Source organism: Phenylobacterium ferrooxidans (assembly GCF_042714595.1).
Taxonomy (GTDB): Bacteria; Pseudomonadota; Alphaproteobacteria; order Caulobacterales; family Caulobacteraceae; genus Phenylobacterium; species Phenylobacterium ferrooxidans.
The window spans coordinates 54,044-108,296 of record NZ_JAOTJD010000006.1; the positions used below are offsets into that span (position 1 = coordinate 54,044).

At 68.3% G+C, this 54,253-nt stretch carries 61 protein-coding genes and 1 pseudogene (2 of these 62 cut by a window edge); 12 read left to right on the forward strand and 50 right to left on the reverse strand.

The features are described 5' to 3' along the window. On the forward strand, window positions 1-1,339 hold the 3' portion of the coding sequence (locus OCL97_RS04910; protein WP_377368114.1) for a primosomal protein N'. 827 nt of this gene lie to the left of the window's left edge; only the last 1,339 of its 2,166 coding nucleotides appear in the window; its start codon lies beyond the left edge, outside the window; its stop codon occupies window positions 1,337-1,339. 45 nt (window positions 1,340-1,384) lie between these two features. On the opposite strand, the gene OCL97_RS04915 is transcribed toward OCL97_RS04910, so the two are convergent. Further along, window positions 1,385-3,052 carry an MDR family MFS transporter gene (locus OCL97_RS04915; protein ID WP_377368116.1) on the reverse strand — a complete coding sequence of 556 codons (1,668 nt, stop codon included), beginning with the start codon at window positions 3,050-3,052 and terminating at the stop codon, window positions 1,385-1,387. A 100-nt stretch (window positions 3,053-3,152) separates the two neighbouring features. Beyond that, on the reverse strand, window positions 3,153-3,977 hold the full coding sequence (locus tag OCL97_RS04920) for a TerC family protein (RefSeq protein ID WP_305760924.1): 825 nt from the start codon (window positions 3,975-3,977) through the stop codon (window positions 3,153-3,155). A 585-nt stretch (window positions 3,978-4,562) separates the two neighbouring features. On the opposite strand from OCL97_RS04920, the gene OCL97_RS04925 reads away from it, so the two are divergent. The 3 genes from OCL97_RS04925 (at window position 4,563) to OCL97_RS04935 (ending at window position 7,510) form a co-directional block, all read left to right on the forward strand. Further along, on the forward strand, window positions 4,563-5,237 hold the full coding sequence (locus tag OCL97_RS04925; RefSeq protein ID WP_304775268.1) for a CHAP domain-containing protein: 675 nt from the start codon (window positions 4,563-4,565) through the stop codon (window positions 5,235-5,237). Window positions 5,238-5,241: 4 nt separating this feature from the next. Then, complete coding sequence (locus tag OCL97_RS04930) at window positions 5,242-6,198, forward strand: magnesium transporter CorA family protein (protein WP_305336664.1); 957 nt, start codon at window positions 5,242-5,244, stop codon at window positions 6,196-6,198. 97 nt (window positions 6,199-6,295) lie between these two features. Next, window positions 6,296-7,510 (forward strand): pentapeptide repeat-containing protein, encoded by a 1,215-nt coding sequence (locus OCL97_RS04935; RefSeq protein ID WP_377368119.1) that lies wholly within the window; start codon window positions 6,296-6,298, stop codon window positions 7,508-7,510. A 145-nt stretch (window positions 7,511-7,655) separates the two neighbouring features. On the opposite strand, the gene OCL97_RS04940 is transcribed toward OCL97_RS04935, so the two are convergent. Both OCL97_RS04940 and OCL97_RS04945 read right to left on the reverse strand, forming a co-directional pair. Continuing rightward, window positions 7,656-8,516: a crotonase/enoyl-CoA hydratase family protein gene (locus tag OCL97_RS04940; protein WP_305336662.1), complete on the reverse strand. Its 861-nt coding sequence runs from the start codon at window positions 8,514-8,516 to the stop codon at window positions 7,656-7,658. Window positions 8,517-8,919: 403 nt separating this feature from the next. Further along, the gene (locus OCL97_RS04945) at window positions 8,920-9,558 is read right to left on the reverse strand and encodes a COQ9 family protein (protein ID WP_377368121.1); all 639 of its coding nucleotides are present in this window, start codon (window positions 9,556-9,558) and stop codon (window positions 8,920-8,922) included. Between the two features lie 175 nt (window positions 9,559-9,733). Between OCL97_RS04945 and rpsU the strand changes: the two genes are divergently transcribed. Together rpsU and ftsH are read left to right on the forward strand one after the other, a co-directional pair. Further along, window positions 9,734-9,973: a 30S ribosomal protein S21 gene (gene rpsU, locus OCL97_RS04950; RefSeq protein ID WP_215342650.1), complete on the forward strand. Its 240-nt coding sequence runs from the start codon at window positions 9,734-9,736 to the stop codon at window positions 9,971-9,973. Between the two features lie 246 nt (window positions 9,974-10,219). Beyond that, the gene (gene ftsH, locus OCL97_RS04955; protein ID WP_305338931.1) at window positions 10,220-12,103 is read left to right on the forward strand and encodes an ATP-dependent zinc metalloprotease FtsH; all 1,884 of its coding nucleotides are present in this window, start codon (window positions 10,220-10,222) and stop codon (window positions 12,101-12,103) included. A gap of 197 nt (window positions 12,104-12,300) precedes the next feature. Here the strand turns inward: ftsH and OCL97_RS04960 are convergent, their stop codons facing one another. From OCL97_RS04960 to OCL97_RS05080, 25 genes and pseudogenes are all read right to left on the reverse strand, one after another. Next, the gene (locus tag OCL97_RS04960; protein WP_377368123.1) at window positions 12,301-12,861 is read right to left on the reverse strand and encodes a hypothetical protein; all 561 of its coding nucleotides are present in this window, start codon (window positions 12,859-12,861) and stop codon (window positions 12,301-12,303) included. A gap of 2 nt (window positions 12,862-12,863) precedes the next feature. Further along, window positions 12,864-13,520, reverse strand: coding sequence for an SOS response-associated peptidase (locus OCL97_RS04965; RefSeq protein ID WP_377368125.1), 657 nt, complete (start codon window positions 13,518-13,520; stop codon window positions 12,864-12,866). 42 nt (window positions 13,521-13,562) lie between these two features. Next, window positions 13,563-14,414, reverse strand: coding sequence for a hypothetical protein (locus tag OCL97_RS04970; RefSeq protein ID WP_377368127.1), 852 nt, complete (start codon window positions 14,412-14,414; stop codon window positions 13,563-13,565). A 124-nt stretch (window positions 14,415-14,538) separates the two neighbouring features. Next, on the reverse strand, window positions 14,539-14,760 hold the full coding sequence (locus OCL97_RS04975) for a hypothetical protein (RefSeq protein ID WP_377368129.1): 222 nt from the start codon (window positions 14,758-14,760) through the stop codon (window positions 14,539-14,541). Beyond that, window positions 14,753-14,908, reverse strand: a complete 156-nt coding sequence (locus OCL97_RS04980) for a hypothetical protein (protein WP_377368131.1) — start codon at window positions 14,906-14,908, stop codon at window positions 14,753-14,755. Before OCL97_RS04980 ends, OCL97_RS04975 begins: the two co-directional genes overlap by 8 nt. A gap of 34 nt (window positions 14,909-14,942) precedes the next feature. Next, window positions 14,943-15,407: a hypothetical protein gene (locus OCL97_RS04985; RefSeq protein ID WP_377368251.1), complete on the reverse strand. Its 465-nt coding sequence runs from the start codon at window positions 15,405-15,407 to the stop codon at window positions 14,943-14,945. Between the two features lie 28 nt (window positions 15,408-15,435). Next, window positions 15,436-15,888 (reverse strand): annotated as a pseudogene (locus OCL97_RS04990) (DNA cytosine methyltransferase); the annotation flags it as partial. Between the two features lie 14 nt (window positions 15,889-15,902). Continuing rightward, window positions 15,903-16,070 (reverse strand): Com family DNA-binding transcriptional regulator, encoded by a 168-nt coding sequence (locus OCL97_RS04995; protein WP_377368133.1) that lies wholly within the window; start codon window positions 16,068-16,070, stop codon window positions 15,903-15,905. 756 nt (window positions 16,071-16,826) lie between these two features. Then, entirely contained in the window at window positions 16,827-17,696 is an 870-nt protein-coding gene (locus OCL97_RS05000; RefSeq protein ID WP_377368135.1) for a hypothetical protein, read from the reverse strand. Next, window positions 17,696-18,220, reverse strand: a complete 525-nt coding sequence (locus OCL97_RS05005; RefSeq protein WP_377368137.1) for a hypothetical protein — start codon at window positions 18,218-18,220, stop codon at window positions 17,696-17,698. Before OCL97_RS05005 ends, OCL97_RS05000 begins: the two co-directional genes overlap by 1 nt. Further along, window positions 18,220-19,044, reverse strand: a complete 825-nt coding sequence (locus OCL97_RS05010; protein WP_377368139.1) for a hypothetical protein — start codon at window positions 19,042-19,044, stop codon at window positions 18,220-18,222. Before OCL97_RS05010 ends, OCL97_RS05005 begins: the two co-directional genes overlap by 1 nt. Continuing rightward, window positions 19,041-19,913, reverse strand: a complete 873-nt coding sequence (locus OCL97_RS05015) for a hypothetical protein (protein ID WP_377368141.1) — start codon at window positions 19,911-19,913, stop codon at window positions 19,041-19,043. The genes OCL97_RS05010 and OCL97_RS05015 overlap by 4 nt, the downstream gene beginning before the upstream one ends. A 1-nt stretch (window position 19,914) precedes the next feature. Continuing rightward, a complete protein-coding gene (locus OCL97_RS05020) occupies window positions 19,915-21,468 on the reverse strand; it encodes a hypothetical protein (RefSeq protein ID WP_377368143.1) in 1,554 nt (517 codons plus the stop codon). Beyond that, window positions 21,468-26,162, reverse strand: coding sequence for a tape measure protein (locus tag OCL97_RS05025; RefSeq protein WP_377368145.1), 4,695 nt, complete (start codon window positions 26,160-26,162; stop codon window positions 21,468-21,470). The genes OCL97_RS05020 and OCL97_RS05025 overlap by 1 nt, the downstream gene beginning before the upstream one ends. Continuing rightward, on the reverse strand, window positions 26,162-26,440 hold the full coding sequence (locus OCL97_RS05030) for a DUF1799 domain-containing protein (RefSeq protein WP_377368147.1): 279 nt from the start codon (window positions 26,438-26,440) through the stop codon (window positions 26,162-26,164). The genes OCL97_RS05025 and OCL97_RS05030 overlap by 1 nt, the downstream gene beginning before the upstream one ends. Window positions 26,441-26,565: 125 nt before the next feature. After that, a complete protein-coding gene (locus tag OCL97_RS05035) occupies window positions 26,566-26,913 on the reverse strand; it encodes a hypothetical protein (RefSeq protein WP_377368149.1) in 348 nt (115 codons plus the stop codon). A gap of 86 nt (window positions 26,914-26,999) precedes the next feature. Further along, entirely contained in the window at window positions 27,000-27,932 is a 933-nt protein-coding gene (locus OCL97_RS05040) for a hypothetical protein (RefSeq protein WP_377368151.1), read from the reverse strand. 1 nt (window position 27,933) lies between these two features. Then, entirely contained in the window at window positions 27,934-28,281 is a 348-nt protein-coding gene (locus OCL97_RS05045) for a hypothetical protein (protein ID WP_377368153.1), read from the reverse strand. Further along, the gene (locus OCL97_RS05050; RefSeq protein ID WP_377368155.1) at window positions 28,278-28,715 is read right to left on the reverse strand and encodes a phage tail terminator protein; all 438 of its coding nucleotides are present in this window, start codon (window positions 28,713-28,715) and stop codon (window positions 28,278-28,280) included. Before OCL97_RS05050 ends, OCL97_RS05045 begins: the two co-directional genes overlap by 4 nt. Next, window positions 28,715-29,227, reverse strand: coding sequence for a phage virion morphogenesis protein (locus OCL97_RS05055; RefSeq protein ID WP_377368157.1), 513 nt, complete (start codon window positions 29,225-29,227; stop codon window positions 28,715-28,717). Before OCL97_RS05055 ends, OCL97_RS05050 begins: the two co-directional genes overlap by 1 nt. Next, a complete protein-coding gene (locus OCL97_RS05060) occupies window positions 29,227-29,667 on the reverse strand; it encodes a phage protein Gp36 family protein (RefSeq protein WP_377368159.1) in 441 nt (146 codons plus the stop codon). Before OCL97_RS05060 ends, OCL97_RS05055 begins: the two co-directional genes overlap by 1 nt. 2 nt (window positions 29,668-29,669) lie before the next feature. Beyond that, window positions 29,670-29,864, reverse strand: a complete 195-nt coding sequence (locus tag OCL97_RS05065) for a hypothetical protein (protein ID WP_377368161.1) — start codon at window positions 29,862-29,864, stop codon at window positions 29,670-29,672. Between the two features lie 2 nt (window positions 29,865-29,866). Further along, window positions 29,867-30,829: a major capsid protein gene (locus OCL97_RS05070; RefSeq protein WP_377368163.1), complete on the reverse strand. Its 963-nt coding sequence runs from the start codon at window positions 30,827-30,829 to the stop codon at window positions 29,867-29,869. 42 nt (window positions 30,830-30,871) lie between these two features. Further along, window positions 30,872-31,246, reverse strand: a complete 375-nt coding sequence (locus OCL97_RS05075) for a capsid cement protein (protein WP_377368165.1) — start codon at window positions 31,244-31,246, stop codon at window positions 30,872-30,874. Window positions 31,247-31,270: 24 nt separating this feature from the next. Next, window positions 31,271-32,380 carry a hypothetical protein gene (locus OCL97_RS05080; protein ID WP_377368167.1) on the reverse strand — a complete coding sequence of 370 codons (1,110 nt, stop codon included), beginning with the start codon at window positions 32,378-32,380 and terminating at the stop codon, window positions 31,271-31,273. Window positions 32,381-32,547: 167 nt separating this feature from the next. Here OCL97_RS05080 and OCL97_RS05085 point away from each other — a divergent pair, with 167 nt between their 5' ends. Beyond that, window positions 32,548-33,420: a hypothetical protein gene (locus tag OCL97_RS05085; protein WP_377368169.1), complete on the forward strand. Its 873-nt coding sequence runs from the start codon at window positions 32,548-32,550 to the stop codon at window positions 33,418-33,420. A 527-nt stretch (window positions 33,421-33,947) separates the two neighbouring features. Beyond that, the gene (locus tag OCL97_RS05090; protein WP_377368245.1) at window positions 33,948-34,274 is read left to right on the forward strand and encodes a DUF4145 domain-containing protein; all 327 of its coding nucleotides are present in this window, start codon (window positions 33,948-33,950) and stop codon (window positions 34,272-34,274) included. A gap of 289 nt (window positions 34,275-34,563) precedes the next feature. Here OCL97_RS05090 and OCL97_RS05095 read toward each other — a convergent pair whose 3' ends face one another. Genes OCL97_RS05095 through OCL97_RS05125 form a run of 7 tightly spaced genes read right to left on the reverse strand, consistent with a single transcriptional unit; the run spans window position 34,564 to window position 40,588 of the window. Further along, window positions 34,564-35,880, reverse strand: a complete 1,317-nt coding sequence (locus tag OCL97_RS05095; RefSeq protein WP_377368171.1) for a PBECR2 nuclease fold domain-containing protein — start codon at window positions 35,878-35,880, stop codon at window positions 34,564-34,566. A 3-nt stretch (window positions 35,881-35,883) separates the two neighbouring features. Further along, window positions 35,884-37,431, reverse strand: a complete 1,548-nt coding sequence (locus tag OCL97_RS05100; protein WP_377368173.1) for a DUF935 domain-containing protein — start codon at window positions 37,429-37,431, stop codon at window positions 35,884-35,886. 2 nt (window positions 37,432-37,433) lie between these two features. Then, window positions 37,434-39,110 carry a terminase large subunit domain-containing protein gene (locus tag OCL97_RS05105; RefSeq protein WP_377368175.1) on the reverse strand — a complete coding sequence of 559 codons (1,677 nt, stop codon included), beginning with the start codon at window positions 39,108-39,110 and terminating at the stop codon, window positions 37,434-37,436. Further along, on the reverse strand, window positions 39,110-39,682 hold the full coding sequence (locus tag OCL97_RS05110) for a phage protein Gp27 family protein (protein ID WP_377368177.1): 573 nt from the start codon (window positions 39,680-39,682) through the stop codon (window positions 39,110-39,112). Before OCL97_RS05110 ends, OCL97_RS05105 begins: the two co-directional genes overlap by 1 nt. 2 nt (window positions 39,683-39,684) lie before the next feature. Beyond that, window positions 39,685-39,981, reverse strand: coding sequence for a VpaChn25_0724 family phage protein (locus tag OCL97_RS05115; RefSeq protein WP_377368179.1), 297 nt, complete (start codon window positions 39,979-39,981; stop codon window positions 39,685-39,687). Continuing rightward, window positions 39,981-40,352 (reverse strand): hypothetical protein, encoded by a 372-nt coding sequence (locus tag OCL97_RS05120; RefSeq protein WP_377368181.1) that lies wholly within the window; start codon window positions 40,350-40,352, stop codon window positions 39,981-39,983. Before OCL97_RS05120 ends, OCL97_RS05115 begins: the two co-directional genes overlap by 1 nt. Beyond that, window positions 40,349-40,588, reverse strand: a complete 240-nt coding sequence (locus tag OCL97_RS05125; protein ID WP_377368183.1) for a TraR/DksA C4-type zinc finger protein — start codon at window positions 40,586-40,588, stop codon at window positions 40,349-40,351. Before OCL97_RS05125 ends, OCL97_RS05120 begins: the two co-directional genes overlap by 4 nt. 241 nt (window positions 40,589-40,829) lie before the next feature. Here OCL97_RS05125 and OCL97_RS05130 point away from each other — a divergent pair, with 241 nt between their 5' ends. Beyond that, the gene (locus tag OCL97_RS05130; RefSeq protein ID WP_377368185.1) at window positions 40,830-43,805 is read left to right on the forward strand and encodes a class I SAM-dependent DNA methyltransferase; all 2,976 of its coding nucleotides are present in this window, start codon (window positions 40,830-40,832) and stop codon (window positions 43,803-43,805) included. Between the two features lie 6 nt (window positions 43,806-43,811). Here OCL97_RS05130 and OCL97_RS05135 read toward each other — a convergent pair whose 3' ends face one another. Beyond that, window positions 43,812-44,189, reverse strand: a complete 378-nt coding sequence (locus tag OCL97_RS05135; protein ID WP_377368187.1) for a helix-turn-helix domain-containing protein — start codon at window positions 44,187-44,189, stop codon at window positions 43,812-43,814. Continuing rightward, window positions 44,186-44,842 carry a gp16 family protein gene (locus OCL97_RS05140; RefSeq protein ID WP_377368189.1) on the reverse strand — a complete coding sequence of 219 codons (657 nt, stop codon included), beginning with the start codon at window positions 44,840-44,842 and terminating at the stop codon, window positions 44,186-44,188. Before OCL97_RS05140 ends, OCL97_RS05135 begins: the two co-directional genes overlap by 4 nt. A gap of 35 nt (window positions 44,843-44,877) precedes the next feature. Here OCL97_RS05140 and OCL97_RS05145 point away from each other — a divergent pair, with 35 nt between their 5' ends. Continuing rightward, window positions 44,878-45,483 (forward strand): hypothetical protein, encoded by a 606-nt coding sequence (locus tag OCL97_RS05145; RefSeq protein WP_377368191.1) that lies wholly within the window; start codon window positions 44,878-44,880, stop codon window positions 45,481-45,483. A 74-nt stretch (window positions 45,484-45,557) separates the two neighbouring features. Here the strand turns inward: OCL97_RS05145 and OCL97_RS05150 are convergent, their stop codons facing one another. From OCL97_RS05150 to OCL97_RS05200, 11 genes are all read right to left on the reverse strand, one after another. Continuing rightward, the gene (locus OCL97_RS05150) at window positions 45,558-46,058 is read right to left on the reverse strand and encodes a hypothetical protein (protein ID WP_377368193.1); all 501 of its coding nucleotides are present in this window, start codon (window positions 46,056-46,058) and stop codon (window positions 45,558-45,560) included. Next, a complete protein-coding gene (locus OCL97_RS05155; RefSeq protein ID WP_377368194.1) occupies window positions 46,055-46,294 on the reverse strand; it encodes a hypothetical protein in 240 nt (79 codons plus the stop codon). Before OCL97_RS05155 ends, OCL97_RS05150 begins: the two co-directional genes overlap by 4 nt. Then, window positions 46,294-46,560, reverse strand: a complete 267-nt coding sequence (locus OCL97_RS05160) for a hypothetical protein (protein WP_377368196.1) — start codon at window positions 46,558-46,560, stop codon at window positions 46,294-46,296. Before OCL97_RS05160 ends, OCL97_RS05155 begins: the two co-directional genes overlap by 1 nt. After that, window positions 46,560-47,252, reverse strand: a complete 693-nt coding sequence (locus tag OCL97_RS05165) for a DUF3164 family protein (protein WP_377368198.1) — start codon at window positions 47,250-47,252, stop codon at window positions 46,560-46,562. Before OCL97_RS05165 ends, OCL97_RS05160 begins: the two co-directional genes overlap by 1 nt. Continuing rightward, window positions 47,249-47,446, reverse strand: coding sequence for a hypothetical protein (locus OCL97_RS05170; RefSeq protein WP_377368200.1), 198 nt, complete (start codon window positions 47,444-47,446; stop codon window positions 47,249-47,251). Before OCL97_RS05170 ends, OCL97_RS05165 begins: the two co-directional genes overlap by 4 nt. Next, on the reverse strand, window positions 47,443-47,661 hold the full coding sequence (locus OCL97_RS05175) for a hypothetical protein (protein ID WP_377368202.1): 219 nt from the start codon (window positions 47,659-47,661) through the stop codon (window positions 47,443-47,445). Before OCL97_RS05175 ends, OCL97_RS05170 begins: the two co-directional genes overlap by 4 nt. Before the next feature lie 20 nt (window positions 47,662-47,681). Next, entirely contained in the window at window positions 47,682-48,683 is a 1,002-nt protein-coding gene (locus OCL97_RS05180) for an AAA family ATPase (RefSeq protein WP_377368204.1), read from the reverse strand. 68 nt (window positions 48,684-48,751) lie between these two features. After that, window positions 48,752-50,707, reverse strand: a complete 1,956-nt coding sequence (locus OCL97_RS05185) for a transposase domain-containing protein (RefSeq protein WP_377368206.1) — start codon at window positions 50,705-50,707, stop codon at window positions 48,752-48,754. Continuing rightward, a complete protein-coding gene (locus tag OCL97_RS05190; protein WP_377368208.1) occupies window positions 50,707-51,189 on the reverse strand; it encodes a hypothetical protein in 483 nt (160 codons plus the stop codon). The genes OCL97_RS05185 and OCL97_RS05190 overlap by 1 nt, the downstream gene beginning before the upstream one ends. After that, window positions 51,182-52,060, reverse strand: coding sequence for a ParB/RepB/Spo0J family partition protein (locus OCL97_RS05195; RefSeq protein ID WP_377368210.1), 879 nt, complete (start codon window positions 52,058-52,060; stop codon window positions 51,182-51,184). The genes OCL97_RS05190 and OCL97_RS05195 overlap by 8 nt, the downstream gene beginning before the upstream one ends. Before the next feature lie 2 nt (window positions 52,061-52,062). Continuing rightward, on the reverse strand, window positions 52,063-52,416 hold the full coding sequence (locus OCL97_RS05200; RefSeq protein ID WP_377368212.1) for a helix-turn-helix domain-containing protein: 354 nt from the start codon (window positions 52,414-52,416) through the stop codon (window positions 52,063-52,065). A gap of 24 nt (window positions 52,417-52,440) precedes the next feature. Here OCL97_RS05200 and OCL97_RS05205 point away from each other — a divergent pair, with 24 nt between their 5' ends. Beyond that, on the forward strand, window positions 52,441-53,103 hold the full coding sequence (locus tag OCL97_RS05205; RefSeq protein ID WP_377368214.1) for an XRE family transcriptional regulator: 663 nt from the start codon (window positions 52,441-52,443) through the stop codon (window positions 53,101-53,103). Between the two features lie 8 nt (window positions 53,104-53,111). Beyond that, window positions 53,112-53,504, forward strand: coding sequence for a hypothetical protein (locus tag OCL97_RS05210; protein ID WP_377368216.1), 393 nt, complete (start codon window positions 53,112-53,114; stop codon window positions 53,502-53,504). Between the two features lie 232 nt (window positions 53,505-53,736). On the opposite strand, the gene OCL97_RS05215 is transcribed toward OCL97_RS05210, so the two are convergent. After that, window positions 53,737-54,253, reverse strand: partial view of a cytochrome c1 gene (locus tag OCL97_RS05215; protein ID WP_377368218.1) — the 3' portion only. It continues 32 nt past the right edge of the window; the window shows 517 of its 549 coding nt (coding positions 33-549); its start codon lies beyond the right edge, outside the window; its stop codon occupies window positions 53,737-53,739.

Below are 54,253 nucleotides of genomic sequence, written 5' to 3' on the forward strand. Positions count from 1 at the left end.
CCGGCGGCGGGTCTGGGAGGCGGTGGCCACCAGCCAGTGCCGCATCGTCATCGGCGCCCGCTCGGCCCTGTTCCTGCCCTTCGCCAAGCTGGCCCTCATCGTCGTCGATGAAGAGCATGACGCCTCCTACAAGCAGGAGGAGGGCTTCATCTACCAGGCCCGCGACCTGGCCGTGGCGCGCGGCAAGATCGAGGACGCCGCCGTCGTCCTGGCCTCGGCCACGCCCTCCCTGGAATCCCTGCGCAACGCCGAGACCGGCCGCTATCGCTGGCTGCGCCTGACCTCTCGCCACGGGGTCGCGGTGCTGCCCGATATCACCCTGGTGGACATGCGCGAGACCCCGCCCGACGCTGGCCGCTGGCTGTCGCCGCCCCTGGTCAAGGCCATGGGCGAGACCTGGGCGCGGGGCGAGCAGACCCTGCTGTTCCTCAACCGCCGGGGCTACGCCCCCCTGGTGCTCTGCAAGGCCTGCGGCGAGCGGATGACCTCGCCCGACACCGACAGCTGGCTGGTGGAGCACCGCTATTCCGGGCGCCTGGTCTGCCACCTCACCGGCTTCTCCATGCCCAAGCCCCTGGCCTGCCCCCACTGCGGCGCCAAGGACAGCCTGACCTCCATCGGCCCCGGCGTGGAGCGGGTGGAGGAGGAGGCGCGCGGCCTGTTCCCCGACGCCCGTATCGCCATCTTCTCCTCTGATACGGTCTGGGACGCCCGCGAAGCCAAGCGCCTGATCCAGGCCATGGAGGAGGGGCAGATCGATATTCTCGTCGCCACCCAGGCCGCCGCCAAGGGCCACAACTTCCCGGGCCTGACCCTGGTGGGGGTGGTGGACGCCGACCTCGGCCTGCGCGGCGGGGATCTGCGCGCCGCCGAGCGCACCTACCAGCTGCTGGCCCAGGCCACCGGCCGCGCCGGACGCAAGGACCGTCCCGGCCGCGCCATGCTGCAGACCTACGCCCCCGAGCACCCGGTCATGCAGGCCCTGAAGGCCCAGGACCGCGACGCCTTCACCACCGCCGAGCTGGAGGAACGCGAGATCGCCGGCCTGCCGCCCTATGGCCGGCTGGCCGCCCTCATCGTCTCAGGGCCGGACGCCGTCCAGCTCGAGGCCTTCGTGGAAAAGATGGCCCAGACCGCCCCCAACGCCGAGGGGGTCGCCGTCTACGGCCCCGCCGACGCGCCGCTCGGCCTGATCCGCGGCCGCCGCCGCAAGCGCTTCCTCATCCGCGCCGACCGCACGGTGGATCTCTCCGCCTACCTCGCCGCCTGGCGCGCGCGGTTCCGCCCGCCCGGCATGATCCGCGTGGCCATCGATGTGGACCCGTACAGCTTCCTCTAGCTTGCAGCTTCCCCCACTTGTGGGGGAAGGAGGCGGGCCCAGCCCCTAAACTTCCCCCGCCTCCGCCGCCACATCCCCGCCAGGCTCCGCCGCCTTGGCCGCCGCCATGGGGCGCTCCCGCAGGGTCGCCACCGGGATGAACAGCATCAGGATGAAGCCCGCGATCAGCGAGCACAGGGCGAAGATCATCCCGTGGACGATGGCCACCGAGAAGCTGGTGCGGATGGTCCGCTCCATCGCCACCTGCTTGGGATCGGCGGCCCGGGCGGCGGCCTGTTCGGGGTGCAGGTTGCGCTCCATGGCCATGGCCTGCAGGTCCGACAGGTCCAGATGGCGCACCACGGCTCCAGGCTCGGCCGGCGTGCGCTTGGCCAGTTCGCTGGCCAGGCCCGAGGTCAGCAGGGCGCCGAACAGGGCCACCCCCATGGTGGAGCCGATCTGACGCACGAACTGGCCTGAACTGGTGGCTACCCCGATCTGGTGGAAGGGCACGGCGTTCTGCACCGCCAGGCCAAACAGGCTCTGCCCCGGACCCAGGCCGATGCCGACGATCAGCAGCCGCCAGGCCAGGTCCAGGGTCGTGGTGTCGGGCCCGATGAAGCACATCAGGAAGACGCCGAAGATCAGCACCACCCCGCCGCCGATCATGAAGGGCTTGTACTGGCCAGTCTTGGTGACCAGCTGGCCATTGATCGTCGAGCTGGCGATCATGCCCCCCATCAGGGCCAGCATGGTCAGGCCGCTGGTGGTGGCCGGGATGCCCTGGCCCACCTGCATGTAGAGCGGCAGGAAGCTGGTGACCCCCATGAAGGCCATGGAATAGACGAAGGCCGCGCCGTTGGCGGTGGTGAAGGTGGTGTTCTTGAACAGCTCCAGCGGGATGATCGGGTCGCGCACCCGCTTCTCCACGAACACAAAGCCGGTCAGCACCGCCATGGCGAAGACCAGCATGCCGAGGATCAGCGGCGAGGCCCAGGCATACTCCCGCCCGCCCCAGGTGATGGCCAGCAGCAGGGGCACGAAGCCCGCGATGATCAGGCCCGCGCCGGCCCAGTCGATGCGCCCCACCCCGCGGATCGGCAGGGTCGGCATCTTGATGAGGATCATCGCCACGGCGGCCAGGGCGAAGGGTATGTTGCAGTAGAAGACCCAGCGCCAGCCGGCGATGACGTGGCCAAACAGGGTCACCGTGCCGTGGTCGGTGAAGAAGCCGCCGACCACCGGGCCGAACACGCTGGCGATCCCGAACACCGACCCGAACAGGCCGGAGAACTTCGCCCGCTCGCGGGGGGCGAACAGGTCGGCGATGATGGCGAAGGCGGTGGTGAACAGCGCCCCGCCCCCCACGCCCTGGACGGCGCGGAAGATGATCAGCTGGGTCATGCCGCCGCCCAGCAGGGGCAGGTCGCCGAACTCGCCTGCCAGGCCCGCCAGCCAGGACCCGGCCAGGAAGATGCCGATGCCGGCCAGCAGGATGGGCTTGCGGCCATAGAGGTCCCCCAGCTTGCCCCAGATCGGCACCATGACCGTGGAGGCCAGAAGATAGGCGGTGGTGGCCCAGGCATAGAGGTGCAGGCCCGAGAGCTCGGCGATGATGCGGGGCATGGCCGTGCCGACGATCGTCTGGCTCATGGCCGACAGCAGGAACACGATCATCACCGAGATGAGCGTCAGCCGGCGCTCGTCGTCGCTATAGACGTGAGGTTCGTTCAAGGCCGTTTCCCGGCGGCGAAAGGGCCGCCCCTAATGATCTATTTTTATTATCGCAACGTCCGGGGGCGGACGGAAATGCGGCCGCCCCCTTGTCTGGACCTTACGGAACGCTCTGGGAATTATCCATCGCAGCCTGGGCCTTGCGCTGCTGGGCGCGGCGCGAGGCCATGTTCAGCGCCTCCACCAGGCCCGAGAAGGCCATGGCCGCGTAGATGTAGCCCTTGGGCACGTGCACCCCGAAGCCGTCGGCGATCAGGGTCGCGCCGATCATCAGCAGGAAGCCCAGGGCCAGCATCACGACGGTGGGGTTGTCGTTGATGAACTTGGCCAGGGGCTCGGCGGCCACCAGCATCACCACCACGGCGAACACCACGGCGATCACCATGATCGGCAGGTGATCGGTCATGCCCACCGCCGTCAGGATCGAGTCGATGGAGAAGACCATGTCCAGCAGCAGGATCTGCACGATCGCGGCGCCGAAGTTCATGGTCACGCCCGCCGCCATGACGCCGTCCTTGTCGAGGAGGTTGGGGCTGGGGGTCGGGTCCATGGTGTGGTGGACCTCGGTGGTGGCTTTCCAGACCAGGAACAGGCCCCCGGCGATCAGGATCAGGTCCCGCCAGGAGAAGGCCAGCTCGAACATGGCGTGGCCGTCCTTGCCCACCGGTCCCGTCCAGGGCAGTTCGAACACCGTGGCGGTGAGGCCGACGATGAAGGCGATCGTGGAGAGCAGCGCCAGCCGCATGATCAGGGCCAGGGCGATGCCAAGTCGGCGGGCCTTGGCCTGTTGTTCCAGCGGCAGCTTGTTCGACAGGATGGAGATGAAGACCAGGTTGTCGATGCCGAGAACCACCTCCATGACGACGAGGGTGATCAGGGCGGCCCAGGCGGCCGGATCGGCGGCCAGGGTCATAAGGCTATCCATGGGGGTCCTCGAAAGATGAACGTTCCCCAACTTCTAGCCTATCCGTCGGCCCCGACTACTGCGAATGGTTCGCAAAATCGCGTGGGAAGTCTGAGTCGCCCCCAGCGGTATACCCACGGCGCCGCTTTTCCGGGCGCCGGACGGCCCGTGCGAAGGCGAAATGCCGGCCAATGCCCGAAATGTGACCCGTCACGAGGCGCCGCGTCTCTTCTTGGGGCGACGCGTCGCAACCGGCGTCGAGGTCTTGGGAGACGGCGCGTTCGTCTGTTTCGGATTGTTTCACCCGCCGGGGCCGAAAGCAGTGGTCGAAAAAATTACAGTATCTAAGAGTGTAGGCGGTACGATCCGCCAGCTTAATAACGGAGCGCAAGGCCAAAAATCGGGATTAGTTTCCCTAACTTTAACCTTTTGACTTCTTCGTTGCCTGGTCATTCTTGGCCTTGCGGCGTGTGACAGCCCGGTGAAGCTGTGGAATTCCCTGTGGGAGACTCGGCGACCTTCCGCCGCACACGTGGAAAAGCTCTTTGCTTTCGCGCCGCGGATGAGTATCCCTAATCGCAGTTCGCGTGGGGAGTTCCTCTTAACATGCTGAAACGGACCAGAACCGTCCTGGGTTCCCTGGCCGCCATAGCGGTTTTGACGCTCGCGCCCGTTGGCGCGGTGGCTGACACCTACTGGCAGTGCGTGCCCTTCGCCCGCCTGATCTCCGGCGTCCAGATCTTTGGCGACGCCTGGACCTGGTGGAAGCAGGCCGCCGGCAAGTACGAGACGGGCTTCTCTCCCAAGGCCGGCGCGGTCCTCTGCTTCAAGCCCAACGGCAAGATGCAGCTCGGCCACGTGGCCGTGGTCAGCCAGGTGCTCACCGACCGGGTCATCCAGATCACCCACGCCAACTGGTCGCGCATCGGCGGGACCCGGGGTCAGGTCGAGAAGGACGTCACCGTGATCGACGTCTCGCCGGCCGGCGACTGGTCTCAGGTCAAGGTCTGGTACGATCCCATCCGTGACCTCGGCTCGACCACCTACCCCACCCACGGCTTCATCTATCAGGACACCCACGCCCAGCGCGTGGCCAATTCCGGTCTGAACGCCGCCGGCAACACCGCCGTCGCCATGGCCCAGGGCGCCGCCACCCAGATGGCCCAGGCCGTCCGTCCCGGCGCCGGTCCCTTCTCGATGCTCAGCCAGGCGGCCGACTCCACCGACAAGATCGCCGCCCTGATCATGGCCGCGACCCAAGGCTCGTCCGAAGCCAAATAGGCTGATGCTGAACCTGATCCGCCGCGGCGCTTCGGCCTCCACGTCCGAAACGCCCGGCGAGGACTGGGTCCTTCCCGCCGACGCCATCTGGATCGACCTGCTCAACCCCACGCGTGAGGAGGAGCTGGCGGTCGAGCGCGTGCTTGGCGTCGACCTCCCCACCCGGGAGGAGATGGCTCAGATCGAGCCCTCGTCGCGGCTCTACCAGGAAGACAAGGCCACCTTCCTCACCGCCACCCTGCTGGCCCGCAGCCAGGACGACCACCCGACCTCGGCGCCCGCGACCTTCGTGCTCGCCCGCGGCGTCCTGGTGACCATCCGCTATGAGGACTTCAAGGCCTTCACGGTGTTCACGGTGCGCGCCGCCGAAAGCCCCGACCTCACCAACGGGGCGGAGGTGATGCTGGAGCTGTTGGACGCCATCGTCGAGCGTCTCGCCTACGTGCTCGAGGCCGGCTCCGCGGCGGTGCAGGAAAGCTCCCACGCCATCTTCGACCGTCCCCACGGCGGCGCCTTCGAGCCCTTGCTGACGGGCCTGGCCCGCACCCAGTCTGTGGTGGCCATGGCCCGCACCAGCCTGGTCAGCCTGGGGCGTCTGGCCAGCTTCGCCGGCCTCGCCCCGGAAATCGCCGCCGCCTCGGCCAGCCGGGCCCATCTCACCTCGGTGCAGCACGACATCGGCTCGCTCACCGAGCATGCGGGCTCCCTGGCCTCCCAGATCGCCTTCCTGCTGGATGCGGCGCTCGGCCTGATCAACATCGAGCAGAACGGTATCATCAAGTTCTTCTCCGTGGTCTCCGTGGCCCTGATGCCGCCGACCCTGGTGGCCTCGATCTACGGCATGAACTTCCACCACATGCCCGAGCTGTCCTGGCGTTTCGGCTACCCGATGGCGCTGGTGCTGATGGTGATCGCCGGCGTCGGCCCCTTCCTGTGGTTCAAGAAAAAGCGCTGGCTTTGACGCAATCCCGCCGGGGCGCGCCCCTGTGGCGCATTGACGCAACGGTTCCTTAAACGCGAAGGGGGAAGATTGCGGAGTCAGGAATTTCCGCATCCCCATGCCGCCCGCCGTCCTCGTCCTCAGACCGCTCGACATCGATGGCCTGCGCCTGGCGCTGGACAAGCACCGGCGATTTCTCGAGGGCCGCAGCGGCGGCCGCCGCGCCAACCTCGCCTATGTCGACCTCACCAACCGCCAGCTCGACGGGATGGACCTGCGCGACGCCGACCTGACCGGGGCCCGGCTCAACGGCGCCTCCCTGGTGGGGACCAGGCTGGCGGGCGCGGTGCTGTTCGGGGCCGACCTGCGCGACACCGACCTGCGGCGGGCCGACCTCTCCAAGGCCGACCTGCGCGGCGCCTGCCTGCGCGGCGCCAATCTGGCCCACGCCGACCTCTCGGGCTGTGACCTGCGCGAGGGCCGCATCGCCCTGCAGGACAGGGCCGAGGGCTTCCGTATCCTGCAGCACGAGGAGCGGCCGGGCGAACTGAGCTTCGCGGTGCTGTCGGGCGCCAACCTGGCCGGCGCTCACATGCACGGCCTCTCGGCTATGGCCGCCGACTTCACCGACGCCGACCTCTCGGGCGCCACGCTGGGCGGCGCCAAGCTGATCAAGGCGGTGATGGACGGCGCCAACCTCACCGGCGCCGACCTTGCGGGCGCCGATCTGTCGGGCGCCTCGCTCAAGCGGGCGATCATGGTCCGCTGCGACATCGGCTTCGCCAACATCGACAACGCCGACCTCACCGGGGTGCTGAAGGCGCCGGCCGTGGCGGTCTATATCGATGACAAGCCCCTGGACGCGGTCCTGGCCGCCCACGAGGCCTTCTGTGACTCCGCCGGAGAGAGCGGCAAGACCGTCCGCCTGCCCGACATCGACTTCCGCTCCGTGCCGGGAGGGCTGAAGGGGCGCAGGCTCAGCGGGCTCTCGGCTCCGAACTCGATCTTCTTCGGCATGGACCTGCAGGGGGTCCAGCTCCAGGGCGCCGACCTCTCGGGCTGCGACCTGCGCGGGGTCAACCTCAGCATGGCAGATCTGCGCGGCGCCCGGCTCACCGACGCCCTGCTGACGCGGGCCAACCTGCGCGGGGCCAAGCTGGGACCGCTCTCCATCGACGACGGCCGCATGGTGCGCACCGACCTGTCGCGCGCCATCCTGCGCGGCGCCGACTTCACCGGCGCCTCGGCCCCCCGCGCCCGCTTCCTGGAGGCCGACCTGGCCGGCGCCAAGTTCGAGGGCTGCAACCTCCGGGGCGCGGAGCTGGAGGCCTAAGAAACCCCGCTCATCCCGGCGAAGGCCGGGACCCAGATTCATCCTGAGCAGCTCGAGCTCGCCCACAGCCGCGTCCCGGCTCCCGTCAGGTCGGAGTGGGTTTCACCTGGGTCCCGGCCTTCGCCGGGATGAGCGGAGTTGTGTTCTACATCCCGTGCTTCAGCGGCTGCAGGTCCTGGAACACAGCGTCGCGCTTCTCGGCCTTGGCGGTGAAGGCCTCGCCCATGTGGGCGCCGGAGAACATGCCGGTCTGCCAGACGGCGATATAGTCCAGGCCGTCCTTGATGGTGTGGTCGCGGGCATAGTTGATCATCACCTTGGAGCCCGTCACCGCCAGGGGCGCCTTGGAGGCGATCTCGCGGGCCGTCACCAGGGCGTGGTCGACGCAGGCCCCGTGGGTCGGGAACACCTCGTTGACCCAGCCGATCTCCTTGGCCTTCTGGGCGGGCATGCGGCGGCCGGTATAGGCCATCTCGCGGACCCAGCCCTCGGGGATCAGCTTGCAGAGCCTGGGGAAGGTGCCGACATCGGCGGTCATGCCGATATTGATCTCCTGGATGCAGAAGAAGGCGTCCTCGGTGGCGTAGCGGATGTCGCAGGCGCTGGTCATGTCGACCGCCCCCCCGATGCAGCCGCCCTGGATGGCCACGATCACCGGGATCCGCGCGTCGTCCAGGCAGCCGAAGCAGTCCTGCAGCCAGAGGATATGATGCCGCTGCTGCTCGGCGTTGATGTGGCGGTCGGCGACCTGGTTGGCCGAGGTCGAGCCCCCGCCGCCGAACACCGCCAGGTCCATGCCCGCCGAGAAGTGCTTGCCCGTGGAGCTGATGACGATGCAGCGGGCCCGCGCGTTATGGTCGATGTCCTTCACGATCACCGGCAGCTCGTTCCAGAACTCCCGGCTCATGGAGTTCATGGCCTCCGGGCGCTTGAGCTGGATATGGGCGACCCCATCCTCGATGGTGACGTTGAAGCAGGCGAACTGGGCGGTGGTGACGTCGGTCATGGTGTTTCCTCTCGTTGGAAACATCATCGGCCCCTGACGCGGTGGAAGGGAAGACGCGAAAAAATTCCGCTCTAAGCGGAGTATTCTCGGAAAACGGGAAAGAGACCTGTGGACGGCGCTTCATGACGCATGAACGAAACAGGAACGTCAGCTTGCTCCGCAAATGTTTTCGGAGGAGTCTGCTCTTGCGTCTTTCGACGGACGAGTGGGGCCGCAGGTTGTGACTGCGGCCCCGTCGTTGCCTCAATGGTCCGAGGTAAAGGTGCTGGCTCCCGATAAGGGCTTTGGGCGGTCGTCGACTTCCCAGAGCCCGAGGGCGATAGCGATGTCAGGCTAGGATCGAGGTGCCTATCTGTCACGACCGAAGTTCGGGAAATGCGAACTTTCGGTGGAGCCTTTTGCCTTACCCGTACCGCATCTTCCCCAACGCGGCGGCCACGTCGGCCAGCAGGTCCCCGCCCTTGCGGCCGGCCTTCCATTTCTCATAGGCCATGACGTTCTCGATGCGGCTGTCGACGAAGGCCATCGCCTGCGCCTTGCCGCCCGACAGCCGCATCGCCAGCCCCGAGATCAGGATGCCCGACAGGATCGCGCGCTTGGAATAGTGGTTCTCGTCGGTGGCCGTGTCGCCCGCCCAGCGCCACAGGCTGTCGGCGCTCTCCCACAGCAGCTTCAGCGCCAGCGGAATCCGGGTCGGCAGGGCCAGATAGCCCGCCCAGCGCCGCACGGCGCCCTCGTCGGCGGCCGCGGCGTCCAGCCGCGCCTCGACGCCGGCCCGGATGCGCTCGCGCATCTTCAGCCCCTTGGGATCGGTCCCCGCCAGGCGCTCCAGCGCCTGCGCGTCGTGCCGCCGCGACAGCAGGGCCGCCAGGTCGGCCGGCCCATGGGGAGCCAGCAGCTCGGTCTCGGCCACGGAGAGGCCGCAGGCCTTGCCCGCCGCCCGGACCATCGGCCAGGTCCACCCCTGCGCCGGGGCAAGCTTGAGTGCCTGATCCAGAATCTGTTGTTCGGTGGCCTCAGCCCAGTCGATTTCGTGCGCCATGCCTTACAATATAGCGCCTAAAGGCTCCTGTCCGCCGTGGACATCGCCCTCTGTGTCTGGTATTTCGCCGCCCTCATCCCGGAGGCTCGTGCCACCGGGGGCAAGGCTATTGTCCGTTCGCCGCCGCCTGACCCCAGGACTGGCCGAGCGGGAACGGGTAACAGGAGAGATAACTCTGGTTCAGATTTTCGTCCGCGACAACAACGTCGATCAGGCTCTCAAGGCGCTGAAGAAGAAGATGCAGCGCGAGGGCTCGTTCCGCGAAATGAAGCGGCACGTGCATTACGAAAAGCCGAGCGAAAAGCGCGCCCGCCAAAAGGCCGAGGCCGTTCGCCGCGCCCGCAAGCTGGCCCGCAAGCGCGCCCAGCGTGAGGGCCTGATCCCGGCCCCGAAGAAGGCTCCCGGCGCTCGGTAGAGCGCAGCGCGATAGCCGAAAGTGGACACCGGTTTCGGCGCCCATCGCGCGACCAAAGGGGAATCCCTTTTCCAAGCTTAAGTATTTGAAAGGCCGTGCGGATCCCCGCGCGGCCTTTTGCTTTTGCCGATTTTTCACGGCGCCGCTGCGATCTTCTGTCCTGTGGCGCCCTGCTTGCTGGTGAAACCGCGTCCGCACACCTATCTTGGGGTCTAGCGGACACTTTCCGGAACGGTCTGAACCAATATGAACCTGCGCAATCTCGCCATCTGGGGCGTCATCGTCGTCGTCCTGATCGGGCTCTACAGCATGATGACCGGCGGCGGCCAGGCGGCCGGCGCGGGGGGTCACATCACCTATAGCCAGCTGCTGGCCAAGGTGTCCTCGGGCGAGGTGAAGAAGGCCACGATCCGTGGCCCCAGCGTCGAGGTGACGGACGCGGCCGGCAAGTCCTTCGCCGCCATGACCCCCAACAACCAGGACGACCTGGTCAAGCGCCTGGAAAGCCAGGGCGCGGACATCGAGGTCAAGCAGATGGGGGGCGGCCTGGTGGGCCTGCTGGTCCAGAGCCTGCCGATCCTGCTGCTGGTGGGCGTCTGGATCTTCTTCATGCGCCAGATGCAGGGCGGGGCCCGCGGGGCCATGGGCTTTGGCAAGTCCAAGGCCAAGATGATGACCGAGAACAAGAACCGCATCACCTTCGATGATGTGGCCGGGGTCGACGAGGCCAAGGAAGAGCTCACCGAGATCGTCGAGTTCCTGAAGGACCCGCAGAAGTATCAGCGCCTGGGCGGCAAGATCCCCAAGGGCGCCCTGATGGTGGGCCCCCCCGGCACCGGCAAGACCCTGCTCGGCCGCGCCGTCGCCGGCGAGGCGGGGGTGCCCTTCTTCTATATTTCCGGTTCCGACTTCGTGGAGATGTTCGTCGGCGTCGGTGCCAGCCGCGTGCGCGACATGTTCGAGCAGGCCAAGAAGAACAGTCCCTGCATCATCTTCATCGACGAAATCGACGCCGTCGGCCGCCACCGTGGCGCGGGCCTCGGCGGCGGCAATGACGAGCGCGAGCAGACCCTCAACCAGCTGCTGGTGGAGATGGACGGCTTCGATCCGTCGGAAGCCATCATCGTCATCGCCTCGACCAACCGTCCCGACGTCCTGGACCCGGCCCTGCTGCGTCCGGGCCGCTTCGACCGCCAGGTGGTGGTCTCCAATCCCGACGTCGGCGGCCGCGAGCGTATCCTGCGCGTCCACATGAAGAACGTGCCGCTCGCCGCCGACGTCGATGTGAAGACCATCGCCCGCGGCACCCCGGGCTTCTCCGGCGCCGACCTGGCCAACCTGGTCAACGAAGCCGCCCTGATGGCCGCGCGCAAGAACCGCCGCATGGTCCTGCAGCGCGACTTCGAGGACGCCAAGGACAAGGTCATGATGGGCGCCGAGCGCAAATCCATGGCCATGACCGAGGAAGAAAAGCGCCTCACCGCCTATCACGAGGGCGGCCACGCCCTGCTGGCCCTCTCGGTGCCGGCCACCGATCCCGTCCACAAGGCCACCATCATCCCGCGTGGCCGCGCGCTCGGCATGGTCATGCAGCTGCCGGAACGCGATCAGCTGTCGATGTCCTATGAGCAGATGACCTCGCGCCTGGTCATCCTGATGGGCGGCCGCATGGCCGAGGAGATCATCTTCGGCAAGGACAAGATCACCTCGGGCGCCTCGTCGGACATCGACCAGGCCACCCGCCTGGCCCGCGCCATGGTCACCAAGTGGGGCTTCTCCGACAAGCTGGGCGTCGTCTCCTACGGCGAGAACCAGGACGAGGTCTTCCTCGGCCACTCGGTGTCGCGCACCCAGAGCGTCTCGGAAAAGACCGCCAACCTCATCGACGAGGAGGTCAAGATCCTGGTCCAGACCGCCTTCGACGAGGCCCGCCGGATCCTGACCGAAAAGCTGGACGACCTGCACACCCTGGCCAAGGCCCTGCTGGAATACGAAACCCTCAGCGGCGACGAGATCATCAACATCCTCAAGGGCGTCTCCCCCAACCGCGACGACAGCGACTCACGGCGCCCGGCCCTCCCGGTCGCCTCGGTCCCCCTCTCCCCCCGCACCGATCCCGAACCGGCCTGAGGCTGACCACCAGCACCAAAGCAAAGGGGAGCCTCACGGCTCCCCTTTGTTGTTTCCGTTTGTCATTTGGGCGGAGGCGGTCGGCCCACCTCCTCTCCCCGTTCAGGGGGAGAGGGTAGGGTGAGGGGGCGCTGTAGCCGGACATTTGGTCTTGGAGCGCGGGACACTTGGTTTCGGAGCGGCTTCGAAAAGAGATCCTAGCCCCGGCCACGCATGACCATCACCGTCCAGGTGACTGCCGCCGCGAGGGCTGCTCCCATGCTTGCCTCAACCACCTGCCATTGGAGCCATAGCTTCAGCACCGTCAGCACTCCGCCCGCCACGCCGGCCGCGGCGGCGAGTTTCTTCCGATGACCCTCCGTGTGGTACCAGAGCAGTCGAGTCCAGATGAAGGCGCGGCGCCGCCAATCGGGACCGGCGGCCAGCTTTTCACCGGCGCGAGTTATCCGTGCGCAGGGTTCGGGAAAAAGCATGAAGAGCGTGTTCGGGTATAGACGCTTTGGAATTTCCTCGGCCGCCGTGGTGAGGTGCCAGTTAGTGAATGCCTGTAGGCACTGGTGTAGCAGTCCATCAAGTGCGCGAAGGCCCTCCTCCGTATGGACTTCGATCGGCACCCCCCTCACCGTCTTGCCTGTCGCAACGATTGCCTCGCGCAGTTCTTTGGGAAACATGCCCTCGGGTCGGTCCTTAAGAACCTCTGCCAGGATGACCAGCGTGTCGGACGCGGTGGATGTGTCTCGCGCGAGCGTCTTGAACAAGCTCACGCCGCCGCCTCACTGAACTGCCGGGCCTGTAGAACGCCCTTCGAAGACGGCCTGAGCAGGGGTTGAACGTCCTTCGAAAGGTCCAGCCAGGTCGCCCATTCCGACCGGTCCAGGATCACCGGCTGGCGGTCGTGGACCTCGGCGGCTTCGGGGCCGGGGGTGGTGGTGAGGATGGTGAAGCTCTCGACCTCACCGTCGGCGCAGTTGGCGCGGTCCCAGAGGCCTGCGAAGCAGAACAGGGGCTCGCCCACCTTGGTGAACTCCCACATTGTCTTGTCGCCCTTCGGCCCCGACCACTCATAGAAGGCGGTGGCGGGAACCAGGCAGCGGCGCTTGGCGTAGGCCTGCTTGAAGCTGGCCAGGTCGGCGACCGTCTCGCACCGGGCGTTGGTGCCGAGCATCTTCTGCTCCTTCACGGTCTTCTTGTGGAACCATGGAACGAGGCCCCAGCGCAGCTGGGCCAGCTGCACGCCCGCGGCTGGGTTCGCGGGGTCGACGGGGCGCAGCACGGGCGCCTTATTGGTGGGGCGGATCTGCGGCTGCTCGGCCAGGTTCGGGACCAGGCCATCGGTCCAAATTACCGGCAGCCCGTTCTCGCTGAACTCCTCGGCCAGCTGGTGGGCCGGGTGTTTGAAGCCGTATCGGTTGCACATGATCGCCTCCCCCCTGAGATCCTATCGCGCAACTCAACCGGTCTAGAATCGGAGCGCTTCATCCCGGATGTCGCTGAGCGTTGTTGTCAGCGTGCTCTCCAGAGCCTTCATCCCACGCGGCGTATAGTCGTATTTGAAGTGGCGTATGTGTCGCAGGTCGAATGGAATGTCATCGACGTTCTGGGTGATCAGCACCACGGGGCGACCTAAGGTGTGAGCGATCCCCATCTCATAGAAAACATTCGGATTCTTATCCGTGCAGTCCGCAATAATGACCTTCGAGTGATAAATGGCGCTCCAGATGTCGTCCATCACTCCGGTGCTGGAGAAGAAGTCGTCTGCGCGTTTGCAGGACAGGCCAAGCGACGCGCAAACGACCTTGATGTGATCCTCATAAACTGGCCGCAGTCCCTCAAGGAACGGCATCATGACGAACACGTCCGCGGACTCTGCCTCTCGGCCGGGGTACGGGAAGATCGGACTTGCAAGGAACGCAGGGGCTCCTGGCCGCAGTCGCGCGAGCACCGTAAAGCTCACGTTGAAAACTTCTTGCAGTACCGAGACCCGGAAGGTCGGTGCCAGAATGAGATTGTCTTCGCCTATCCTGATGAAAAGATTCATCAGGCGGTAGTCGAGGCTCATATCCCATTCGCTCTCCATCACCGCCTTGAACAGGTCCGGCGCATCTGCGCCCCCACCGCGGAGCTTTAGTTCGATCAAGCCGAGGTGGCGTAACGCCGAAACTGCTCCCGCGAAAAGACCTCCATCTGTGACATCTGGGAGTCGCCGACCGTAGGGGGTGGTCTGCTCGATGACGGCACTTAACGCTGCCTCTCCGTTATCGGATTTGCGAAGGCAATCGAGGATCCGGGCTGCAATATGTCGGTTCCGCACGCCCAACCTCCTGCCAAACATACAACGGCTCAAGCTAGGATATTTATGAGAGAAATGTCCAACCGGAGGATGCGGTCTTAGTCCGAAGACCATCCTTAGGATTGGGCTCCATACTGCGTGCCATCTAGCAGCCGTTCCCCACCGGCGCCTTCCGCGCATAGAAGGCCGGGTCGCCCGTGAAGTGGCCCGCGGCCCGGTCCAGGGCCACCTGCACCTCGTCCAGGACCATGTAGTCCCGCCCCCCCGGTTGGCACTTTATCTTCAGCTCCATGAGCTGGTGACGGAATGGCTTGAGGGCCTCGAAGTCCCTCTGCGGGTACATCAGACCGACATAGGTCTTACGCATCGCCGCCCTCGATGTCGGCCGGACGGCCGGGCACCACGACGTCATCGACCACTCGACCGACGATGGGCACATAGCCGCCGGGGAAGCCCCTGGGTGGGTCGGGTAACAGGCGGGCGGGCGGGGGTGGCAGGTTGGCGGGTTCGGTCATGTCACAGTCCGTTCAGGCGCCAACCTGCCGGCATCTAAGACTCGGGCTGAACTGCCACGCAAGCCCCCTCCGGCCCCTCAAACACCGAGAGCACCTCGCAGAGTGCGCCACGCGAGCGCCGCTTCCAGTGGGACCACCCCGTTACCGGCGCCTCGGCGTCGGTCCATCCAACCGGCCACCCCATCGCCATCTCGAAGAACCGCGGGTTGGAGATCAGGCCGGAGGCGAAGGAGGCTTTCCCATGCTTGAAAGCCACCCGGACGGGGGGCGTAGAGCGGGAGGTCAGCATCTCCGCCCGCCATCCGCAGGCCTGAAGGATCATCCACAGCGTCGACCACTGGCGGGCCGCGTTCGAGAGCGAGAACTGGCCCCCGCTCTCCGCCGCGATGTCCGCGGGTCCCTTCAGGCTCACCTCCTGGGCCGCCAGCTCGATGTCGGGGAAGTACCCCGCGTCGCTCGCAGTCGGCGTGGGCCATAATGAACAGCCGTCGCCGAACACTAGGCGCGCCCGCTTCAGCCGCTGTGAACAGGCCCGCTGCGACGCGGCGGCCCAGGCCTTGTAGCTCTCGGCCGACCTCGGGAAAGCCCATGGACAGGTGTCCCTCGACGTTTTCGAGGAAGACGATGTCGGGGTCGACCTCCTCGATGACGCGGGCGACCTCCGGCCACAGGTGGCGGGGGTCGGCTGCCCCCCGGCGGACGCCGCAGAGGGAGAACGGCTGGCAGGGATAGCCCGCAAGCAGGCAATGAACCCGGCCGCGCCACGGGCGGCCGTCGAAGGATCTAAGGTCATCCCAGATAGCCGCCTGAGGCAGAGATCCGTCAGCCATGCGCGCCGCGAGCGTGGCCGCGGCGTGGCGGTCGCGCTCGACGAAGCAGACGGTTCGGAAACCGGGCTCGGCCAGGTGGACGCCGAGGTCGAGGCCGCCATAGCCGGCGCAGAGGGAAAGTCCAAGCAGGTCGGGGGAAGATGAAGCCACAACTTATTGCCCATTCAGGTTGGCCGCTCCTTGGCGGTCGGGTTTGGGCTCTGTGGCCTCAGTGCGATGGTGTTGAAGGCGCCGCATCGCCGGCATTTGATTTCGAGCCTGCCGTCAGCCTGGGCCTTCAGCAGGAGAGCGCGGCAGCTGCCGCAACGGATCGACTCCAAGGTTGAACTCATGAACGATGGCCCCGCCGGTCGGACCGGTGGCGGGGCGGAAGGGTGCGCGCGCACCCCGATGTGCGGGTCTACGGCCCGCGGCTCTGGGCGTTAGCGCGCCCAGGCCCCCGTCAAATTGGCGGGGGGTTGGATGAGAGTTCAGGAATTCTTCCAGGCGAACATGGAGCGGGCGCAGCAGGAGCGCAGCCAGTTCCTGCTGTTCAGTGGCATCGCCAACGCAGCGGGCCTGGTGGCGACGGTGAACCTGGTCGGTGGTGTGGACGCACCCGATGCGGTTCTGACTGCCCTCACGCCGTCGCTCCTCGGCTTCGGCGCCGGCTTGGCTCTCTTCCTCATGGCCATGTACTTCGCGGGCCTGGGACGCGGAGCGGAGACGAGAGTTGCCCTTGAAATGGCCTCGGCGGACGCCCTGAAAACAAGTCACCTGCAGGAGATTGCTTTTGTGATGTCCGCGCCGCCGGACTTGCCGTTCCTTCGCACCATAGTTGGCGAGCGCGCGGACGAGTTGGTGCGGACCGTCTACCGAGGACGCATGGATGCCGCTGATCGCCTGGAGGAGTTTCTGCGACTGCGGCTGGAAAAGAATGAAGGACCTGAGATCGCTCAGCTCCACCGGATCATCTTGCTCGGCGACGTGTGGTCGAGAGTCTCCGCCATCCTGGGTCTGGTGTGCTTCGCAGCGGCCTTCCTCTACGCGGTCATAGGCCACATGCGGGGCTTGTATGCCTTGGAGACCGCTCATATCGCGGCTCCGCCTCACGCTAACCTCACCCGGCCAGCCACCGAAGGATTGCCAGCCGTCCCCCGGCTCGCATCGCCACCATTGCCCGGCGCCGCCCCCGACCCACTGAAAACCGAACCGTTAGAGACCAGGCCGGCGTCCAAGTAGCCGGAACCGCCACCGCCGCCGCCGGCATCGACACTGGCCAGGGCGCCGCCGCCCCCGCCGCCATAGTATCCGCCGCCGCCGCCGCCGGCGCCCTGGTCGGAGTGCGACGCCCCGGAGCCGCCTTGATAGGCCGCGCCTGCGGAGCCCGCTGGCCCCCCGCCGCCCGAGCCGCCTGCGCCGCCCGCGCTGGGGGTTCCACCACCGCCGCCGCCGGCGCTCACGCTCCCGCCCGCTGACCCCGAGGCGCCGCCCCCCGCGCCGCCGGGCGCGCCTGAGGCGCGGGCCGCGCCGCCGCCGCCGCCCGCGATCAGCAGCGGCGCACCGGACGCCTTCCGAATTCCGCTGTAGCCGCCGCCCCCGCCGCCGGGATCAACCCCGCCGCCGGAGCCACCCGAGCCGCCGCCGTTCACCCCGCCCGCCGTCGAGGGATTGTCACCTCCCGCCCCGCCCACATAGACCTTGTAGGCGACGCCCCCTTCCCACAGCACGTCCCCGATCGCCGCCCCACCGGCGCCGCCCCACACCCCGGACCGGTTGAAGCCGCCGCCCGCGCCCCAGACCTTGGCGCCGGCCACGAAGGTCACGTTCGGCGTGAGGTCCCAGACGCCCGCCGTGCCAAGGTCAAGCGGGCCATCCGCCCCCAGGTCCCATTCCGTCTTGCCGCTCACCGCGGGCGAGATGGTGAACTTTCGTCCGAACTCGCCGGCCATGAACGCGAAGCGCTGATGGCTGAGCATCAGTCCCACCCCTGCAGGACGTCGAAGGCGGCGATGGCCGCGGCGCCCGCCGGGATCTGCGCCTCGATCTCGTTGCTGCGCGTGCGGATCGCGTCCACGGCCGCCCAGGCCGCCTCGAGGTCCGCCGACTCTTGGGCCTCCTGCGGGGTCCAGGCGCGGTCCTGGGCGATGCGCAGCAGCACCACGGCCCGGGCCGTCAGGTTCCGCTGCTTCCACTCCGGATAGAGCGCCAGGATGCGACCGGCCGCCTGGGCCTTCACCTGCGCCACCTTGGCCTCGCGCATGCCCGCGACTTCCTGCGGGCTCTTGGCGCGCACCGTCCAGGTCCTAACGACGGCGGTCGGGGTTACGACCTCGACCGGCCCTTCGCAGACCTGGGTCACGGCGTCGACGCTCGGAGCGTCCTCATTCTCCACCGGCAGATAGCGCGGCTTGTGGGCAGCGACATCGATCCCCTCGGGGACCTCGCTGAACACGCGGTAGCCGAGGATCTCGGCTGCGGGGCTCACCAGGGCGTAGAGCATCAGATGTCGGTTCCCTTGGTGGTGGTGATGAAGAGATCCGCGCCGATCAGGTCCATATCGATCGCCATGTTGTCGTTGGCGTCGGCGGTCGCCCGGAAGAACTCGAAGAACACACTCTCGCCCCCGACCGGGGTTCCGGCGATCGTGATCGCGGCGCTCTCGGGGCCGATGTATTGCCTGCCCGTAGTTCCGCCGGTGTCGGTCGAGTACTGGGCGGTCCCGAAGGCCGCATCGAGGGCCTCGTTGTCCCCCACCGCTACAGCCCGGCAGCCGACGACGACGCCGAAATTCACCGTGGTGGCGCCGTGTCTCCAGCGCGGGCGGAAGCTGACCGTGCCGCCGTCATAGGCCTTGGGCATCGGGACCAGCACCTGCACGGCCTCGCTGACCGAGGTGTCGAAGGCGAAATAGGCGATCATCTGCTTGTTGGTCGCCAGCTCGACGATCACGCCCTGGGCGCCGTTGGTCTGGCGGCCCTTCATGGAGGCCGCCACCAGCGGAATCGTCTGGCGCCCCGCCGCTCCGGCGGCCACCGCCACGTCCCGCGCCGTCTCTGCTGCGGTCTTCGCGGTCGCGGCGTTGGTGGCCGAGGTGGCCGCCGCGCTGGCCGAGGCCGCCGCCGCGCTCGCCGCCGGCGCCGCCCCGGCGATCAGCGCCAGGCTGGCGTCCAGGTTGGCGAACACGATCCCCACGTCGCCCAGGGCTGCGGGGAAGTTCACCCCATGGCCGAAGCCGGCGAAGCCGCCGGGGTTGGCCACCGACTTCACGCCGCTGTTGTAATAGGCGGTGGTCAGCCGGGTGACGGCGTCGGAATAGGCGCTCATGCGAGGATCTCCCGGAAGGTGGCCGCGACCGGGTTCAGGGTCGGGTAATTGAAGCGGGCCGGCGGCGGCGTCTTGAACACCGCCGGGAAGGCCTCGCGGACGCCGCCGGCCTCGTCGTCGCTGTCGGGGACGAAGACCACCGTCTTGCCGATCCCGGCCCGGGCGCCGGCGTCGAACATCCGCCGGGCCTCGGCGGTGGTCAGGGCCTGCCAGCTGATGTTGAGCACCCGGCGCGAGGCCCGCTCCTCGGTGAACAGCCGCCCCGACGGCCCCTCATCCTGCTGGCTACGCACCTCGAAGCCGAGATCGCGCCCGCGTTCGAAGTTCACCGCGGGGGAGAAGGTGGACGAGATCCACACCCCGCCCAGGTCGATGAAGCCGGCGGGATTGGTGACGTCGTCGAACTCGAACCGCAGGGCGTCCACCAGCTGCTCGTCGAAGCTGAAGAACCGATGCCGGCGGAACAGGTCGATCTCGCTGGAGAGCACCTGGCCCAGCCACCAGTTCTCCGCCTCCCAGGGCAGCTCGGCGGAGTCGTAGAGCCGGCCATAGACGTCCATCCAGTCGGTGACGAAGGCCGGTGATCCCCAGGTCCCGCCGGGCGCCTTGCCGGTCAGCCGGAACTTCGCCGCCAGGCTCATGGTGTGGAACATGAAGCCCACGAAGTTCACCGTCGCCGCATTGGCCAGGGCGACGTCGAACTGACTGTTGGCCAGGGAGGCGCAGTTGGGGCACCGCGCCGGGGCGGCCACGAACCGCTCGTCGGAGAGCAGGTTGGCCAGGGACAGCGGCGCGAGCGACCAGGCCCCGCCTGTGATCGTGGCGGTAGCGGCGAGGTTGCTGTCGGTGAACTTGCCCAGGGCGGCCATCTCAGCCCCACAGGGTCCAGATCGCCTGGTCGCGCCGGGGCCGCAGGGGCTCCTCGGCGATCAGCACGAAATTGTCGTTGATGGCCTTGGCCGGATAGCTCAGGGCGACGGTTTCCCCCAGCTGAGCGGTCAGGCCATCCAGCAGGCTGATGGTCACCCGCCACAGGCGCCGCGGCTTGCCGTCCCCCCGCAGCCCGAACAGCGCCTTCAGGGATGCCGCCAGGGCGATGGCGTCGGCCTCGACCCGCAGCGCGGTCTCCACCGTCAGGGTGCGCCAGGCGCGCGGGAAGCGGCCCTTGACGGTGGCTTCGGTGTCCACGGCCCACCGGTACTCGGCGGCCAGGCGCTCGGCGGTGGCGGTGTTGCGCACGCTGTCCTTCAGCTCGCCATTGCCGAAGGTGGTCCAGATCCGCCCCCAGCCCACCCGGATCTCGCCGATCGGCGCGGGCGCCGTGTCGTCGGCCTCCAGGTTCAGCACCTGGTCGGCGGCTACACCAACGTCGGCGGTGACCTTGGGGGCGGCGAAGGTCACTGCCTGATAGACCCCCAGCCGGTCGGGCAGGACCGCGGTCAGGGCGCCGCGCACCGTCCAGGCCACGAGCTCGCCGGCCCGGGCAGTGTCGGCGCTGAACACCCCCACCACCGCGGTCGACGACAGGGCCGCCACCGAGGAACCAATCCGGCCGCCGGGCACACCGGCATGGGCCAGGATTCGCGCGGCGATCGGGCCGGCCGTCTCCACGTAGGAGCCTGTGGCGTCGCCCTTGCAGCCGAAGGTCAGGCCCTTCACCGGCGCGCCGTTGATCTTCATCAGGCCGCGCGTCAGGTCCATGAAGTAGCTGGCGGCGGAGGGCGTGTTGGCGTCGAAGAACACGCTGCTCTTGTCGCCCTGGTCGGCATAGCCGGCCGCCGCCCCGCCGTCGAAGATCGCCTCGGCGCCGGAGATCAGCGCCTCGTGTAGCTGGAACACATAGTTCCCGGCATTGACCTGGATCGGCGGCAGGTGGGCGGCGGTCAGGTCGCCGAAGGCCAGGGGCTTAACCCGCCCCTTCAAGCCATCGGCCGAGCCCTCATAGAGGATCGTGGTGCCGTTGTTGCCGCCGGAATAAAGGCTCGGCTGCACCGCCAGCTCCAGCTCGGCGCGATAGTCGTAGAGATCCAGCCGCACCCGGGCGGCCTGGCTGGACCGGCTGTCGAAAGCCGGCAGGACACAGAGGCCCTTCAGCACCAGGTCGGCGGCGGCGAAGGCCGTCCCCTCGGTCCAGCGCCAGACCCGGATCTCGTTGAAGGCGTAGCCCTGATAGGCGTCCAGATAGGCGTCGCCGTTCAGCAGGGTCATGGAACCGGCACCCAGGGCGGGGCTCAGGCTCTCCAGGTCGCCAAACAGCGCGCGCCGGAAGGTTGGCGCCTCAGCCAGCCGATCGTCCCAGACCACGCCGGCCCGGTCTGGATCGCCCGGCGGGAACGGTCGGATGGCGCGGTCGCTGAACCGCAGGGTGCTGGCCGCCCCGGCCGGGGACACCACGTCGATCTCCACCAGGATCACCGTGCCCATCACGCCACCTGCTGGAAGCGGGCGGCCGCGCCGGCGATCTGGCCGGTCCGGCGCATCTCGATCAGGGTGGCGGTCTGTTCGGCGGTCAGCCCGCCCAGATAGTCGAAGCCGGCGCCCAAACTGTTCAAGGCGGCTTCGAGCGCGGCTTGAGCGGCCGTCGAACCCGCCCCCTGCGCCTTGCCCAACTCGGCGATCGCCGCCTTCAGGTCGGTGCGCAGGGTCTCGATGGCCGCCACCAAGCGATCCCCCTGGGTGGCGGCGATCTCGCCGTACATCAGCTTCAGGGTGGGGATATTGGCCACCGAGACCGCCAGCGACGGCGTGATCGCCTTGGCGACGTCGTCATTGGCCGCGGCGGTCAGGGCGCCGGTCAGCACCAGCTTGTCGAGCGGGATGCCCAGCGCCTGCAGCTGGGCGGCCACCGGGTTGGCGGACGCCCCGCCGCCGGCCGCCACGCCCTCGATGTCGGCGCGCACCTGGTTGTAGAGCGCCAGCCGGGCTTGGGCGTTGTCGGTGGCCTCGCGGTCCGCCCCCAGCAGCCGGTCGGCATAGGTGGTCACCTGGCCCGCCGCGTTCACGTCGCCGCCGCGAGCCTGGCTCAGCACCCGCTGATAGTCCGCCAGCGCCTGGGCCCGCTGGGCCACCGGCGACAGCTCGGCCGAGGCTGACATGGAAAGCCCGTCCAGCCACTGCCGCAGGCCTCTGCGGGCGTCGGCGAAGGTGTCGGCGGTGTCCGCCACCTGCCGGGCAAGGTCGGCCAGCTGCAGGTCGCGCAGGGCGTCGATCCGGCCAAGGACCTCGGCCCCCACCTGGCCCGAGGCGATCAGTTGCTGGGCGCTGGCCTTCATGGCCTCGATCTGGTCGTTGATCTCCCGCACACCGCGGGCCTGCTGGTAGGCGGCGGGGTTGAGGATCTTCAGGAAGCCCTCGTTGAGGTCGGCCGAGAGGTTGTCGGCGGCCTTGTCGGCCGCGGCCCCGAACCGCTTCATCACCTCGTCCAGCTCCAGGGCCTCGAGCCGGGTGAGCTGTTCGTTGACGGCCCGGAGCTGGGCGGCGGTTAGATAGCCGGCGCCGGCGGCGTCCTCGACCTCCTTGCGGCGCGCGGCCTGCGACTTGCCCAGCTGAGCCACGTCGTAGCCCTTGGGGTCGGTGAGCTTGAGGATCGCGTCGGCGATGGCCTGCGGAATGGCCTGGGCCGCGCCCAGCTGGCCCAGGGCCGCGGCGATGTCGTCGAAGCCCTTGCCGGCCGCCAGCAGCCCCTCCACCAGGGCCTTCTGGGCGTCGTCCTTGAAGGTGGCGGTGGCCAGCACCGCCTTCAGCCCCGTCTCGGCGGCCGCGGCCGCGTCGCCCACCGCGCTGGTGAAGGCCCGGCCGTCGGAAAGCACGATGTCGGTGGCGTCCCGGGTGCCGAGATCCAGCGACTTCACTGTGGCGTTCAGGGTGATGCCGGCGGCCTTCAGCATGGCCTCGCCCTGCAGCACGGCGTTGGCCGCGTTGGTGGCCATGGCCGTCGTCTCGGCGGTGCGCTTGGAGCCGGTCAGGGTGAAGCCGGTGTCGGTGAGGTCAGCCTGGGCGCCGTTGTTGGAGGGCTTCTTCTTGAATAGGGTCGCGGCCGCCAGGATGGCGATCGCCCCGATCGGGCCGAGCACGGCGGCCGACGACAGCATGGTCCCGAGCGAACCGGCCAGGGCCGCGCTGCCCCCCAGGCCGATGATGCCGTTGGCGATGCCGGCCCCGATCGCGCCGCTCAGCGCCGACCCGGCGACCGCCGAACCCAGGGCGGCGCCGGCCATCCCCAGACCCATGTCGAGGCCGGCGTTGCCGGTCCCCAAGCCCATGGCCTGACCGATGGCGGCGCCTGTGCCGCCCTGGCCGACGATCGCGCCCAGACCGCCCAGGCCGGGGATGGCGCCCGACAGCCCGCTCACCCCCTTCACCACCGCCTGGATCGCCAGGGTGATGGGCTCCTTCAGCAAGGCGTCATAGAGCGCGGCGCGCAGCTGCTGCTCGGCATAGTCGGCCACGTCGTCGAAGCCGAGCTTGCCCGAGCGGATGAATTCGTCCCGGACCGCATCCCCCAGCTGACCCACCGCCCGGGCATTGTCCTCGGCGTCGTTCGCCAGCCGCGCCCGCAACCGCAGTTCGTCTTCGGTGAGCCTGTTCTGGGCCAGCTGATTTTGCCGCGACAGCTCCCGATAGCGCTGCTCGATCTCCCGCTCGCGGTTGGTGAGCCGCAGCAGCTGCAGCTCGTCAGCCTGCTGACGGGCGAAATCGGCGTTGTCGTTCGCCGCCTGGATCGCCTGTAGCGCCTGCAGCTTGTCACGCAGGGCGACGACCTGGTCGAGCGTCAGGGTCTTCCCGACCTGTTCGATCTGTTGGCGGACCTCCTCCGCCTGGCCGTAGGCGATCACCGCCCGGGTCCCGCCCTGAATGGCCACGCCCCGTGCCCGCTCGCTGGCGATCCGCCGGTCGAGATCCTGCAGCGTTCCCGCGACCCTCTCGGCCTTTTCGGTGGCCTGGCGCTGGCGTTCCCTGGCCTCCGCCGTCGCGACGGCGGCCTCGGCCTCGCGTCGGTCAGCGGCGGTCAGCTGATCGAGGGTCTCGATGCCGGTCTGCCGCAGCGCCTCCAGACCGGCCTCCCGGACCTGCAGGGCCTCGAGCGCCTGCTCGCCCTGGGCTGCGGCGACCGACCGCCGGGCCAGCGCCTCGGTGTCGAGCTGGGCGGTGCGCTGCAGGCCTATCGCCGCGCCGACCCGGTCATTGGCCAGCTTCAGCCGCTCGCTCTCTTCGGCGCCCGCGCGGATCTTGGCGGCCAGGGCGCCCTCGGCGGCGGTGGCGGCGGCCTTGTGCGCCAGGCCGGCCTGCTCGACCGCCTGGCGCCCGGCGTCCTTGATCCGCCAGTCGTCCAGGGCCGCGCCGCCCTGTTTCAGGGCGTCGCGATAGGCGCCCAAGGCCACGACATCGGCCGCCAGGTCGTCGGCCAACCGGCCGGCCTTGCGGGACTTGGACGTTGGCGTCGCAGAACCGGCCGAGCCGGCGGCGGCCGTGGGCGGGTTCCACTTCGGGTCCAGCAACGGGGTGTCGTTCAACGCCTTGATCCGCGCCTGGGCCCGCGCGATCACCGCCTCGCTCTGTGCGATCTGCGGTCCGACGCTGGTCTCCGCCACTGTCGGGCGGAAGCCCAGGGCGACCCCGGCGAACAGGGCCTCGCGGTTGCCCTTGGCCTTCAACCGATCGACGTCCCCCTGGGCGGTGGCCACCTGGGCCATCATCTGGTTGATCGCCGCGGTCTTGTTGGCGGCGGCGACCCGGTAGAGTTCGTCAGCCAAGGCCCCGACCTTGCCGGTCAGGCTCTCCACCAACTGCTGGGCCGCGGCCGACCTTTGACCCAGGGCCTGGATCTGCCCGCCGGCGTCGCCGCCAACCCACTGGGTCTCGGCCAGGCTGGCCTCCAGGGCGTCCAGGTGGGTGGTGAGCTGACGGGCGTCATCCGCGGACGAGGCGGCGTTGCTCCCCCAGACGGCGAGGCCCGCCGCGGCCGCCCCGCCGGCCAGGGCCAGGACGATGGCCAGCGGGCCGCCCAGCGCCGTCGTCGCCGCGGCCAGCAGGCCGACGCCTTCCGCCGCCGCCAGGGCTTCCGCCCCGATCGCCGCGAGGGCCGCCCCGGCCCGCAGCCCCACCAACGCCGCCAGCACGACCGCCACCTTGTCGGCGTTCTCCGCCAGCAGGCCGAGGCCCCGGGCGCCCGCGCCCACGAGTTCACCCAGCTCCCGGGCCAGGGTCCGCACCTGTTCCACCGTGTCGCCGCCGAGGCTGTCATGCAGGTCGGCCAGGCCGGCCACCACGCCGCCTAGGAAGGCCTCGCCACCCACGGCGCTCAGGCTGAACAGGTCGGTCTTCAGCAGGCCGATTTGCACCCGCGCCCTGCCGAGATCGCTGTCCAGGTACTTGGCGACGGCGGGCCCGAACTCGCTCTTCAGCTGGGCGGCGAACTTGGGGAGGAAGTCCTCGGCCAGCAGCTTGCCGGCCCCGACCATCTTGTTGAATTCGGCGGTCCCCATGCCCATCGCGCGGGCCGCGATATTGGTCGCCCCGGGGATCGCCTCGGCCAGCTGCTGGCGGATCTCCTCCATGGAGACCACACCCTTGGACGCCACCTGGCTGATGGCCTCGAGCCCGCGCTGCACCTGCTCGTTGGAGCGGCCCATGGCCAGGCCCGCCTGCATGACCCCCGACCAGATCTCGCGGGTCTGCTGACCGGCCAGGGCCGTGCCGTTGGTGGCGCCGGCCAGGCCCAGGAAGCTGTTGGTGGCGGTCCTCACGTCCAGGCCCATGGCCAGGGCCTGGGCGCTGACATAGCCCATGGCGCTGTTGGCGTTGGCCGCCCCGCCGGTGACCGCCCCCAGGCCGGTGGCGAACCCGGCCGAGGCCTGGGCCGCGCCATACATGCCGGAGATCACCTCGCGCACCCCGATCGCGCCCAGCACGCCCCCCAGGGCCGCGGCCTCGCCCTTGGCGCCGCGCATCCTGCCCTCGACATTCCGGGCGCCCGAAGCCACCTCGTCCAGCCCCGCCTTGGCCTTGCGACCCCTGGGCTGCAGGCTCTCCACCGCCCCGCCGAACGACACCACCTCGGCCGTGGCCTGGCGGGCGTTGGCCTCGATCCGCAGCCGGGCGGTCAGGTCACCGCTCATCAGCGGGCCTCGTCGTGGAAGGCGTTGAGGGCCGCGGTCTCCATCACCCGCACGCGGATGAAGTCGTCGCTCTCCAGGGCCAGGCCTGACAGGCGGGCGGTGGGCTCGATGACCGCGTAGTCCAGGCCGGTCCGGACGATCACCGCCTTGGCCATGGTCGAGATGGCTGTGGTCCGCCACTGGGTCTGCAGGGCCTGGAACAGCCGCACGGCGGACCCATTGGCCGGCAGGATCGGGAAGTCGTCCTGCGGCGCCGCGGCCTTGGCGAAGTCGGCCATGGCCGCGGCGATATAGGCCTCCGGCAGGCCGAAGGCCTCCAGGTCAGCCCGCGCCGTCTCCAGCTCGCGGGCGGTCAGGTCTTCGGGCGTGAGGCGGCCGACCGCGATCAGGCAGGCGGCCGCTTCTAGTTTTTTACCGCGATGCCCTGCGAGAACTGTTGATAGGCCGCGATGATCGCCTGCCGCACATAGGGCGCCGACAGCAGGCCCTCCTTCAGCTCGGCGGTCAGATGCTCGTCCTTCAGACCCACCAGGCACATGCGCCAGGTGTTGTAGCCGTCCGGGTCGCCCTTCAGGAGGCCGGGCGCCTCGCCCTGCGTGATCGCCTCGAAGTCGTCCTTGGTCAGCAGCCGGAAGCGGGCGGTGAAGTCCTCGGCCTGCACGCCGCCGCCATCCTGCGGCACGTTCACACGCACGGGCCAGTCGGCCTCGAACGGCTGCCCGAGGCGCTTGAAGTCGAATTTGACGGCCATCGATCATGGTCTCCCTTTGGGTCTGTCCAAGCGGAGGGCGCGCCAGCCGTTCGGCCGCGCGCCCGGAAGGGGTCGGCGCGGTCGGCCTAGGTGCAGACGATGGCCAGCTGGTCGTCGAGGTTCTGGGCGGAGGGCCGGAACTTGAGACCCGCCGTGGTGACGTCGATGCCGTTCTCGTCGGAGTAGTCGGGCATCTCGGCCTGGGCCTTCGCCGTCACCGTGAGGATCGAACCCGCCGTCACGCCATGCACCAGGGTGATGGTGGTCAGGGTGTTGGCCTTGGCGACGGCTTCCAGGTTGAGGACCGAGGGCAGCAGCGACCCGATCTTCAAGGAGCCGGAGAACATCCGCTCCCCGGCGATCTCGACGGTCTTCTGGTTGGGCCGGTCGTGGAAGCTGACATTGTCCGTCTGCTCGATGGAGAGGCTGCGGAGCGGCGGGCTGGCCCCGCCGAAGGTGAAGATGGTGTTGGCCTGGTTGACCGGCGCCACGTCGTTGTGGCCGGTCCAGGTCGCGTCGGCGTGGCCGATCACCGCGCCGTCCGCCACCGCGGTCATGATCCCCCGGAAGGTGAACTTGGCGATCGGCTGCTTCTTCTCGTCGAACGTCCAGTTCACGAAGCCCCGGGCATAGGCCAGCTTGTGCAGCCGCCGGCCCTCCCGCCACGTGATGGCGCCCGTGGCCGAGGCCGCCGGATTGGCGGCCAGGGCGTAGGTGACCGAGGTGGTCGCCACCACCGTCTCGGCATAGCCGCTCATCAGGAGCAGCTTGCCCCACTTGGGGGCGGTGCCGGCCGTGCCGGACCCGCCCAGCGGGACCGAGAAGGTCAGCTCGCCGTACTCGCCCACCATCCAGTCCTTCACGCCGCCGAGGCCGGCCATGGCCGGGTTGGACCCGACGCGGTCGCCCTTCGGCTTGAAACTGACGTCCAGGGCCCAGACGACATCGACCGCGGCGGCCACGGGGTCGAGACCCGGCGTGACCTCGGCCTTGATCAGCAGGAGCTTCTTGTCGGCCATCTCAGCCTTCCTCGGTCTGGCCGCCGGCGCTGACCGGCGGCTGGGTGAACAGCTCGCCGGGCGGGACCGGCGGCGTTGGGGGTGTGGGAGGCTCGCCCATGGTGGGTTCCGACGGGTCGGCCAGGTGATCGGGGACTTCGGCTCCGACGCCCTGCAGCGCCTCGACGATGGCCCTGCGGCTCGCCTCGGGCAGCACCGGCGCGGGGGCCGCCTCGCTCGGACCGTCGACCAGCACCTGCGGGGTGTCGGTGCGCTCCAGGACGCCGTTCGGAGCGCGGACATAGGAGCCGGGGTCCTCCGGCGTGGCGAGGCGCTCGGCGGCGAGGCCGCGGATCTTGGGCTTTTTCACGATTGCTTCCCGTAGGTTTCCTGGGTGTCGAATGTGAACTCGAAGAGCGTCATCCACCGGCCGCCATCCTGACCGGCCGAGTACTGCAGCAGCCGCGAGCCGGCATATTCGAAGGTCGAGACCGCGCCAGGCGGCTGCCAGCCCCGCAGGGCGCCCTTCATCTCGTCTCGGGCCGCCTCGAACTGGGCAAACCCGCCCGGGAAGGTCAGGACCAGGGTGGCGCCCATGCGCCAGGTCTCGCCCTGGGTGACGATCAGGCCGGCGTCGCGCACCGGGTGGGCGCGGTCGCCCAGCGGCGTGAGCAGGACGGAGACGTCGGGGCCGATGGCCAGGGTCTCCACCAGCTGGCTGGCGTCCATGCCCGTGGCGACCTGCAGGATCGAGGGGCAGCTGGCGCGCAGACGCTCCGCGCTGGCGTCGTAGAGGCCCTGCATCAGAGCACCGCCACGGCCGCGGCCCGGACCAGATGCTCCAGGGCGATCTGCGGGATCGCGGCCTCGTCCTGCGACGACAGGCCCAGATAGGGCCTGGCCGGCAGCGAGACGCTCTTGGCGCGGATGAACTGGCCGGTGGCCAGGGTGAAGGCGAGCGCTCCGCCCTTGGTGTTGATCACGCCCCCCACCTGGTGGATGGCGGCATAGTCCCGCGCCACCCCGCCGGCCCCGATCTCGACGGCCTCATCGCCATCCAGGACATAGTGGACGCTGTCGCGCAGGTTCCCTTCGCCCACCAGGGTCGGCATGCCGGTGACCTGGGAATGCAGCGACGGTTTCCAGGGCGCGCCGTCCGGGGCGAGGTTGGAGTCGAAGCGGTTGAGGGTGGAGCTCTCCAGCTCCGCCCCGATGTCGGCCAGCATCGGCCGCAGGTCGCTGAGCGCCTGACGCCAGCCGGCGACGGCGCCCCGAGGGGCCAGATCGTCCAGCTGCAGGGAAAAGGCGACGCCCATCAGCCGCGCCCCGTGAAGCGGGACAGGCTGTCGTCGGTGAAGATCCGCTCGGGCGCCGCGTACTGGGCGCCGCTGCCGGCGCTGGCCGCGGGCAGATCCTCGCCCACCGCGCCGCCCCCCAGCACCGCCAGGCCCTTGGCGACATCCTTGGCCCAGGCCCGCCAGCGGGCGGCGGCGGTCTTGACGTGGTCGCGCCCCTGCCGGTCCAGCGCCTCGCGGGCGATGGCGATGGCCGCCTGCTTGGCCGGCTCGGGAACCGGGTTGAGCGGCGTCGGGTAGCGGGCGGCGAAATAGGTGTCGAGTTCCGCGCTCGCGTCGGTCAGGGCGCCCAGGATCCGGGCGCTGTCATAGCCCGTCGCCGGCGCCACGGCCTTCGCCAGGGCGAGGGCTTCGGCGTCCGTGACGGTCTCGACGAAATCGGCGACGGCGGCATAGGGCATGATCAGCCTGCGGTCTTGCCGGCGCGGGGCGCGGCCTTGGCGGGCTTCGGATCGTCCTCGACCAGCTCGGCGCGATCGGCGGCCAGGCGGGCTTCGAGGATCTCGGCGGGGAGATCGACCTCGGCCTCGACGATCGACCCCTCCGCGAAGAAGCGGCCGTCGTGGTCGAGGGCGATCTGGGTGAGACGGACGCGCATGGCTAGGCGATCGCGTTTTCGAAGAAGTAGGCGGCGTCGGCGGCGGTGATCAGCTCCTTCACCGTCTCGCCCACCCGGATCCGCACCCCGCCCCTCAGGCCGATGGTCGGGTCCGGACGCTGGCCGGCCACCGGCGGCCCATAGGGCACGGTCATGCCGAAGGTGATGCCGCGCTCCCGGTCGGCCATCTTGCTGCGATAGAGGAAGGCCGCATGCTTGCCCCAGGCCCGCGCCAGGGTCTGGGTCTGGCCGCGCTTGGCGGTGTTGACGAAGGCGCCGCCCACCAGCACGTCGTCCAGTTCGAACACCTCGGCGAAGTCCTTGCGGCTCACCAGGCCATCGCTGCCGGAGGTCTTGTTCACCGCCGCCACGATGCGGGGGTGACGCCGCAGCGCCGTCCAGGTCTGGGCCCCGAACACCGCCACATTGGGCCGCATCAGCGTGCCCTCCAGGGCGTCGGAGATGGCGATCACCGGGTTGGAGTTGACAGCGTCGGACCACTGCGACGTGCCCGAGAGGGTGACCTTTGCGCCGGCGGCATAGGTGGCGGCGTTGAACACCAGGCCCGCCGTGCGGACCTCGCGGTCCAGGGCGATCAGGTCGGCCAGCCACTCGGTGGAGCGGGCCTGCGGCGCCACGAGGTTAGGATTGCCCCCCGCGGCCGCCTCGCGGTCGGCCTGGTCGATGTCGTCCTGCGGGATCTCGTCCTCCAGGCCGAAGTCCAGGGCCTCGGCCGTGGTGGTCGTCCCGGTGAACTCCACGGTGTTGGGCGCCCCGCGCCGGCCGACCCGGGTGTCGGGGATGGTCAGGATCTCGCCCTTGTTGAACAGGGTGTAGCGGAACTCCTTGGTGGCCACCGGCGCCACGCGGGGCAGCACCTCGTCGGCGATGAGCGCGCGGTTGCGATAGGCGATGGCGATCGCGGTGAGCTGCGGGTCGAGGGTGAAGGGGGCGCTGGCGGCCATGGTCGGGATCTCTTGCGGGTTGAAGGCGGGCGGTGGGCTGGATCAGCCTTGGATCGAGCCGAGGTCGAGGAAGACGTCGCCGATGTCGCCGGACACCGCCGAGACCATGGCGAAGCCGATGATGCGGCTATTGACCCCGGCGCCCGGCGCGGCGGTCACCGCCCGGCCGACCGAGTCGCTGGTGATCGGTTGGCCGCGGGTGACCGCGCCCCCGAACTCCACCTCGGCGATGCCGGTCAGCCGCACCTCGCAGCGGTGGCCGATCGGAACGTCGGCGCTCATGTCGCTGACCCCCATCAGCAGGTCGGTGGCGGCGGCGCCCATCAGCACCGAGGAGTCGGTGGCGCCGAACTTGACGAGGCGGCGGCGGGTCACGGCGGCTTCGGCGGTGAAGGTCTTGGTCAGGCCGGGGATCATGGTGCGGGGCTTTCTGGGTTGGCGTCAGGCGGTCTGGGCGCGGGCGACGGCGGTGGCGTAGGAGAGGGTCTCGCCACGCGCCTGGGCGGCGGTCACCAGCTCGCCCGCCCGCCGGGCCAGGTCGGCGGGATCGAGGCGGCCGTCGAAGCCGTCCCCGGCCGCGACCTCGGCGAAGGTGATGGAGACCCCCAGGCCGCCCAGCAGGGCGCGCAGTTCGGCGCGGGGGTCAGCGTCGGCCTCGGCGAAGGCTACGGTCTCGTCGCCCCCCAGCCGCGCGAACAGGCCGGCGACCCGGTCACGCTGGGCGGGCGGCAGGCGGCCGGCGGAGACCAGCTCGTCGACGAAGGCGCCATCGGCGGCGCGGGCCTCGGTGCGGTCGGCCTCGGAGAACTGGGCGGCGCGGGCGTTCAGCTCGGCCTCGCGAGCGTCGAGCTCGGCGGCCCGGGCGGTAAGGTCAGCTTGCGGGTCAGCGTCAGCGGGAGCTGGCGCCGAGGCCTCCTCGATGAACGCGGCGGCCGCCTCGACGGGCTCGGCGGCCAGGATGGGCGCCTCCACCTCGGCGAAGGCCGGCGCCGGCGGAGTGGTCTCGACGTTCTCCACCGACCAGCCGGGGATCACCCGGTCGGCCACCTCCAGCCCGAATTTCTCGATGAAGAAGTCCCGCATCGAGCGGAAGATGTCCTTCACCCAAAAGCCGTCGGCCTGGGAGAACTCCACCGCCGGGGCGGCGTCCTCATCGAAGGCGGCCTGAAGACCCTTCACAGCCGGCGGCTGGGCGCCGAGATAGCCCAGGTGGCGCAGGTACCAGGCGCCGGGCTTGGGGTTGCGGTCGTCGCTGGGCGCATAGAAGGCCGCCGAGACATAGCGGTAGCGGCCGGCCTCGACCCCCTCGGTGAATTCCGGCGCCAGCTTCTCGGGCTCGGCTACCAGCACCCCGTCCACCACCGACAGGCCCTTGACCCAGCCCCAAGCCGGATCGTCCGTCTTCGGATGGCCCAGCACGATGGGCGCGGCCTGCAGGGCGGGATCGTAGCTCGCCGCCATGCCGGCGACGTCGGCCTCGGTGAAGGCATAGACCTTGCCGTCGCTGGCGCGGTGGCGCCCGGCCTTGAAGGCTTGGATGGACCTGGACATGACGACTCTTCGGGGACGAGGTCGCGCTGGACGACCCCTCGATGTGTCGTCAATGTGCCGGTGATCCGGCGAGGCGTAGCCCCGGACAACTGTCCGGCCATCTTGTCGCTACTCGATCAATCCGTTCCGGCTATCAAAGGGTGGGCAAGCCGCAGTAGGCTCCACGAATGGAAGCGCAGACCTACTATGCAATCGTGGAGGGCGCCGCTCGATCCGCGCCCTCACAGGCCCTCTCGCTCACCTCCATCTTTCTCCAACCCGCCGTAGTCGGCGCTGCAATCGCGGGGGCAGTGGCAGGCATCGGATTATTGGTGAACTTCTATGCGAGTCACCGGCTCCAAGTGCAGCGTCTGGCCCACGAACAAGCCCTGGCTGATCGCCGCTTCGAACGAGACGTCGAACTTACGGACCAGAAGTCCCGCCTCGACCTGCAGCTCGCTGACCGGCGCTTCCATTCTGAGATCGACTTGGCAGACCGAAAGCATCGGCTTGACCGCTTGCTGGAGCAATGGCGTCGCCGATTGGATTGGGCGGAAGAAACGCTCGCAGATTTTTATAGCGCTGCCCACGCGATGACAGTGATCCGGTTTCCTGGCGGCTTTGGCGACGAGCCAGAGCAGCGCGAGGGAAGAGACCTCGAGCCTAAGGATCTACGTGCGTTCAGAGATACCTATTTCCCGGTCCTGAAACGCCTTCGAGACTATAACGAGCTATTGAACAGCCTGCACTCGAAGCGGTTTCGTGCTGCCGCCATGTTCGGCCCAGCTGCAACTGAACCGTTTGATCGGTTCCACCAAGTAGTCGTGCAGGTGACCGTCGGTGCGCAGGCACTAATGCGTTCGATCACCCACTCAGACGTCGGCACAATGCCTGCCCACAAGGAGAAGATGGAGAAGCGGGTTTGGGAAGGGTTGGAGGATCCCGATCCGATCGCGAAAGAGGTTGAGGCCATCCTTTCTCAGGCGGAGAAGATCTTTAGCCCTGTTCTGAGTGAAGCTGCCCCCAGTCCTGCGGCAAAAGAGCCAGCCGAGTTGGCCTAACCCTCACCGCATCCACTAGGAGCGGTCGTCGCTCCTGAGACGAAGATCTAGAAGCTCCTCACTTCATTCGTCGGCTGGAAAAATCGGACGCGGCTGCTGCACCGCCGCAAGCCAAGGAGACGCAACCAGTGTTCGGAAAATCCCGAGGCAAACACGGTGAATTGGTCCCGGAGCCACACGACGGTCCGCCAGATTCGGAGCGCCGGTCTGGGCTTTGTCCGAGGTGCGATCGGCTGTCGTCTTTCGACCTCTTAGGATCCCTTCCGCTCACCTTTGACGGCAACTACTCGGTCGACACCAATGGATCTCAGCACCCGACCTATAACGAGCAAGCCACGGTCCTGGTATGTCGCCATTGCAGACAGGGTGTTTGTGTCCTCGAGGAGGAGTTTGTGGGCGGCGCAAGCTCCAAGAGTGGGCGCGGCGGCGGCGCCATTACCTGGCGTGGATTTCACTGGTGGCCGCTGTCAGGCGCCAAGACACACCCCGCAGTGCCACCACCAATATCCGCAGCGCTTGGTGAGGCCGTGGTCGCTTTGTCGGCCAACTGTCCGCGTGCAAGTGCGGTAATGGCTCGCCGGACCCTGGAGGCGGTTGCCTTCGACAAGGGGGAGACTGACGGCGTCCTTGCAGTTCGACTCAAGAGGATGGCCGAGCGAGGCCTCTTGCATGAGTCACTGGCAGATTGGTCTAAAGAGGTGCGCCTCATCGGAAACGTTGGGGCGCACTTCGACCCAATTGAGGACGTTTCCAATCAGGATGCGCGACAGCTGTTGAAATTCATCACCGCGCTTCTGGAGTACATTTACGTCCTCCCTGCGGAACTTGCCGCAAGGCGAAGCCAGGTTCCATAACCGCGTACAGGACAAGCGAGCCATGTTCGCTGGCGACCACGCGGTCTAAGGGTTGCTCCGGCCAGCATCGCGCACAACCCCGTCGAACGACTTCAAACGGGGTAGGACGGGCGCAAGGGGTTCGGCCGCCCCTTCGCCGCGCATCGGCTGTCCCGGGCCTGCAGGACCCATTCCTGCGCTAGTTGATCGCCAGGCCATCCGGGGGCATATTGACCCCGCGTTGTGGCGCCCGGCGATGGGATCCAGAGCAGCGCCATGAGGCCCGGCGGTCGCCCCGCGCGGGCCTTTTCTATTTCCGCCGATAGACCAGGGTCCCGACCCGGAAACCCACCGAGGTCCGGGCGGCTTGGTCGCGGGGTTCGAGACGCCGGCCGGGGCCGAAGGCCGTCGAGCCCATCCAGACCCCGCCGCTCGCCCCCTCGTGGAAGCTGACGACGAACAGGGCTCGGCCGGCGTCGGCCGCGTCCAGGGCGGCGACATAGTTGCGGACCAGGACCGAGGTCCCGTCCTGACGCTGCTGCAGGGAGTGCCAGATCTCGTCGGGGTCCCTAAGGGTCTGCGCGAAGATCTCCGCCAGGGGCGCCCGGGCGTCCAGGCCGCGCTTGGGTCCCGTCGAGACCCCGGCCAGGTCGTGCTGCTCGAACATGCGCCGGCCCACCACCACCGGGACCTGGGCGGCGTCGATGAACACCTCGCCCTCGCCCTTGCCCAGCACCGCGGCGAAGGCGTCGAACAGCGCCGCCGGGTCGGCCGGCAGGTCGGGCCTCACCTCCACCCCCGGGGGCAAGGGCCGAGCCGCCGGCAGCGGCGGCAGGGTTCGTGGCCGCCGCGGCGAAACCACCGCCTCCCTCTGCGCCTGCGACATGGCGGGCGGCTGCAGGCCGGCCAGCCGCGCCTGGCCGACATTGTAGTCGAACCCCGGATCCACGCCGCGCGGGACCAAGCTGGTCTCGCCCGTCCGCCGGTTCTTCCAGGCGACCTGGTCGTAGGCGCCGCGCGCCTGCAGCTCATCCTCGCCGGTCACCGCCTCGGCCACCCGCAGGGAGGTGACGAAGCACTTACAGCCCCAGCCGTTGGGACAGTAGTGGGTCTTCCAGAAGGCGTGGCCCACCGGCAGGGTGATCTTGTCCCAGGCCAGGTGATCCTGGCGCGGATGCGCCTGAGGGGTGTGGTGGTACTGCAGGAACGGCCGGGTCGCGGCGGCGGCCATGAACCGCTCCCAGCGGCCGGCGGCGTGGGCCATGCGGATATTGGTGTCGTAGATCGTCCGTAGCCGGCGCGGTGAGCCCAGATTGACCAGGCGGACCTCGCCGGTGACCGGGTCGGACTGGCGCTGCTTGCCCCACCAGCCCTTGGCCTGCAGCATCGGCCGCAGCTCGGCCACGAACCGTTCCTTGGTCCAGCCGTCCCAGAACGCCTGCAGCAGGCCGCCGTGCAGATCGGCCAGGAGGTCGGCCTTCATGGCCTTGGCCACCACGAAGCTGGCCAGGTGCTCCTCCTTGGCGACGTCGCGCCAGTCGAAGGAGAACCGGCCGCCCACCACCTTGCCCTGCAGATAGTCGACCGCCTCGGCTGGCGGCGCGGTGTTGAAGACCAGCTCCGGCACGGCTCAACCCTTGGCCAGGGCGCGGTCCTCGCGGTCGGAGATCCCCAGGCCCGCCTTGCCCGCCGCTCGGGCCTGGAACAGCACGCCGGCCAGGTGCTCGGTGAAGGCCGCGCCGGCCGGGCTGGTGAACACCTCGGCCAGGCGCTCGGCGGCGACCTCCAGGGTTGGAGAACCGGCCACCACCTGCTCGACCGCCGCGGCGATCGGTTCGATCAGCGGCTCCCAGTCCAGAGCCTCGACGAAGGCGTCGGCCGCATCGCTGTCAGCCAGGGGCTCGGCGAACAGGGCCGCCAGCTGGTGGCGCAGCACCGACCGGACCTGACCTTCCGAGAAGGTCGGCGGCGGCGGCGGGACGCTGTCGCCGGTCGGGGGTTGAGGCGCCGCCTTGCGGGTCCAGCCGGGGAACAGCTCGGCCAGGGTCGCGTCTTCCGGCTCGTAGCCGGCCTCGCCCATGGTCTTGATGGTCTCGGCCCGCTCCTTGGTCAGCCTGGACGCCCGCTCGGCGTCCTCCGGGCTGGGCCGCCGCAGGATGGGGGTAGCGGCGCCCGGGAAGTTCCACTCGGTCAACCAGCGGGCCGGACCCTGCTGGAAGCTCTCGCACAGCTCCTCGATGTCGGCGTCGGTCAGCTCCTCGCGCACGTCGAAGTGGACCTTGCCCTGGGCGAGAGAGGCGCCGTCGTCCGTGGTCATGGTCTGGCCGAGGGTGACCTTGGAGATGTCGGCGTTCTGGAACTTGTAGAACGTGGCCTGGTCGACCGTGCCGCGCACCGCCTCCAGCAGCTCCAGGGCTGTGCCCTCGGGCTTGATCACCGCGCCGTCGATCCGCACCGCCATGGCCGCCGCCAGCAGCTTGCGCTGGTCCTCCGGTGTCGTCCCCGGCGGATAGGTGCCCACCGCCGTGGGCGCCCCGAACTTCTCAAGGGCCCGCAGCCAGAAGCTCAGGCCCATCTTCTTGAAATAGACCGGCCAATAGAGCTGGTGGGCCAGGCCCAGGCCGTAGGGGTCGTCGTCATTGTCGGCGCCCGACGACATCACCCAGAACTTCCGGTCCGGCATGGCCTCGCCGACGATGGGCGCCGCGCGGGTCAGCAGCTGCAGCTGGCCGGTGCGGGAGAACCGGAAGCGCCAGGGGGTGCGGACCTTGATGCGGTCCAGCCAGACCTTACCGTCCCGGATCACCCATAGGCACTCGCCGACCGCGTAGCCGTAGAACACCCCCCAGGTCATGCCCTTGGTGGACCGGTCGAAGGCGATCGCCTCCAGATTGGCCTGCAGATGCTCGGCCGCGGCCTTGCTGAGCGCGTCCTCCGCCCCGGGCTCCACCACCAGCGGCCGCGAGACGATGGCCAGGCGGCGCTGCTGAAAGGTGGAGTGGACCTGGGGATCGCGGCGGATCTCCCGATAGGCGTCCCAACGGCCGCCCAGGCCGCGCAAGACCGCGTCCTGCGCATCGGCCATCGGCCCCAGATAGGGAACGGTGATGTCGCGTCCGTCCAACGAGGCGGCGACCTCCTGGGTGATGGCGCGCGGGGCGGCGGGTTCGTCGGCCATGGTCAGAAGCTCTCGATCTGCAGTTCGGAGGCGACCACGCCGAAGGCGCGATCGACGGGCTCGCGGCTGACGCCTGGCAGGGCCGAGCCGCTGGACTGGAAGCCGATCTCGCCCACCACCCCCAGGCGGATGGCGTAGCCGCTCATCACCAGGGCGACGGCGGCGTCGGCGTGCCGCTTGGCCTCGCCGCCCTTGACGTCCTCGCCCTTGCCCGTGGTGCGGGACTTGGGGACGGTGGCCACCCCGTTCTCGACCTTCACGGCCCGCAGGTCGGCGGCGACGTCGCTGTCGCGGGGGATTTCGACCCGGCCGTCCTCGAACCGCGCCTTCACCGGCGGGCCCTGCTCCAGCCACCAGGTGGCGTTGGTCAGCACCGCCTCGACCCGGCTGGCCCCGAAGGTCTGCACCAGGCGCTCGGCCAGGTAGCCGCCGTTGCCGGCCGCATCGAGGGCGGCCCGCCAGCGCCGCAACCGGCGCAGTACATAGACCCAGACGTATTCCTGCTCGGTGTAGGGGACGTTGCGCATCTCCAGCACGAACAGGCTCCGCCAGCTGCGGTCCTGCAGCTCCTGCATCGGCCACAGCACCGAGAGGTCCGACGAGCGGGCGAAGTCCCCGCCCACCCCGAAGGCCGCCAGGGCGTTCAGCGCCTGCAGGATCGGCAGCAGCTGGCCCGCGCACCAGTCCTGGATGAAGGCCAGGCGCAGGTGGTCGGGCTGGTGGGCGAAGCTGTCCTCCAGGGCCAGGCGAAGCACCGGGATCTCGCCGTTCTCGGCCCGCTCGATCTGGTCATAGGCCAGCCAGGCCCCGCTGCCCCGCGACGGGATGGCGTCCAGCTCCTCGGCGGCGTGGGCGCCATACAGCTTGCGGATCTTTGCCACATAGGCCGCCCGGCCCTCCGGCGTCGAGATCTCGCCCTTCTTGATCGCCACCCGGTCGTAGAGCCCGTCGTCGATCGCGTCTTGGAAGGTCACCCGGTAGACGCAGCCCGCCTGGTCGCCGGCCCGGACCGCCTGAATCAGCCGGTTGAAGGCCGAGTTCATGCCGTTGTGGGTGGAGAGCACGGCCACCGAGCCCCCCAGCATCACCAGGGCCATGGCCGCCTTGATCAGCTCGTCCAGGTCATCGACGAAGGCCGCCTCGTCGATGCGCACCTTGCCCTGCTTGCCCCGCAGCGACCGTGGCCGCGACGAAAGGGCCTGGATGGAGAAGCCCGAGGCGAAGTCGATCCGGTAGGCCATGATGCCCCGGGTCTCGCCGGGCCGCCCCGGATCCTCGTCCTGGAACATGAACTCGCCCACCACGGCGTCCACGTTCATGAAGGCCTTGGCGAAGGCCGCGCAGGCCTCGATGTATTCCCGGGCCATGTCGTGGCTGTAGGAGATGTAGAGGATGTCGTCGCCGCCCTCGCCGCGGTTGGTGGCGGCGGTCACCGCGTCGTCCCCGGCGAAGGCCCAGGTCGCGCCGATCCGTCGGCTCTTCTCCACCAGCAGCAGCTCGTGAACGTGGGACAGCCGGATCATCTCCCGCTGGTACCCGTGGAAGACGCCGCCGCGTCCCAGGCGCTGCACCGCGTCCTGCAGGTCGGCCTGCGCGCTGGTGGTCGGCGGCAAGACCTCGGCCGCCCGGGCGTCCCGTGCGGCCGTGTCGTCGAGGCTCTCGATCGGCGGCCGTTCCATCAGCCGCCGTCCAGCTTTACGCCCAGGATCTCAGCGCGCACCTGGCGGGCGGTCTCGGCCGTCCAGCCCAGTTTCTTGCCCAGCCGGCCCACCTCGGCCGCGGCCTTCTTCAGGGCCTCCTGCTCGATCTTCAGGGACCGGTCGGCGTCGGTTTTCAGGGCGCTCGACACGTCTTTAAGCGAGGCGGCGAACTGCATCAGGCTCTTGGGGTCGAAGCTGTCCTCGTCCTCCAGCTTGCCGATCATGTCGAAGGCCAGGCTCTGGAAGGCCTGGATCAGCACCTGCAGCCCCTTGCCGTCGCTCACCTGGGGCCCGACCTCGGCGGCGAAGGCGTCGGCGAAGGCCTGGCTACGCTTGATGCGCTCGGAGATCCTGGCGAACTTCTGGCCATAGCGGTGGACCGCCGAGCGGCTCGGCGCGCCGGCCGTTGCGCCGTTGAACTCCAGCAGGCCCTCCAGCCGGGTCATCACCTCGTCCAGCTGCAGGCGGCCGGCGTTGAACTCCACCAGCCAGGCCTCCAGCGCCTTGCGGGCGCCCTCGGGCAGCCGCTCGATCGAGGAGCGCGGCGCCATGCTCACCCCCTCGGCGTGGGACGGCGGACACCCGGCGTGACGGTGCGGCCGTCGGCGACGTCGCAGCCGCGCTCGGTCAGGGTCGCCACCACCAGGTCGCCGGCTGCGACGTTGGTCAACAGCCGCTGCTCGGCCAGCCAGGCCAGCTCGGTCTTCACCTGGTCCCGCGTCGCGGTCAGGCCCAGCTCGTCCACGGCCGAGTGCAGGATCGAGCTGTTGGCCCGGCAGGCCGGAGCAGTGTTCAGCACCTTCAGGATCGCGAGCCTCAGGTGTTCGGAGAAGTGGGCGGCATAGTTCATCAGGGACGCTCCACGCCCTTGGCGAGGAAGAACCCCTCGATGCGCTGCACCCCGGCGTTGGTGGAGGTCACCTCCCGGCCCACGGCCTTCACCTCGCCCTCCACCCGGGCCAGGTCGGCCTTGGTGGGCAGGTCCAGGATGTCGCTGCGGATCTCGGTGATCTGTCCCTCGGCCTTGATGATCCGCTCGCCATGCTCGTGGACGATGTCGGAGATCTCCCGGTCGCGAGCCTGCAGGACGGCAGTGGCCTCGGCGACGATCTTCTGCACCTCGCTGCGGGCGAACTGGCGCATGGACCAGGCCGCCCAGGCGGTCACCGCGTTCAGCACCACCAGGGCCATCGGCCAGTACTTCATCAGGGCCGCGATCACGGGAGGCTCCGAGCATGCAGGGCCAGCCGGCGCTCATGGGCCTCCTGGCAGGTGAGGCAGCGGATCGCCTCCGGCCGGGCCGCCAGGCGCTCGTCCTCCATGGGGTCGTCGCAGTCGGCGCAGACCAGCACCCCGAACACCACGTCGCGCCGCCGCTCGCCGGCCAGCGCCGCGGCGAGCGCGAGGTCGCGCCGGAACGCCTCGAACCTCTGGGCGTCGTCGATCACGTCGGTCATGGCGCGGCGCGCCTGGCGGTAGGAACGGAAAAGGCGGCGGTTGGGCTCACGGCGGGTCCACGCAAAACCCGGCTTGCGCCGGGGGATTTCACGTGTGCAGCATCAGGCTTCAGGCGAAGCGCGTAGCCCCGGACAGATGTCCGGACCGCACTTCGGATCTAACCGTCAGGCTGACGCGGACAACGCGCGCCCGAGCTTCCCAGGCTCGAAGATGGGTTGGAGTGATCACTAGGGTGAAGGCGTGACAGCGGCTGAGTTCATCGCGAAATGGAGCGACGCGACGCTTCGCGAGCGGCAGGGATCGCAAGAGCATTTCCTCGACCTATGTCGCCTTCTCGAACAGCCGACGCCGGCCGCCGACGATCCCCACGGTGATCGCTACTGCTTCGAGCGTGGAGCCACCAAGGCAGGCGGCGGTGATGGCTGGGCGGATGTCTGGCGACGAGGCTGTTTCGGTTGGGAGTACAAAGGACCTCACAAGGACCTCAATGCCGCGTTCCGCCAGCTGAGCATCTACGCCTCCGCACTGGAGAATCCGCCCTATCTGGTCGTTTCGGACATGGTCCGCATCGTGATCCACACAAATTGGACCAACACGGTCAGCCAAGTTATCGAGCTATCGCTTGAGGACCTGCGCGAACCGGCCAAGCTGGCCCTGCTGCGTCAGGTGTTCGAGGGCTCTGACAAACTTAAGCCGGGTATCAGTCCCCAGGACCTGACCGCCAAGGTGGCCGCGCGTTTCGGCGATTTGGGCCGGCGACTTCAGGACCGCGGTCACGATCCCCGGGAGGTTGCCCATTTTCTAAACCAGCTGGTCTTCTGCATGTTTGCCGAGGACGCTCGACTATTGCCTGAGGGACTGTTCACGCGTGTGGTCCGAGCCACCGAGAAGAGACCCGACCTTGCCGCCGACCAGCTGTCTGACCTTTTCACCAGAATGCACCGGGGCGGATTCTTTGGAGCGGACGTCATCCGCTGGTTCAACGGCGGACTGTTCGACGGAGCGGCTGTACTGCCGCTGGAATCCACGGATCTGAAACTGATCGGTGACACAGCAGCCGAGCATGATTGGTCCGAGATAGACCCAGCGGTATTCGGAACGCTATTCGAGGAAGCCCTGAAAGCTACCCGAAAGCGAGCGGCGTTGGGGGCTCATTACACCGACCGTGCCAAGATATTGAAGATCGTCGAACCGGTAGTGATCTGGCCGCTATCAGCTGAATGGGATGCCGCGCTGGCCGAAATCAAAGCTCACGCCGCCGCGATGACCGCTGCAGACGACGAACGCAGGGCAATCCTTGAGGCGGCTGGGGCTGAAATGAAGGTCGATCCCGCCGCGGCGCGGGCGGGCGAATCGGGTCGGCGCAAGAAGGTAGCCGCCATCGTTCGTAGGAAGAGCATTGCCTTCGGCGCAGCGCAGGCCCGGTTGGAGGGGTACTTGGGCAGCTTGGCCGCCTATCGGGTGCTTGACCCAGCCTGCGGCTCCGGAAACTTCCTCTATGTCGCCCTGCAGGCACTGAAAGATTTGGAGCTAAAAGCGATCGTGGACGCCGAGCGGGCGGCAGGTATTCCGCAGCAGACTCCGCGCGTCGGTCTAGACAATGTTCGTGGCATCGAGATTGAGCCCTACGCCGCCGAGCTGGCCCGCGTCACATTGTGGATTGGCGATCTTCAATGGATGAAGCGAAACGGCTTCACAGGCTGGTCCGAACCGATCTTGTCCAACCTGGCGCAGATTGAAAATCGGGATGCGCTTCTGAATGAGGACGGCACGGAGGCGGCTTGGCCGGAGGCCGATGCGATCATCGGCAACCCGCCCTTCTTGGGTGACAAGAAGATGATTGCCGACATCGGTGAGGACTATGTCGCAACGCTGAGGAAAACCTATCTCAAACGAGTGCCAGGCGGCGCCGATTTCGTCACCTACTGGATCGAAAAGGCCTGGCGGGCGGTCGACGGAAATTTTGATCGACGGGCGGGATTGGTCACCACGAACTCTGTCCGCAATGGCGCGAGTCGTAAGGTGCTTGATCCCATCGCCAGCGCAGATGCCATCTGGGACGCGTGGTCCGACGAAGACTGGGTGCTCGATGGAGCGGCAGTTCGAGTGTCAATGGTGGCGTTTGGTTCAGGGTTCATCGAGCGCAGGCTTCAGGGGACTCCGGTCCGCCGAATAAACTCTGATCTCACGTCCGGTTCGGTCGATCTCACCAAAAGAGCCGTTCTCAAGGAGAACGAGAACACTGCTTTCGTCGGCGTTATATTAAACGGCGACTTCGAAGTTCCTGGGGATTTAGCCCGCCGCTGGCTTCGCAGCCCCGCCAATGTCAACGGGCGACCGAATAGCGACGTGCTTCGACCGACGTTGAACGGCGACGACTTCAATGGCGATCGCCCCGACAAATGGGTCATCGACTTCGGAACAAGCCGAACTGAGGCCGAGGCCGCGCAATATGAACTCCCATTCGCGGCCATCGAATCCGTCGTTAAGCCGTATCGGCAGAGACTGAACTCAACCGGCGGGTTCGCCCTTAGGGCAGACAACGAGCGCATTCATTGGTGGCGGCATGCTCGACCGCGACCAGCCATGCGGCAGGCCTTAAGTGGATTGGGCCACTATATCGCTACGCCAATGGTCTCCAGCTATCGAACATTCGGATTCCTCTCAGAAAGCATTCTGCCAGACCAAAAGCTGATCGCCTTTTCGAAGGCGGATATGACTTTCTTCGGAATACTGGAGTCGGTGCATCATCGCGTGTGGACGTTGCGCACCTGCTCATGGATCGGCGCGGGCAATGACGTCACCTATGCGGTCTCATCCACCTACCAAACTTTCGCATTTCCCGAGGGGCTGACACCGAACATTCCGGCCTCGAACTACGCAGCGGATCCGCGCGCCCGTGCGATCGCGGAGGCGGCGTCAGAGCTAAACCGGTTGCGTGAGCTTTGGCTGAACCCACCGCAACTTGTTCGGGTTGAGCCTGAGGTCGCCCCTGGCTATCCCGACCGGGTCGTTCCTATTGGTGATGAAGCAGCACGAGTGCTGAAGACCCGCACCTTAACCGACCTCTACAGTGAACGTCGGACGTGGCTGGATCTCGCCCACAGGCAGGTGGATGAGGCGGTCGCCGCCGCTTACGGTTGGTCTGCAGACCTGTCAGACGATGAAATTCTGGAGCGCTTGTTGCGCCTCAACCAGGAACGTTCCAGCTCATAACGCCCCCTAGTCCCGATCAAACAGCGGCAGCCCCTCGGCCGCCGACTTCCTGACCTTCTCCCGCACCCGCCTCACGGTCCGCTCGTGGACGTCCACCGCGAGCGCGATCTGGCTGTGGCTGGCGCCCTTGGCCATCATCTCGGCCGCCGCCCGCTGTCGGCCGCGCTGGCCGCGCAGGGTGGCCATGGGGATCGTCACCTTCTCGGTCCCCAGGGCGTCGACGATCCGTCGCGCGGCCTCGGCGCCCACCATCTGGGCCAACCGGCTATTGGGTCGCGCCGACAATTTCAGCTCCGTCCCGCCGGCCCGCAGCGCCACCTGGGTGGCGGCCTCGTCGCCGCCGTGCTCGGCGACGATCGCCAGGAAGCCGGTCCAGCGGGTCACCGGTCGGCCGCCTCGGGCCGCGGCATCTCGGCGGACAGATGGCGGGCCAGCCGGTCCAGGTCAGCCTCGGTCAGGGTAGCGTAGTTCGGATAGGGTTTGCCGAGCCGCTCGACTTGGGCGCTCACCAGGCGCGCCTTCAGGGTCCAGACTTGGCGGTCCGGCTTGATGCTGGCGAGATCCTGCGACCAGCCCGCGCGCTCGGCCATCTGCTTCAGCGCCTCGATCAGGCGGAAGCCCTGGGACTGGTCGGCCCACTGCAGGCGATCGACGCCGAGCTGCCGTTTAGCGAAGGCTTCCAGGGTCCTCTCCGAGGGCTCGCGCACGGCGCCCAGCTGATGCAGCGAGATCCACAGCGCTCGGGCCTTCTTCGCCACCGGATGTTTGGCCGGAGGCCGCTCGGATCTGGGCGCCGGCGGTTTGCGCTGAGGCGCCGCTGGGCGCGCGCCATTCGGCGTCCAGCCGAGATCTTCGCGGTAGTGGGCGAGCACCTGGATCAGCTGGCGGTCGGTGCAGTCGGCTGATGATCGGAGGCCGGTTATCTTCTCCAGGACGTCGCGGCGAGCGTCCTCGTCCAGGCCTAGATCCTTGGCGCCCAGATGGATCTTCGCCAGCAGGGCGCGACGGTCTGAAGCTTGGAAGGCCGGCGTGGTCATGCGAGCCTCTGGTTGAGCGAGGGGGAAGCTTCGAGATGCAGATCACAGTCTCTTGGCGGCATGCAGTGTATGCTGGCACCGCTCTTTCGATCTGCGCCGTGGGATGGGTTGGCGGGTTTATCGCGGGCAAGGGATTTTGGAGTCAGGAGTCCGCCGGCTGGGCGCAAGCTGTTGGCACCTTCGTCGCAATCTGGGCATCGACGTTGGTCACCCTTGCCGTGCGTCGGGCCGAGCGAGCGGACGCAATTTCCGACGCCCGAGCACACGCCATGGACGCAGCGCTGCGGCTCGTCGCAAACGTCCTCGTCACCGAGCAAGCTGCGGAGGACGCCGCCGCAAACCTGGACGTGCCCGCAACCTGGTGGCTTAGGGAGTTGCAGGAGCGAGCGCGGCGCATGGGCCACATCCGTGAAGATCTTCGGGCGGCGAACGGGCCGACTATTGCCCCCCCTGAACTGCGCGCGCACCTGAACTTGGCATACAGTTATGCTGAGGGAATGGAGCGAGCTCTCCATGAGCTCGACGACCGTCCCAATGAGATCGATTTGCGACGGATTGGAAGCTTCGCCGACTTGGCGAGGAAGGCTGTCGATCAGGCGCTCGGTGTGGTGGGCGAAGAGCCGCTGAGCCTTCATCTCTAGTGCGTTGCCGCCAAGTTCAAGGACCGACCAGGTGGTGGTCTCTCGGAGGAGTCGAACTTTCAGACGGCGAGCCATCACTCGGCCCTCACTGTGGCGGTAGCCCGTCCAAGCTTCGTCGTCGCATAGACGGTCGGCTCGCTGAACAGGCCGCCCGACACTCGCTCGGCCAGGCCCTTGGCCACCAAGCTGACGATCAGGGACGAGGCAATCGACGTTGAGCGGAAGATTAGCCCGGCCGCTTCGGCGGCGGTGATCGGACCGTGCAGCATGCGCTCTAGGATGACGCCGGCCAGCCCTGCCGGTGGCCTTAGCTTTGGCGCGTTGCAGGTGCAGCACATGGCTCCGAAGACATGTTCGACGGTCTCCATCGCCGCCTCGACGTCGCCCTCGATCTCGTCAGGGCTGAGATCGGCCAGCAGCGCCCAGGCAAGCCGGCGCGCTTCCCGGGCCCCGATCTCGAAGTAGTCGGGATAGCGGCCATCCCTTGGGTGAACCCGCAGGATCACTGTGTCTCTCAAGGGAACACGGCAACGGCCGACCTTCGTGGCCGGCGTGGATCCGAGCGCCGTGGTCATCCGCGCGACCTCCGAGCATGGGGGACGATTGTGATGACGCGGCCCGTGTCGACGACGAGGGACACGCCGAGCTGGGGAACGCGCACATGGACCGCCCCCTGAGCGGCCCATTGCTCCCGCCCCTGGTCGAGGATTTCCGCCCGCACCGCTTCGATGTCGATGCCGCGAACGGCTTCCAACCAGCGCACCACGGCGTGGTCGCTCACGGTGGGCTCAAACAGGCGTGGGAACTGCATCAGGCGGCCCTGCCGATGCTGCGAAGCCGCGGCTGCACGGCAACCCTGTCGCCGCCAGCCGCCACCGCGGCACGCATGGCCTCGATCGCGGCCGCAAGCGGCGGCCATTCTGCGTCAGTGATCACCGCTTCGCGACGATGTTCACGCCACCGGCCGTGAACCTCGGACACTAGCCGGTGCTCAAAGTCCGACAGGACGTCCGGCGCGCGGCCGAGAAGCACTCCCGCCGACAGCAAGGCCATAGCTTGATCGTCGCTGAGCGCCATCACGCCACCGCCGACATGTCGATGGCCACGTGCTCCCACCGCGCCCCGATCCGGGCCTTGCGATGGATCTGGACGTACTCCTTGGTGCCCATCGGGCGCTCGGCCGCCCGGATCAGGGCCATGGCCTCCTTCCACAGCGGCTCCTCGATATTGAGCCGGGTCAGGTAGAGCAGGTTCGCGCGGTTGATCTGGCCAGCCTGGTCGACCTGGAAGGCGTTCTCCACCACCGCCACCAGCTTGGCGTCGGCGCCCTCCGACCAGGTGCGCAGGCACTCGGTCACCTTGGTCTTGGCCAGCTGCAGCTCCGGCCCGAACACCGTCAGGTCGGCGATCTTCACCGACACCTTCAGCAGGCCGTCGAAGGTGGTCAGGGTGATGTTGCCCTTCTCGCCGCCCACCGTGGTCCCGTGTTCCTGGGCCAGCATCTCCTTGACCGAGGCGATGTCGTCGATGGTGTGGTCGCGGAAGCGAGCGATCTGCGCCTGCAGCTCCAGGGCGAAGGCCACTACCTTGCGGACCGCCTCGTCCTCCAGGAGGTGAGCGGGCTGGATCATCTCCTGCGGGATCCAGCGCCCCTTGGGGTCGGACTGGTGGGGCCTGCCGTTGATGAGGGCGATGTGCGCCGGCGGAGCGACTTCGGCCTCAGGGGTGGCTTGCGGGGGGGGCTGGCCGATGAATTCAGCGGCGGTCATTCAGTGTCTCCGAAGTGCGGGCCGGCGAGCTGACGCTGGCCGGTGGGAAGTTGTGAAAGGAAGGCGTCGCGGGCGGCGGCGCGCTGCGCGGCGCGGATGCGGGCCGGATCGTGGCGGTGGGTGAACAGCTCCGGCCCGCGTCCCACGACCCGGCGAAACAGCCGCCAGGTGCGCAGGACGCGGAGCGGGTTCACTCCTTGCCTCCCCGGGTGACCGTGAAGGCGCTACGGCGGGCGAGCGCCTCAACCTCCATGGGCGGCAGCGGGGCCGGCAGCAGCACCTCGTAACCCGCCTCGACCTTTCGCAGCAGGCGGTCGAGCTCCCCGGGGGTCAGGGTGTTGCTGTTGATCTGCGCCCGGATCTGGCGGGCGGCGCTCTTGCCCTGACGGGCGGTGTCCAAGCTGTCCATGGGTCTGTCCTCCGTGGGGATCAGCGGGCGAACGCCACCCCGGAGAGCTGCGAGAACGCGCCCTTCAGGTGGCTGATGGAGAGGGGTTCCTCGGCGCCACGGGCGGCCAGGATCGCGGCCTCCATGGTCATCTCGATGTTGCGCAGGCCGCCCGGCTTGGCGGCGATCTCCAGGCAGAAGCCGATCTCGGCCTTGGTGATCACCTCGCCGTTCTCCGCGGCCCAGGCCTGGGCCAGGGCGGCGGCGTCGGCCGCGTTGGGCGCCACGATCCAGCGGCGCTGGGCGAACCGGCTCGACACCTGGGCGAAGGTGGACTTGGTCCCGGTGGGCCCCACCCGCGAGGAGGCGACCTCGTTGCCCAGCAGGGCCACGCCCACCGGGATCGCCGTCTCCCGCGACCGGTCGTTGATCGCCCGCAGGGCCTCCAGGGCCAGCTCCGATAGGTGCTGGGCTTCGTCGATGCAGATCAGACCCTTGGCCTCGGCGGCCACCTTCAGGATCTTGGCCATCAGCTGCTGCGGGGTGCCCCGCGCGTCGGTGACGCCCATGGCCGCCAGGATCTCAAGCAGCATGGTGGGCACCCCCCGGGTCGAGGGGTCCATGGCCGTGTACCAGGTGCGCGGATAGTCGGCCTTGAACTGCCGGGCGGTGGCGGTCTTCGACACCCCGGGATTGCCGGCGATCAGCACCATCCGGCCGGTCTCGCGGGCATAGGCCAGGGCTGCCGTGATGGTCTTCGACCCCGAGAGCGGCTGGAAGGCCGGGATCTTCGGCAGCTGGCGGCGCAGATCGGCCGCCTCGGCGCGGGCCTTCAGCCACTTGTCCAGCTGGCTGGCGATGGTGGCGTTGTCGCCGGGATAGCTGTTGCTGAGGAACTGGCTCAGCGACGAGCTGGGGACGCCGGACTGGCGACAGACCTCGGCCTGGGTCAGGCGATCGTCGGCCATGGCGTTGCGGGTGTCGGTCCGCAGCGCCGCCAGTTCGGCGTCGCTGAACTCGGTCTTGCCCGGGTTGATGTTCATGCTACTCAAGCTCCTGTTTTGACGTGCTATCGAGCCCGTCCGGGGTTGCCGCCCCGGGCGGGCTTTCCTCATCCGCGGCCGAGAACGCGGTCGAGGCCGCGCTCCCAGTTGGCGTCGAAGTCCGAAGACGCTCCTGCCGGCTGGCCGAGCTGCTCGGCCTTACGGGGGGCGGTGAAGTTGGGGCGAACCACCTTGGGCGCCTCAGGCGCGGCCTCGGGTTCGCCGATGGACGCCAGCTGGGCGGCCACGTCCCGCGGCTCCAGGCGGCGCAGGGCGTTGGCCCGCAGCTTCTCGGCCCGGACATAGTCGCGCACGGCCTTCCGCTGGCCACGGCCGTCGCTGAGGTTGTCGAAGCTGCCGGCGCCCATGCGGTCGGCCTGGGCCAGCAGCCGGCCGTCCAGGCTGTAGACATAGGCCGGCAAGGCCATCTGCTCGGGGTCGAAGCGGACGGTCACGCGCTGGCGCTTCAGGTCGGCCAGGGCCGGCGACCAGTAGCGATGGCCCTCGACGGTCACGGCGCCAGACTTCGGGTCCATGCTCACCGGCTTGGAGGCCAGCATGCACAGCCGCAGCTGCTCCGGCGTCAGCATCCGCGGCGCCCGGCCGGCCATGCCGGCTTCGAACACCTGGTTGAAGGACCGCCCGTTCATGCCCGCGCCGCGGCGGCCGGCCTGGTCGTTGTAGAAGGCCAGCTCGCGGGCCACGACGTGGGCGAACTCAGCATAGGGCACGGCTCGCGACCCGTAGTTCTCCGGCTTGGAGGTGGTGTTGTGGCCGGTATAGGCGCCGACGAACTCCGGCCCCTTGGCGATGTCGTGGGCGAAGTTGCGGAAGGCTCGCTCGATCGGTTTGGCCTGGCCCCAGTAGGGGGTGGCGAACAGGGCCTTGATCCCCAGGGTCTTCAGCAGGCCCGCCGGCTCCTCCTCCGGGGTCTTGCCCCAGCGCAGGCGATGCTGGCCGCCGGAGATGGCGGCGGCCGCGTTCTCGCGGCCGTTGTCCATCAGCAAGGTCTCGCAGAGCCCGAAGTCGCGGAAGGTGTCCCCCAGGGCCAGTCGGACCAGGTGGTGGTTCAAGGTCATGTCGTGGCGGATCGCCAGGATCTTGCCGCTGGCGATGTCCTGCACCGCCAGCGACAGCGGCCGGGAGATCGTACCGTCAGGCCAGGCGACGCGGACGTCCCAGGTGTGGCCGTCGAGGTTGAGGATCTGCATGGGGGCGATGGAGCCCCGGTCGCGCTGCAGGTGCGGGAAGGCGTGGTTGAGGGCCTCGGGGCCGTAGCGGAACAGGGTCTGGGCGGCGGGCGGGACCTCGGCGTCCATGCGCCGCTGCAGGGTCTTGGCCGACGGGACCGCCCAGCCCATCTCGGCGGCCTTGCGTTCCAGCCTGCGGAAACAGGCCGCGTGGGTCGGCTTGGACTGCGTCAGGTAGAGGCCCTTGTAGAGCTCCCATCCCTCGTCGGCGCACGCGGCCTTGGCGGTGCGGCCCTGATAGGCGGGCGCCAGATAGGCGCAGCGGTCCTCCGGCGGCACGCCGGCGATCAGGGCGAACCATCCGTGGACGGTGCTGCTGCAGAGGCTCTCGTGCTCGCCCCTCAGGCGGGCCTCGCGCACGGTCTGGCGGACCACCTCGTCCACCGCGGCGGTCTTGCGCATCCCATGCCGGACCAGCGCCTCCACCTGACCGATGACGTCGAGCCGGTGATAGGCCTGGGCCTTCATGCCCGCCGGCAGGCGCTCCCAGCGCAGCCAGGCGCCCTCGCGGTCGGGCCGCTCGGCCTGGGCGCGCCCGTGGGCGGCGAACATCAGCTTGGCCCGGGCGGCCTCGGGCAGCAGCGAGACGTGGTACTCGACCCCGCCCCCGCGCGCCTTGCGCTTGCGGGCCAGGGCGCCGCGCAGATCGCAGGTGCGGGCCTCCCAGCCCTCCCGGTCGATCTGCAGCTGCATGCCGCGCTTGGTGGTCGGCAGGCCGGGCAAGCCCAGCGCCGCCAGTTCCGCGGCCGAGAACCAGTCCTGGGCGCCCGCCATCACCGGCCCCTCGGTTTGCGGAACTGGACTTCCAGCGGTGCGGCCTCGCGGGCCTGCTTGGCGCGCCTCAGCAGCTCATGGCCCTGGCGCTCCAGCAGCGAGGCTTCGGCGTGCAGGGCCTCCTCGCCCTTCAGGACGATCAGGCCCTCGTTGCGCAGGATGAAGTCCCACAGCCAGTCGCAGCCGGTGGCCCGGACGAAGGCGATCCAGCGCACGATGGAGATGGTGTGCGAGGTGCGGCTCTCCGAGGTGTAGGCGTAGAGCTGCGCGGTGGTGACCTCGTCATCCACGAGGATCTCGCTCATCTCGGCGGCGATCACGGGGACCGTCTTGCCCGAGGTGCGCACGGCCTCGCCCATCGCCGTGGCGAAGGCCCGTTTCAGGTCTAGTGAGGTCGGCAGGGTCGAGGGTTGGCGGACCGGGAAATACTGGCCCGCGCTGAACAGGTCGCCCGTCCGGGTGTCGCCCTTGGCCTTAACCACCCCCGGCCTCCGTGAGGCTCCAGCCCTCCGGCAGCTTGCGCCCGGCCAGGTCATGCAGGATGGCCGCCCGGCCCGCGGGCGTGGCCTTGCCCCAGAGTCCGCGGAAGGCCTTCAAGGTCTCATCGACCGGGGTTTGAACGTCGCTCGAAGGGGCATTCCCGGCCGCGATGGCCCGGGCGTCGCCGACGCTCTTGGTCGCGCCGCTGAGCAGGATCTCGGCGACCTTGGCCTGCTCGGCCTTGTCGCCGATGGCCGCGAGCTGGCGCAGGGCGCCTTCGTTCCTGGCGACCGGCGTACCGTGCAGCTGGGCGCGCAGGTCGGCCGGCAGGCCGTTCACCGTGGCCCAGGCCCGCTCGACGGTCCGCCGGGTGATGCCGAGATCGCCGGCCGTCTCGACGGCGAACCCCATGGTCTCCGGGAATTGCGACATCCTGTCGGTTTTCGCGGGCCGGCCCCGCTTGGGCTTGGCGTCGCCGTCCACGACGACGATTCGGTCGGGGTTCCGCCTCGCCCAGATCGCGTGGCGGGCCAGCAGCATCTCGGCCCGCTCAAGCGGGTTGAGGTCGGGCGCCAGCAGGTTCTCGTCGATCTCGATCTGCTGGGCTTCGTCATCGGTGAGGATGCGGACCGTCGAGGGAATGGTCTTGTGACCCTCGGCCGACCAGGCGGCGATGCGGTGAGCCCCCGCCACCAGCTCGGTGACCGAGGAGCCATCCTCCCCTGGCACAGGCCGCAGGGTGATCGAACCGAAGAAGCCGTTCTCCTGCATCGAGACCCGGAGGTTGGCGACCTTTGACGGGTTGATCGGCCGCAGACGGCGGCGAACGACGATCTGACTGATGGGGAAATCGACGGGTGCGGAGGTCGCCATGTCTAAGCGCGCCCCGCGATTTGACCGTGCGCGCCAGCACGATTTTGATTAAGTTCATCACGAACGTGACGGCGCGGTTTGCGATTCCCGTCGCGGAAATAGCGGTCTGGCCACAGCAGATGGAGAGAGACGCCCAGGAACTCTGAAATGACTTTCTCGGCCGCGGGCTGGGGACGAAGCAGCGCGGCGCGACAGGCGCTCTCGCAAAGATCGTTCTCCAGGGCGAGCGCCGTCAGGGACCGGCCCCGCTTGCGGATCGCCCCTTTGATGTCCTCCGCGTGCCAGCCTTTGGCCATCACTGTTTCGATGCTCCAATCACGTTCGTGATTTAGCATCCGTATTTGGATGGAAGTCAAGAGTTCGCTCTGCGCGCGAGCACGATGGACGCCGAACCTGATCTAGATTTCGATGGCGACGGGTTTGCTCAGCGAGCGCGCGAGGCCATGTTCCCCGAGAAGATCACCGCCTTCGCCGCCCGGGTCGGGCTGCCGCAGGCCACTGTCTCCAAGATCCTGAGCGCTGGCGGCGTCGCCGGCCCGCGCGTGGACATCGTCGCGCGCATCGCCAAGGGCCTGAACGTCTCTCTGGACTGGCTGATCCTGGGGATTGGCGACGGCCCCTCCGGCGACACCGTGGTCCGCATCCCCCGCTATGACGTCCAGCTGGCCGCCGGCGCCGGCGCCTGGAACGAGGGCCGCAAGCTGCTGGAGGACGTCCCCCTGACGGTCACCTTCCTGGAGCAGCAGTTCGGCCGCCGCAGCGCCACGGGCCTGGCCTTCGTCAGCGCCCGCGGCGACTCCATGGAGCCCACGATCACCGACCGCGGCCTGGTGCTCCTGGACCAGACCGTCACCAACCCCTTCGACGACGTTTTCGCCTTCCTCCTCGACGGCGAAGCCCGGGTGAAACGCTTCCGCCTGCTCACCGACGGCCTGATGCTGATCTCCGACAACCCCAACTACCCCGCCGAAACCGTCCAGGGCCCCGCCCTGAAGCGCCTCCAGGTCATCGGCCAGGTGCTGGGGGTTCTGCAGAAGATCTAGGGGCGCCAATGACCGACGACGACTTCATCGCCCTCGACCGCGCCGCCGCCCGCGCCGCCCTCCAGGCCATGCCCGCCGACGAAGCCTCCGCCAAGCGCGTCGCCTACATGCGAGCCCACGGCGTCACCGCCGACCCCTTGATGCACGCCCCACCCGGAGCTCAGCCTGCCGCCCGCTCCGCCATGCGAAGCATCGGCATCGCCCTCGTCGTCATCGGCGCCGTCATCGCCGCGATCTCCCTGGCCCTGATCGCGACGGCCGCGGACGAGCCGCGCCTCTTGCCGCTGATCTGGCTCGGATTGGGTTCATCCATGAACGGCCTGGGCGTGGTCATGTGGATCGCGGGGACGATCGAGGACCGCCTGATCGAGATCAGGGATCGGCTTCCGGCCGCACGCTAGGGAAAGCCTGACGTCTGGGTCCCCAAGGGATCGGCACGCCGTCAGCGGAACCTGTGCCGAAGGTCCGTTTTTAGCTCGGAGACCAACGTCGCCCACCACCCATAGCGGACCTTCGAGATGTCCGCTTTCAGGGAAGGTACGCCGCTCACAGCGTTGACCTAGTCCGGCCAGCCGCCCCAGAAGCGTGCGCACTAGTGCGCTTTCGCCTCCATGGCCTCGGCGAATACTCAGTCTACCTGACCTTCGGTTCTCGCGCCCATTTTAAGAAGGCGTCCACATCGCTGAGCTGCTGATCCACGCACTCCGCGCAAACTTCCTCATAGACTTTATAGCCGCGTTGTAGGGCCTGCTGATTGAATAGCCCGATTGGACCACTAGATGCCCATTCAACGCTGGATGGAACCGAGGTCGGTTTTGAGGCATCCGAGGGGAGCGGCGAGTGCGCAAAATTTTCAATGCTGATCAGCGCCCCAGTGCCATCACACGACATTTTAACAAGCTTTGTGATTTCAACTTTCTGGTAATGAGGTATTTTGGCCGCATCGCTATCAACTGTTGATAGCTTCATCAATATATCAGCGCATCCCATTGCTCGTTCAGCCGCTAACAGATTCTCCGCTTGCTTTTCGTCTCGCGCTTTCTCGGCCTTGTTTTGCTCGTTGAACTGGACGGCGATTATGATCCCAACAGTCGAGAGTATGGAAGCACATGCCACGCTCGCAGCAGCGATGACAGTTTGAACTCGCATG

Coding starts and splice junctions, on each gene's coding strand:
- OCL97_RS04920 (WP_305760924.1), bottom strand. CDS start 3,977: ATGGATAGCCTTATGACCCTGGCCGCCGATCCGGCCGCCTGGGCCGCC.
- OCL97_RS04925 (WP_304775268.1), top strand. CDS start 4,563: ATGCTGAAACGGACCAGAACCGTCCTGGGTTCCCTGGCCGCCATAGCG.
- OCL97_RS04930 (WP_305336664.1), top strand. CDS start 5,242: ATGCTGAACCTGATCCGCCGCGGCGCTTCGGCCTCCACGTCCGAAACG.
- OCL97_RS04935 (WP_377368119.1), top strand. CDS start 6,296: ATGCCGCCCGCCGTCCTCGTCCTCAGACCGCTCGACATCGATGGCCTG.
- OCL97_RS04940 (WP_305336662.1), bottom strand. CDS start 8,516: ATGACCGACGTCACCACCGCCCAGTTCGCCTGCTTCAACGTCACCATC.
- OCL97_RS04945 (WP_377368121.1), bottom strand. CDS start 9,558: ATGGCGCACGAAATCGACTGGGCTGAGGCCACCGAACAACAGATTCTG.
- ftsH (WP_305338931.1), top strand. CDS start 10,220: ATGAACCTGCGCAATCTCGCCATCTGGGGCGTCATCGTCGTCGTCCTG.
- OCL97_RS04965 (WP_377368125.1), bottom strand. CDS start 13,520: ATGTGCAACCGATACGGCTTCAAACACCCGGCCCACCAGCTGGCCGAG.
- OCL97_RS04975 (WP_377368129.1), bottom strand. CDS start 14,760: ATGCGTAAGACCTATGTCGGTCTGATGTACCCGCAGAGGGACTTCGAG.
- OCL97_RS04980 (WP_377368131.1), bottom strand. CDS start 14,908: ATGACCGAACCCGCCAACCTGCCACCCCCGCCCGCCCGCCTGTTACCC.
- OCL97_RS04995 (WP_377368133.1), bottom strand. CDS start 16,070: ATGAGTTCAACCTTGGAGTCGATCCGTTGCGGCAGCTGCCGCGCTCTC.
- OCL97_RS05000 (WP_377368135.1), bottom strand. CDS start 17,696: ATGCTCAGCCATCAGCGCTTCGCGTTCATGGCCGGCGAGTTCGGACGA.
- OCL97_RS05005 (WP_377368137.1), bottom strand. CDS start 18,220: ATGCTCTACGCCCTGGTGAGCCCCGCAGCCGAGATCCTCGGCTACCGC.
- OCL97_RS05010 (WP_377368139.1), bottom strand. CDS start 19,044: ATGAGCGCCTATTCCGACGCCGTCACCCGGCTGACCACCGCCTATTAC.
- OCL97_RS05015 (WP_377368141.1), bottom strand. CDS start 19,913: ATGGCCGCCCTGGGCAAGTTCACCGACAGCAACCTCGCCGCTACCGCC.
- OCL97_RS05020 (WP_377368143.1), bottom strand. CDS start 21,468: ATGGGCACGGTGATCCTGGTGGAGATCGACGTGGTGTCCCCGGCCGGG.
- OCL97_RS05025 (WP_377368145.1), bottom strand. CDS start 26,162: ATGAGCGGTGACCTGACCGCCCGGCTGCGGATCGAGGCCAACGCCCGC.
- OCL97_RS05030 (WP_377368147.1), bottom strand. CDS start 26,440: ATGGCCGACTTCGCCAAGGCCGCGGCGCCGCAGGACGACTTCCCGATC.
- OCL97_RS05035 (WP_377368149.1), bottom strand. CDS start 26,913: ATGGCCGTCAAATTCGACTTCAAGCGCCTCGGGCAGCCGTTCGAGGCC.
- OCL97_RS05040 (WP_377368151.1), bottom strand. CDS start 27,932: ATGGCCGACAAGAAGCTCCTGCTGATCAAGGCCGAGGTCACGCCGGGT.
- OCL97_RS05050 (WP_377368155.1), bottom strand. CDS start 28,715: ATGCAGGGCCTCTACGACGCCAGCGCGGAGCGTCTGCGCGCCAGCTGC.
- OCL97_RS05055 (WP_377368157.1), bottom strand. CDS start 29,227: ATGGGCGTCGCCTTTTCCCTGCAGCTGGACGATCTGGCCCCTCGGGGC.
- OCL97_RS05060 (WP_377368159.1), bottom strand. CDS start 29,667: ATGCCCTATGCCGCCGTCGCCGATTTCGTCGAGACCGTCACGGACGCC.
- OCL97_RS05065 (WP_377368161.1), bottom strand. CDS start 29,864: ATGCGCGTCCGTCTCACCCAGATCGCCCTCGACCACGACGGCCGCTTC.
- OCL97_RS05070 (WP_377368163.1), bottom strand. CDS start 30,829: ATGGCCGCCAGCGCCCCCTTCACCCTCGACCCGCAGCTCACCGCGATC.
- OCL97_RS05075 (WP_377368165.1), bottom strand. CDS start 31,246: ATGATCCCCGGCCTGACCAAGACCTTCACCGCCGAAGCCGCCGTGACC.
- OCL97_RS05080 (WP_377368167.1), bottom strand. CDS start 32,380: ATGTCCAGGTCCATCCAAGCCTTCAAGGCCGGGCGCCACCGCGCCAGC.
- OCL97_RS05085 (WP_377368169.1), top strand. CDS start 32,548: ATGGAAGCGCAGACCTACTATGCAATCGTGGAGGGCGCCGCTCGATCC.
- OCL97_RS05100 (WP_377368173.1), bottom strand. CDS start 37,431: ATGGCCGACGAACCCGCCGCCCCGCGCGCCATCACCCAGGAGGTCGCC.
- OCL97_RS05105 (WP_377368175.1), bottom strand. CDS start 39,110: ATGGAACGGCCGCCGATCGAGAGCCTCGACGACACGGCCGCACGGGAC.
- OCL97_RS05110 (WP_377368177.1), bottom strand. CDS start 39,682: ATGGCGCCGCGCTCCTCGATCGAGCGGCTGCCCGAGGGCGCCCGCAAG.
- OCL97_RS05115 (WP_377368179.1), bottom strand. CDS start 39,981: ATGAACTATGCCGCCCACTTCTCCGAACACCTGAGGCTCGCGATCCTG.
- OCL97_RS05125 (WP_377368183.1), bottom strand. CDS start 40,588: ATGACCGACGTGATCGACGACGCCCAGAGGTTCGAGGCGTTCCGGCGC.
- OCL97_RS05140 (WP_377368189.1), bottom strand. CDS start 44,842: ATGACCACGCCGGCCTTCCAAGCTTCAGACCGTCGCGCCCTGCTGGCG.
- OCL97_RS05145 (WP_377368191.1), top strand. CDS start 44,878: ATGCAGATCACAGTCTCTTGGCGGCATGCAGTGTATGCTGGCACCGCT.
- OCL97_RS05150 (WP_377368193.1), bottom strand. CDS start 46,058: ATGACCACGGCGCTCGGATCCACGCCGGCCACGAAGGTCGGCCGTTGC.
- OCL97_RS05155 (WP_377368194.1), bottom strand. CDS start 46,294: ATGCAGTTCCCACGCCTGTTTGAGCCCACCGTGAGCGACCACGCCGTG.
- OCL97_RS05160 (WP_377368196.1), bottom strand. CDS start 46,560: ATGGCGCTCAGCGACGATCAAGCTATGGCCTTGCTGTCGGCGGGAGTG.
- OCL97_RS05165 (WP_377368198.1), bottom strand. CDS start 47,252: ATGACCGCCGCTGAATTCATCGGCCAGCCCCCCCCGCAAGCCACCCCT.
- OCL97_RS05175 (WP_377368202.1), bottom strand. CDS start 47,661: ATGGACAGCTTGGACACCGCCCGTCAGGGCAAGAGCGCCGCCCGCCAG.
- OCL97_RS05180 (WP_377368204.1), bottom strand. CDS start 48,683: ATGAACATCAACCCGGGCAAGACCGAGTTCAGCGACGCCGAACTGGCG.
- OCL97_RS05185 (WP_377368206.1), bottom strand. CDS start 50,707: ATGGCGGGCGCCCAGGACTGGTTCTCGGCCGCGGAACTGGCGGCGCTG.
- OCL97_RS05195 (WP_377368210.1), bottom strand. CDS start 52,060: ATGGCGACCTCCGCACCCGTCGATTTCCCCATCAGTCAGATCGTCGTT.
- OCL97_RS05205 (WP_377368214.1), top strand. CDS start 52,441: ATGGACGCCGAACCTGATCTAGATTTCGATGGCGACGGGTTTGCTCAG.
- OCL97_RS05210 (WP_377368216.1), top strand. CDS start 53,112: ATGACCGACGACGACTTCATCGCCCTCGACCGCGCCGCCGCCCGCGCC.